This is a genomic window from Streptomyces sp. NPDC053079, from assembly GCF_044546695.1.
GTDB lineage: Bacteria > Actinomycetota > Actinomycetes > Streptomycetales > Streptomycetaceae > Streptomyces.
Genome location: NZ_JBITZJ010000002.1, coordinates 334123 through 389131 on the forward strand (window position 1 = coordinate 334123; position 55009 = coordinate 389131).

55 protein-coding genes and 1 pseudogene (1 of these 56 cut by a window edge) are annotated in these 55009 nt (G+C 72.1%); 34 read left to right on the forward strand and 22 right to left on the reverse strand.

What is annotated here, in order from left to right; translation table 11 throughout:
* Nucleotides 1-334, reverse strand: partial view of a succinate dehydrogenase, cytochrome b556 subunit gene (gene sdhC / locus ACIGXW_RS08720; protein ID WP_360914008.1) — the 5' portion only. The gene continues 47 nt to the left of window position 1, outside the view; the window shows 334 of its 381 coding nt (coding positions 1-334); the start codon lies at nt 332-334; its stop codon lies beyond the left edge, outside the window.
* 280 nt (nt 335-614) lie between these two features.
* Here sdhC and ACIGXW_RS08725 point away from each other — a divergent pair, with 280 nt between their 5' ends.
* From ACIGXW_RS08725 to ACIGXW_RS08760, 8 genes are all read left to right on the forward strand, one after another.
* Nucleotides 615-2246, forward strand: coding sequence for a glycoside hydrolase family 20 protein (locus ACIGXW_RS08725; RefSeq protein ID WP_399571379.1), 1632 nt, complete (start codon nt 615-617; stop codon nt 2244-2246).
* An 85-nt stretch (nt 2247-2331) separates the two neighbouring features.
* Nucleotides 2332-4416 (forward strand): glycosyltransferase, encoded by a 2085-nt coding sequence (locus ACIGXW_RS08730; protein WP_399571382.1) that lies wholly within the window; start codon nt 2332-2334, stop codon nt 4414-4416.
* Nucleotides 4417-4515: 99 nt separating this feature from the next.
* Nucleotides 4516-5043 (forward strand): hypothetical protein, encoded by a 528-nt coding sequence (locus ACIGXW_RS08735; protein WP_071965162.1) that lies wholly within the window; start codon nt 4516-4518, stop codon nt 5041-5043.
* Between the two features lie 253 nt (nt 5044-5296).
* Entirely contained in the window at nt 5297-6313 is a 1017-nt protein-coding gene (locus tag ACIGXW_RS08740; protein ID WP_399571385.1) for a DUF4328 domain-containing protein, read from the forward strand.
* Between the two features lie 34 nt (nt 6314-6347).
* Nucleotides 6348-7016, forward strand: coding sequence for an RNA polymerase sigma factor (locus ACIGXW_RS08745; protein WP_071965164.1), 669 nt, complete (start codon nt 6348-6350; stop codon nt 7014-7016).
* Nucleotides 7016-8047, forward strand: a complete 1032-nt coding sequence (locus ACIGXW_RS08750; RefSeq protein ID WP_399571388.1) for a hypothetical protein — start codon at nt 7016-7018, stop codon at nt 8045-8047. Before ACIGXW_RS08745 ends, ACIGXW_RS08750 begins: the two co-directional genes overlap by 1 nt.
* A 182-nt stretch (nt 8048-8229) precedes the next feature.
* A complete protein-coding gene (locus tag ACIGXW_RS08755; protein ID WP_399571391.1) occupies nt 8230-9813 on the forward strand; it encodes a methylmalonyl-CoA mutase in 1584 nt (527 codons plus the stop codon).
* Between the two features lie 31 nt (nt 9814-9844).
* Nucleotides 9845-10063 (forward strand): hypothetical protein, encoded by a 219-nt coding sequence (locus ACIGXW_RS08760; protein ID WP_190064718.1) that lies wholly within the window; start codon nt 9845-9847, stop codon nt 10061-10063.
* 10 nt (nt 10064-10073) lie between these two features.
* Here the strand turns inward: ACIGXW_RS08760 and ACIGXW_RS08765 are convergent, their stop codons facing one another.
* The 3 genes from ACIGXW_RS08765 to ACIGXW_RS08775 form a co-directional block, all read right to left on the reverse strand.
* The gene (locus ACIGXW_RS08765) at nt 10074-11546 is read right to left on the reverse strand and encodes an alpha/beta hydrolase (RefSeq protein ID WP_399571394.1); all 1473 of its coding nucleotides are present in this window, start codon (nt 11544-11546) and stop codon (nt 10074-10076) included.
* Nucleotides 11547-11638: 92 nt separating this feature from the next.
* Entirely contained in the window at nt 11639-11842 is a 204-nt protein-coding gene (locus ACIGXW_RS08770; RefSeq protein WP_399571397.1) for a DUF397 domain-containing protein, read from the reverse strand.
* The gene (locus ACIGXW_RS08775) at nt 11832-12665 is read right to left on the reverse strand and encodes a Scr1 family TA system antitoxin-like transcriptional regulator (RefSeq protein ID WP_399571400.1); all 834 of its coding nucleotides are present in this window, start codon (nt 12663-12665) and stop codon (nt 11832-11834) included. Before ACIGXW_RS08775 ends, ACIGXW_RS08770 begins: the two co-directional genes overlap by 11 nt.
* A 117-nt stretch (nt 12666-12782) precedes the next feature.
* Here ACIGXW_RS08775 and ACIGXW_RS08780 point away from each other — a divergent pair, with 117 nt between their 5' ends.
* Both ACIGXW_RS08780 and ACIGXW_RS08785 read left to right on the forward strand, forming a co-directional pair.
* On the forward strand, nt 12783-13154 hold the full coding sequence (locus ACIGXW_RS08780; RefSeq protein WP_399571401.1) for a hypothetical protein: 372 nt from the start codon (nt 12783-12785) through the stop codon (nt 13152-13154).
* Between the two features lie 62 nt (nt 13155-13216).
* Nucleotides 13217-13264: pseudogene (locus ACIGXW_RS08785) on the forward strand (hypothetical protein); the annotation flags it as partial.
* Nucleotides 13265-13315: 51 nt separating this feature from the next.
* Here ACIGXW_RS08785 and ACIGXW_RS08790 read toward each other — a convergent pair.
* The 5 genes from ACIGXW_RS08790 to ACIGXW_RS08810 all read right to left on the reverse strand — a co-directional run bounded on the left by ACIGXW_RS08790 (nt 13316) and on the right by ACIGXW_RS08810 (nt 16605).
* Nucleotides 13316-13822, reverse strand: coding sequence for a carboxymuconolactone decarboxylase family protein (locus ACIGXW_RS08790; RefSeq protein WP_399571404.1), 507 nt, complete (start codon nt 13820-13822; stop codon nt 13316-13318).
* 97 nt (nt 13823-13919) lie between these two features.
* Nucleotides 13920-14351 carry a lasso peptide biosynthesis B2 protein gene (locus tag ACIGXW_RS08795; protein ID WP_399571407.1) on the reverse strand — a complete coding sequence of 144 codons (432 nt, stop codon included), beginning with the start codon at nt 14349-14351 and terminating at the stop codon, nt 13920-13922.
* Nucleotides 14348-14611 carry a lasso peptide biosynthesis PqqD family chaperone gene (locus ACIGXW_RS08800; RefSeq protein WP_399571409.1) on the reverse strand — a complete coding sequence of 88 codons (264 nt, stop codon included), beginning with the start codon at nt 14609-14611 and terminating at the stop codon, nt 14348-14350. Before ACIGXW_RS08800 ends, ACIGXW_RS08795 begins: the two co-directional genes overlap by 4 nt.
* The gene (locus ACIGXW_RS08805; protein WP_399571411.1) at nt 14608-16455 is read right to left on the reverse strand and encodes an asparagine synthase-related protein; all 1848 of its coding nucleotides are present in this window, start codon (nt 16453-16455) and stop codon (nt 14608-14610) included. The genes ACIGXW_RS08800 and ACIGXW_RS08805 overlap by 4 nt, the downstream gene beginning before the upstream one ends.
* Before the next feature lie 12 nt (nt 16456-16467).
* Nucleotides 16468-16605 (reverse strand): lasso RiPP family leader peptide-containing protein, encoded by a 138-nt coding sequence (locus tag ACIGXW_RS08810; RefSeq protein WP_399571413.1) that lies wholly within the window; start codon nt 16603-16605, stop codon nt 16468-16470.
* A gap of 180 nt (nt 16606-16785) precedes the next feature.
* Between ACIGXW_RS08810 and ACIGXW_RS08815 the strand changes: the two genes are divergently transcribed.
* Both ACIGXW_RS08815 and ACIGXW_RS08820 read left to right on the forward strand, forming a co-directional pair.
* Nucleotides 16786-17442: a GNAT family N-acetyltransferase gene (locus ACIGXW_RS08815; protein ID WP_399571416.1), complete on the forward strand. Its 657-nt coding sequence runs from the start codon at nt 16786-16788 to the stop codon at nt 17440-17442.
* Nucleotides 17443-17506: 64 nt separating this feature from the next.
* Nucleotides 17507-18931, forward strand: a complete 1425-nt coding sequence (locus ACIGXW_RS08820) for an amidase (protein WP_399571419.1) — start codon at nt 17507-17509, stop codon at nt 18929-18931.
* A 48-nt stretch (nt 18932-18979) separates the two neighbouring features.
* Here ACIGXW_RS08820 and ACIGXW_RS08825 read toward each other — a convergent pair whose 3' ends face one another.
* Entirely contained in the window at nt 18980-19678 is a 699-nt protein-coding gene (locus ACIGXW_RS08825; protein ID WP_399571421.1) for a FadR/GntR family transcriptional regulator, read from the reverse strand.
* A 104-nt stretch (nt 19679-19782) separates the two neighbouring features.
* Between ACIGXW_RS08825 and ACIGXW_RS08830 the strand changes: the two genes are divergently transcribed.
* Together ACIGXW_RS08830 and ACIGXW_RS08835 are read left to right on the forward strand one after the other, a co-directional pair.
* Nucleotides 19783-20298 carry a gluconokinase gene (locus tag ACIGXW_RS08830; protein ID WP_399571424.1) on the forward strand — a complete coding sequence of 172 codons (516 nt, stop codon included), beginning with the start codon at nt 19783-19785 and terminating at the stop codon, nt 20296-20298.
* 34 nt (nt 20299-20332) lie between these two features.
* Nucleotides 20333-21730 carry a gluconate:H+ symporter gene (locus tag ACIGXW_RS08835; RefSeq protein ID WP_071964981.1) on the forward strand — a complete coding sequence of 466 codons (1398 nt, stop codon included), beginning with the start codon at nt 20333-20335 and terminating at the stop codon, nt 21728-21730.
* Nucleotides 21731-21774: 44 nt separating this feature from the next.
* On the opposite strand, the gene ACIGXW_RS08840 is transcribed toward ACIGXW_RS08835, so the two are convergent.
* The gene (locus tag ACIGXW_RS08840) at nt 21775-23307 is read right to left on the reverse strand and encodes an FAD-dependent monooxygenase (RefSeq protein ID WP_399571426.1); all 1533 of its coding nucleotides are present in this window, start codon (nt 23305-23307) and stop codon (nt 21775-21777) included.
* 67 nt (nt 23308-23374) lie between these two features.
* Between ACIGXW_RS08840 and ACIGXW_RS08845 the strand changes: the two genes are divergently transcribed.
* Complete coding sequence (locus ACIGXW_RS08845; protein ID WP_399571428.1) at nt 23375-24079, forward strand: TetR/AcrR family transcriptional regulator C-terminal domain-containing protein; 705 nt, start codon at nt 23375-23377, stop codon at nt 24077-24079.
* Here the strand turns inward: ACIGXW_RS08845 and ACIGXW_RS08850 are convergent.
* Genes ACIGXW_RS08850 through ACIGXW_RS08860 form a run of 3 tightly spaced genes read right to left on the reverse strand, consistent with a single transcriptional unit; the run spans nt 24011 to nt 27536 of the window.
* Nucleotides 24011-25186 carry an acyltransferase family protein gene (locus tag ACIGXW_RS08850; protein ID WP_399571430.1) on the reverse strand — a complete coding sequence of 392 codons (1176 nt, stop codon included), beginning with the start codon at nt 25184-25186 and terminating at the stop codon, nt 24011-24013. The two genes, ACIGXW_RS08845 and ACIGXW_RS08850, sit on opposite strands and share 69 nt — an antisense overlap.
* The gene (locus ACIGXW_RS08855; RefSeq protein ID WP_399571433.1) at nt 25183-26550 is read right to left on the reverse strand and encodes a polysialyltransferase family glycosyltransferase; all 1368 of its coding nucleotides are present in this window, start codon (nt 26548-26550) and stop codon (nt 25183-25185) included. Before ACIGXW_RS08855 ends, ACIGXW_RS08850 begins: the two co-directional genes overlap by 4 nt.
* On the reverse strand, nt 26547-27536 hold the full coding sequence (locus ACIGXW_RS08860) for a glycosyltransferase family 2 protein (RefSeq protein ID WP_399571435.1): 990 nt from the start codon (nt 27534-27536) through the stop codon (nt 26547-26549). The genes ACIGXW_RS08855 and ACIGXW_RS08860 overlap by 4 nt, the downstream gene beginning before the upstream one ends.
* Nucleotides 27537-27768: 232 nt before the next feature.
* Here ACIGXW_RS08860 and ACIGXW_RS08865 point away from each other — a divergent pair, with 232 nt between their 5' ends.
* The 11 genes from ACIGXW_RS08865 to ACIGXW_RS08915 all read left to right on the forward strand — a co-directional run bounded on the left by ACIGXW_RS08865 (nt 27769) and on the right by ACIGXW_RS08915 (nt 41151).
* Nucleotides 27769-29058, forward strand: a complete 1290-nt coding sequence (locus ACIGXW_RS08865; RefSeq protein ID WP_399572475.1) for a DUF6716 putative glycosyltransferase — start codon at nt 27769-27771, stop codon at nt 29056-29058.
* A gap of 38 nt (nt 29059-29096) precedes the next feature.
* Nucleotides 29097-30383 carry a cytidylyltransferase domain-containing protein gene (locus ACIGXW_RS08870; RefSeq protein ID WP_399571438.1) on the forward strand — a complete coding sequence of 429 codons (1287 nt, stop codon included), beginning with the start codon at nt 29097-29099 and terminating at the stop codon, nt 30381-30383.
* Between the two features lie 30 nt (nt 30384-30413).
* A complete protein-coding gene (locus ACIGXW_RS08875; RefSeq protein ID WP_399571440.1) occupies nt 30414-31367 on the forward strand; it encodes an N-acetylneuraminate synthase family protein in 954 nt (317 codons plus the stop codon).
* Nucleotides 31368-31381: 14 nt separating this feature from the next.
* Nucleotides 31382-32581, forward strand: coding sequence for a hypothetical protein (locus tag ACIGXW_RS08880; protein ID WP_399571442.1), 1200 nt, complete (start codon nt 31382-31384; stop codon nt 32579-32581).
* Between the two features lie 106 nt (nt 32582-32687).
* Nucleotides 32688-33920, forward strand: coding sequence for an amidohydrolase (locus tag ACIGXW_RS08885; RefSeq protein WP_399572477.1), 1233 nt, complete (start codon nt 32688-32690; stop codon nt 33918-33920).
* Nucleotides 33921-34049: 129 nt separating this feature from the next.
* Nucleotides 34050-35081 (forward strand): BMP family protein, encoded by a 1032-nt coding sequence (locus tag ACIGXW_RS08890; RefSeq protein WP_399571445.1) that lies wholly within the window; start codon nt 34050-34052, stop codon nt 35079-35081.
* 278 nt (nt 35082-35359) lie between these two features.
* Entirely contained in the window at nt 35360-36985 is a 1626-nt protein-coding gene (locus tag ACIGXW_RS08895) for an ABC transporter ATP-binding protein (protein ID WP_399571448.1), read from the forward strand.
* Nucleotides 36982-38088, forward strand: coding sequence for an ABC transporter permease (locus ACIGXW_RS08900; RefSeq protein WP_360914070.1), 1107 nt, complete (start codon nt 36982-36984; stop codon nt 38086-38088). The genes ACIGXW_RS08895 and ACIGXW_RS08900 overlap by 4 nt, the downstream gene beginning before the upstream one ends.
* Nucleotides 38085-39377 carry an ABC transporter permease gene (locus ACIGXW_RS08905; protein ID WP_399571451.1) on the forward strand — a complete coding sequence of 431 codons (1293 nt, stop codon included), beginning with the start codon at nt 38085-38087 and terminating at the stop codon, nt 39375-39377. Before ACIGXW_RS08900 ends, ACIGXW_RS08905 begins: the two co-directional genes overlap by 4 nt.
* Before the next feature lie 11 nt (nt 39378-39388).
* Nucleotides 39389-39772, forward strand: a complete 384-nt coding sequence (locus ACIGXW_RS08910) for a cytidine deaminase (protein WP_360914076.1) — start codon at nt 39389-39391, stop codon at nt 39770-39772.
* A 95-nt stretch (nt 39773-39867) separates the two neighbouring features.
* Nucleotides 39868-41151 (forward strand): thymidine phosphorylase, encoded by a 1284-nt coding sequence (locus tag ACIGXW_RS08915; protein ID WP_360914079.1) that lies wholly within the window; start codon nt 39868-39870, stop codon nt 41149-41151.
* A gap of 66 nt (nt 41152-41217) precedes the next feature.
* Here the strand turns inward: ACIGXW_RS08915 and ACIGXW_RS08920 are convergent, their stop codons facing one another.
* Nucleotides 41218-43500, reverse strand: a complete 2283-nt coding sequence (locus ACIGXW_RS08920; RefSeq protein ID WP_399571453.1) for a DPP IV N-terminal domain-containing protein — start codon at nt 43498-43500, stop codon at nt 41218-41220.
* A gap of 124 nt (nt 43501-43624) precedes the next feature.
* Between ACIGXW_RS08920 and ACIGXW_RS08925 the strand changes: the two genes are divergently transcribed.
* The 3 genes from ACIGXW_RS08925 (at nt 43625) to ACIGXW_RS08935 (ending at nt 46339) form a co-directional block, all read left to right on the forward strand.
* Nucleotides 43625-44362, forward strand: coding sequence for a TetR/AcrR family transcriptional regulator (locus ACIGXW_RS08925; RefSeq protein ID WP_399571456.1), 738 nt, complete (start codon nt 43625-43627; stop codon nt 44360-44362).
* 94 nt (nt 44363-44456) lie between these two features.
* Nucleotides 44457-45332 (forward strand): GyrI-like domain-containing protein, encoded by an 876-nt coding sequence (locus tag ACIGXW_RS08930; RefSeq protein WP_399571459.1) that lies wholly within the window; start codon nt 44457-44459, stop codon nt 45330-45332.
* 113 nt (nt 45333-45445) lie between these two features.
* Nucleotides 45446-46339 carry a MerR family transcriptional regulator gene (locus ACIGXW_RS08935; protein ID WP_399572479.1) on the forward strand — a complete coding sequence of 298 codons (894 nt, stop codon included), beginning with the start codon at nt 45446-45448 and terminating at the stop codon, nt 46337-46339.
* 13 nt (nt 46340-46352) lie between these two features.
* Here the strand turns inward: ACIGXW_RS08935 and ACIGXW_RS08940 are convergent, their stop codons facing one another.
* Genes ACIGXW_RS08940 through ACIGXW_RS08950 form a run of 3 tightly spaced genes read right to left on the reverse strand, consistent with a single transcriptional unit; the run spans nt 46353 to nt 48090 of the window.
* Nucleotides 46353-47270, reverse strand: a complete 918-nt coding sequence (locus ACIGXW_RS08940; RefSeq protein ID WP_399571461.1) for a DUF2867 domain-containing protein — start codon at nt 47268-47270, stop codon at nt 46353-46355.
* Nucleotides 47267-47530 carry a DUF6255 family natural product biosynthesis protein gene (locus ACIGXW_RS08945; protein WP_399571464.1) on the reverse strand — a complete coding sequence of 88 codons (264 nt, stop codon included), beginning with the start codon at nt 47528-47530 and terminating at the stop codon, nt 47267-47269. Before ACIGXW_RS08945 ends, ACIGXW_RS08940 begins: the two co-directional genes overlap by 4 nt.
* On the reverse strand, nt 47527-48090 hold the full coding sequence (locus tag ACIGXW_RS08950) for an ATP-binding protein (protein WP_399571467.1): 564 nt from the start codon (nt 48088-48090) through the stop codon (nt 47527-47529). The genes ACIGXW_RS08945 and ACIGXW_RS08950 overlap by 4 nt, the downstream gene beginning before the upstream one ends.
* Nucleotides 48091-48424: 334 nt before the next feature.
* Between ACIGXW_RS08950 and ACIGXW_RS08955 the strand changes: the two genes are divergently transcribed.
* Genes ACIGXW_RS08955 through ACIGXW_RS08965 form a run of 3 tightly spaced genes read left to right on the forward strand, consistent with a single transcriptional unit; the run spans nt 48425 to nt 49693 of the window.
* Nucleotides 48425-49222 carry a helix-turn-helix domain-containing protein gene (locus ACIGXW_RS08955; RefSeq protein ID WP_399571470.1) on the forward strand — a complete coding sequence of 266 codons (798 nt, stop codon included), beginning with the start codon at nt 48425-48427 and terminating at the stop codon, nt 49220-49222.
* Nucleotides 49223-49230: 8 nt separating this feature from the next.
* Nucleotides 49231-49443 carry a DUF397 domain-containing protein gene (locus ACIGXW_RS08960; RefSeq protein WP_399571473.1) on the forward strand — a complete coding sequence of 71 codons (213 nt, stop codon included), beginning with the start codon at nt 49231-49233 and terminating at the stop codon, nt 49441-49443.
* 4 nt (nt 49444-49447) lie between these two features.
* Nucleotides 49448-49693, forward strand: coding sequence for a DUF397 domain-containing protein (locus tag ACIGXW_RS08965; protein WP_399571476.1), 246 nt, complete (start codon nt 49448-49450; stop codon nt 49691-49693).
* Here ACIGXW_RS08965 and ACIGXW_RS08970 read toward each other — a convergent pair.
* Both ACIGXW_RS08970 and ACIGXW_RS08975 read right to left on the reverse strand, forming a co-directional pair.
* Nucleotides 49680-49940: a hypothetical protein gene (locus ACIGXW_RS08970; protein ID WP_399571478.1), complete on the reverse strand. Its 261-nt coding sequence runs from the start codon at nt 49938-49940 to the stop codon at nt 49680-49682. The two genes, ACIGXW_RS08965 and ACIGXW_RS08970, sit on opposite strands and share 14 nt — an antisense overlap.
* 174 nt (nt 49941-50114) lie before the next feature.
* Nucleotides 50115-50714 (reverse strand): hypothetical protein, encoded by a 600-nt coding sequence (locus ACIGXW_RS08975; RefSeq protein WP_399571480.1) that lies wholly within the window; start codon nt 50712-50714, stop codon nt 50115-50117.
* A 268-nt stretch (nt 50715-50982) separates the two neighbouring features.
* On the opposite strand from ACIGXW_RS08975, the gene ACIGXW_RS08980 reads away from it, so the two are divergent.
* Nucleotides 50983-51594 (forward strand): Uma2 family endonuclease, encoded by a 612-nt coding sequence (locus ACIGXW_RS08980; RefSeq protein WP_399572481.1) that lies wholly within the window; start codon nt 50983-50985, stop codon nt 51592-51594.
* Between the two features lie 70 nt (nt 51595-51664).
* Here ACIGXW_RS08980 and ACIGXW_RS08985 read toward each other — a convergent pair whose 3' ends face one another.
* A complete protein-coding gene (locus ACIGXW_RS08985; RefSeq protein ID WP_399571482.1) occupies nt 51665-52978 on the reverse strand; it encodes an MFS transporter in 1314 nt (437 codons plus the stop codon).
* A 63-nt stretch (nt 52979-53041) separates the two neighbouring features.
* On the opposite strand from ACIGXW_RS08985, the gene ACIGXW_RS08990 reads away from it, so the two are divergent.
* A complete protein-coding gene (locus tag ACIGXW_RS08990; protein WP_360914112.1) occupies nt 53042-54046 on the forward strand; it encodes a LysR substrate-binding domain-containing protein in 1005 nt (334 codons plus the stop codon).
* A gap of 134 nt (nt 54047-54180) precedes the next feature.
* On the opposite strand, the gene ACIGXW_RS08995 is transcribed toward ACIGXW_RS08990, so the two are convergent.
* Nucleotides 54181-54975 carry an alpha/beta hydrolase gene (locus tag ACIGXW_RS08995; protein WP_399571485.1) on the reverse strand — a complete coding sequence of 265 codons (795 nt, stop codon included), beginning with the start codon at nt 54973-54975 and terminating at the stop codon, nt 54181-54183.
* Nucleotides 54976-55009 lie beyond the last annotated feature (34 nt).

The following is a 55009-nucleotide window of genomic DNA, read 5'->3' on the forward strand; positions in this document are numbered from 1 at the left end:
TCGCCCCCGCCATCAGGAGGGCCCAGACGCCCACGACGGACCAGAGCATCTGCTTCTGGTAGCGCGGGCCCTTGGACCAGAAGTCCACCGCGATGACCCGAAGGCCGTTGAGCGCGTGGAAGAGGATGGCGGCGACCAGGCCGTATTCCAGGCAGGCCACGATCGGGGTCTTGTACGTCGCGACCACGTCGTCGTAGGCCTCGGGGGAGACGCGAACGAGAGCGGTGTCGAGGACGTGCACGAACAGGAAGAAGAAAATGAGGACGCCGGTGACTCGATGAGCCACCCAGGACCACATGCCTTCCCGGCCGCGGTACAGCGTTCCAGCCGGCACGGAAAACCCTCCGGGAGCGGGGATTGGGGCCTGCCGGCTTCTCTGTCGGTCGGGCCCGGCCGGGTACGGTCCACCGGCCCTGGCCATCGTAGCGACGCTCTGTCGGTTCGGTCCCCCGGGGTATGTCAGGTGTGATCAAAGAGGCACGTACGGCCTAGGCCCTTCGGCAACCAGGGCCCGGGTTGTCCGATCTGCCCCGGCGTGTCCGGGGCGCGAGGCGCAGCACAACGGACGAAAAGCAATATCTTCGCCGCAAAGCACCACATAGGAGGTTTGCTCCATGGGACGCTCTGTCAGGCTCTCGCGTGCGTCGGCCGTCCGGGGGACCGTGGCGAGTTTCGCCCTCCTCGCGACCATGACCCTCATGGGCTGTCCCCGGGACGGTTCGGCCGACCGCCCGGCCGACGGCGACTCGCGCTCCCCCCACGGAACGTCGGCGCGCCCGACCTCGCCGGCCGGCACCACCGCCGCGCCCGGGCCCCCGCCCGTGCCCGGCGCCCTTCCGCGCACGGTCCCGGCCGTCCGCTCGTTCTCCCCGGCCGGCGGCCCCGGCTGGCGGCCCGCGTCCGGCGCCCGCGTGGTGGCCCCGGACGGTCCGCTGGCCGACGAGGGCCGCCGGCTCGCCGCCGACCTGAAGCTCCCCTTCGCCACCGGTCCCGCCCACTCGGGTGACGTCGAGCTGATGCTCCGTCCGGGTCAGAGTGGCGGCCGGGAGTCCTACCGGGTGGAGACGCGGGGCCGCAAGGTCACCGTCACCGCCCCCGACGAGGCGGGCGTCTTCTACGGCACCCGCACCGTCCTGCAGGCCGTCCGCACCGGCGGCGTCCCCGAGGGCACGCTGAGCGACCGGCCCGACCGCCCGCAGCGCGGGCTCAACCTCGACATCGCCCGCAAGCACTTCCCCGCCGACTGGATCGAGGCCCGGCTGCGCGAGATGGCCGACCTCAAGCTCAACCAGCTCGGCCTGCACTTCTCCGACGACCAGGGCTTCCGCATCGAGAGCACCTCGCACCCGGAGATCGTCTCCCCGCAGCACCTGACCAAGGCCGAGGTCCGCCGCATCGTCGACCTCGCCTCGACCCTGCACATCACCGTCGTCCCCGAGATCGACTCGCCGGGCCACCTGGGCGCCGTCATGAACGCCCACCCCGCCCTGCAGCTCCGCAACGCCTCCGGGACGGTCGCCCGGGGCGCCGTCGACATCGCCAACGCCGGCTCCGCCGCCATCGTCGACGACCTCATCCGCGAGTACGCGGCCCTCTTCCCCGGCCCGTACTTCCACCTCGGCGCCGATGAGTACCGCGCCCTGATGGCGAAGGACCCCGAGGCCTCCTACCCCCGCCTGGCCGAGGCGGCCCGGCAGAAGTACGGGCCCAAGGCCCGGGTCCAGGACCTGGCGACGGGCTGGCTCAACGACCGGGCGGCGGTCGTGCGCAGCCTCGGCAAGACGCCCAAGGCGTGGAACGACGGCTTCTTCACGGGCGGCGTCGTCACGCCCGACAAATCCATCGAAGTCGAGTACTGGACCGGTAAGGAGATCGGCGCCCGTCCGCCGCAGGAGTACCTGAACGAGGGACGCACGCTGGTCAACCTGAACGACGAATACCTCTATTACGTGCTCGGCCAGCCGAACCAGTTCGTCTACCCGACCGGCGAGCGGATCTACCGGCAGTGGTCGCCGGCCGTGCTGCGCGGCACGGCGCCCGTGCCGACCGGGCCGACGGGCCCGGACCGCATCCCGGGCGGCCGCCTGGCGGTGTGGTGCGACCGGCCGGAGGCCCAGACGGCGGACCAGGTGGCGGCGGGGATCCGGCTGCCGCTGGCGGCGGTGGCCCAGCGGCTGTGGGACCCACGGGTGCCACGACGCACGTGGCCGGATTTCGCGGCCCTGGTGGGCCAGGTGCGGCGCTGAGGGGCGCTCTGCTCCGGACCGGGGGTCCGGGGGCGGCGCCCCCGGTACCCTCGCCGCAAGCACCGCGCACCGTAACGAGGGCCCGATGAAGATCGAATTCCTGCTGCACAACGCCTACGGCATCGGCGGCACCATCCGCTCCACCGTCAACCTCGCCTCCGCCCTCGCCGACCGCCACGACGTGCGGATCATCAGCGTGAACCGCCCGGTGGACGAGCCCGAGCTGAGCATCGACCCCCGCGTGCGCGTGACGCCCCTCGTCGACCTGCGCGAAGGCACCGAGCACGACGAGTACGGGGCCCCGCTCAACCAGCGGCCCAGCGAGATCTTCCGGGACGAGCGCATCGACAACGGCCGCATGGCCGCCACCGCCCTCACCGACGAGCGCGTCGCCGCCCACCTCGCCGCGACCGACGCGGACGTCGTCATCGCCACCCGGCCCAAGCTCATCGGCTACCTCGCGCGGTACGGCGCCGACCGCCCCTACCTGCGGCTGGGCCAGGAGCACCTCACCCACGAGGCGCACGTCGCGGAGCTGCACGCCGTGATGGACCCGGCCATCGCCGCGCTCGACGCCTTCGCCACCGTCTCCGAGGCGGACGCCGGGCACTACCGCGAGGCCCTTCCCGACGCCGGCGCCCGCATCCTGTCCATCCCCAACGCCGTCCCCGCCCCGGCCGCCGCCCCCTCCGACGGCACGTCCCGGACGATCGTCTCCGCCGGCCGCCTCGTCGGCGTCAAGCGCTACGACCGCCTCATCGCCGCCTTCGGCAAGATCGCCGAAGAGCGCCCGGACTGGAACCTGCGCATCTACGGACGCGGCCCGGCCAAGGCCAAGCTGCGCAAGCAGATCGAGGAACTGGGCCTGTACGAGCGCGTCACCCTCATGGGCGCCCGCTCGCCCATCGAGACCGAGTGGTCCAAGGGCGCCGTCGCGGCCGTGGCCTCCGACGCCGAGTCCTTCGGCATGACCATCGTCGAGGCCATGCACGCCGGCCTGCCGGTCGTCGCCACCGACTGCCCGTACGGCCCCCGCGAGATCCTCACGGACGGCACCGACGGCCTGCTGGTGCCGCTGGGCCCGGAGGCGGATGGGCACGACGCCGTCGACGCCTACGCCGAGGCCCTGTTGAAGGTGACCGGGGACGCCGCCCTGCGGGCCCGGCTGGGCGAGGCCGCCCGGACGGCCGCACACCGCTACGAACCCTCCGCCGTCGCCCGGCGCTACGAGGAGCTCTTCGAGGAGCTGCGGCCGGGCTGCACCGCCGAGCGGCCGAAGAAGGGCGGCGGCCTGCTGCGCGGTCTCTTCGGCGGCGGCCGCAAGCAGCAGCCGGCCGCGCCGCGCCCGCAGGAGAGCGCCGCCCATCCGGAGGCCCGCTGCACGGTCGACGCCGACGGCTCCCTGCTCGTACGCGTCCGGGCCGGCGAGCTGACCGGCGCCGACACGCACGTCCTGCTGCGGCACCGGGGCAGCAAGGGCAAGGAGACGGTCCGGGTGCCGCTGCCGGAGCGCGGCCGGGAGACTGGGGAGTGGGTGGAGGCCCGCATCGGGCGGAGCGCGCACGTGATGTCCGAAGGGCGCTGGGACACCTACGTCGAGCGCTCCGGCGACTCCTCCCGGCGCCGGCTGCGCGCCGCGCTCGTCGAGCAGAAGACGCTGCTGGACCTTCCCCTTCAGCCGAGCGCCAAGGGCGTCACGGCGTGGGTGCCGTACGGGACGAGCGACGGCTTCCTCGCCGTACGGACCTGGCTGCGGCCCGAGCACGCCGAGGCGACAGAGGTACGGATGGGGGCCGACGGGGTGAGCGTCTCCTTCGCCCTGTCCGGGACCGCCCCGGGCGAGGGCGCCGAGATCATCGCCCGGCTGCGCGGGGCCGACGGTGCGGTGGGCGACGTCCGCACGCCCGCCGACGGGGGCACCGGCACCCTGCCGTACGGGCCGATGAGCCGGCGCGTCGGCGAGGAGCAGGACCTGTGGGACCTGTACGTGCGCCCGGCGGCCGGGGCCGCCCTGGTGCGGGTGGGCCGGCTCGCCGGCGACTTCGCCGACCGCAAGGGCATCGACACCTTCCCGGCCGCGAACCGCGGGGACGTCCGGCTGCGGCCGTACTTCACCGTCACCAACGATCTGACGATCTCGGTGAAGGACGCGGTGGGCGAAGACGCCTGAGACCGCGTGGTGCCGGTGTGACGGAGGAGGAGTTCCCCGCGCTGTAAGACCCAGAGCCGTTTGTTTTCGCGGACGGAAACAGACAGAGGGAGAACGCTCATGGGCTTCTGGGGCTACTTACTCGTCGGCCGTGCCGGCGACGGGGCACTCGCCGAGTGCCCCGTCCTCGCCACGAGCCGCGACCGACCGGTGCCGGCCCGGACCTTCGCCGGCGGCTGGCGGCTGTGGGAGCGACCCGGCCCGCCCGACCCGGCCGGCACGGACGCCCTGGTCCGCGCCCTGGCCGATGCCACGGACGCACCGGCCCTGGCCGCGTACGTGATGGAGAGCGACTGCGCCGTCATCGGCGGCGCGCGCCCCGGCGGCCCCTGCTGGTCGGCCTGTCTGGGCCGCACGGCACTGGCCCGCCACATGGCCGACACCGGGCTCGGCCTCGACGAACTCTTCCCCGCCCCGCCCGTGGCGGCGGCGCACTGCGCGGCGTGGGCGGCGGCGGCCGGACGCGCGGCGGACGCTGCGGAACTGGCCCGGGTGCTGGCCGCGGAGCCCGGTCCCCTCGTGGAGGACCTCTTCCGGGACCTGCTGGCCCGGCTCGGCATGGTGGAGCGACGGCTCGCCGGGCGGTGAAAGCGGTGACGGAACGAAGGACGGCCGGAGCCGCCACCCCCCACAGGAGAGGCTCCGGCCGCCGTTCCGTTGCGAACCCTGGTGGGGTACGCACTTCCTACAGCGCCGGGAATCGAAAATTCGTCACACCCCGGGCCCCGGGCGCGGGCCGCGTAGTATCTCCCGCTCATAGCCGTTTTCCCGTGGCCTCGGCCAGGCCACAACCCTGGGGGTCTGAGAGATGTATCCGTGCGGTCACTGCCGCGCAGCCGCGGTGGGCCACGACGGCCGCTGCGCCGCGTGCGGGGCGTACCAGCAGCCGGCGGCGCCGATGGCCGCCGCCGTGCCGCCGTACCCGTACCCGGCGGCGCCGGGCGCGATGCCCGGTGCGATGCCGGTCGGCGGCGTGGACCTGCGCCGCGGCGTACGGATCTCGCTGACGGTGCTGCTGTCGGTGGCGATGGCGGTGCTGCTGCTCCTGATAGCCGCGCGCGGCCAGCAGCGCGAGGCCGTCGACGCACTGCTGCACGACGGCGTCACCTCCGCCACGTTGGACAAGGCGGACGACGCGGACGGCTTCTACGCCGCGATGCTGTTCGTCTACGTCCTGACGCTCGCGGCCACGGCCGTGCTGTGGGTCATCTGGTTCCGCCGGATGCGGCTCAACGCCGAGGCCTTCGCGCCCGGAACGCACCGTTTCGGCAGCGGCTGGGCGGTCGGTTCGTGGTTCACGCCGGTCGTCAACCTCTGGTTCCCCAAGCAGATGGCCAACGACATCTACCGGGCCAGCGCCCCCGCGGGCCCGCAGAGCGCGCCCAAGGGCCTGCTCAACGCCTGGTGGGTGCTCTGGCTGGTGGCGGGCGGCATCAGCATGGTCGGCAACCTCATGTACTCGGTGGCCGAGCGGAAGCTCAAGACCCGCCACACCAGCCTGGACTCCGTGCGCGACGACATCGAGACGCTGAAGACCGCGCTCTCGATCAGCACGCTCGCCCTGCTGCTGTACGTCGTGGCCGCGCTCCTCGCGCTGCTGGTCGTCCGGCAGCTGACGCGGATGCAGGAGCAGCGCGCCCTGGCCGGCCCGCAGGCCGTGCCGCCCATGGGCGGAATGCCGATGGGCGCGATGCCCGCGGCGGGGATGCCGTACGGCGCCCCGGCGGCTCCGGCCGCCGGCTGGCTGCCGCAGCAGCAGCCCCAGCAGCCTCCCGCGCAGCCCTACGGACAGCCTCCGTACGGTCCTCCGGGCACGGGTCCGCAGAATCCTTTCGGCAACGGTACGCAGGGCTACTGAACCGCAGGTATGGCGCGTGGTGCAGGATGAGAGCGTGCAGGGGGACGACGCTGAGCTGACCGCCGCGGTGTGCGCGGCACAGGGCGGGGACGAAACGGCATTCCGTACGGTCTACCGGACCGTGCATCCCCGCCTGCTCGGGTACGTACGCACGCTCGTGGGCGACTCGGACGCGGAGGACGTGGCCTCGGAGGCGTGGCTGCAGATAGCCCGCGACCTCGAGCGGTTCACCGGCGACGCCGACCGCTTCCGCGGCTGGGCGGCCCGGATCGCCCGCAACCGTGCGCTCGACCACATACGGATGCGCGGCCGGCGCCCGGCCATCGGCGGGGACGAGAGCGAACTCGCCGGCCGCGCCGCCGACGCGGACACCGCCGGGGAGGCCCTCGAGGCCCTCGGCACGGGGCAGACCCTCGCCCTGATCGCCCAGCTCCCGCAGGACCAGGCCGAGGCCGTCGTGCTGCGCGTGGTCGTCGGCCTCGACGCCAAGAGCGCCGCCGGAGTGCTGGGCAAGCGCCCCGGCGCCGTGCGCACCGCCGCACACCGGGGCCTTCGGCGGCTGGCCGAGCTCGTGACGGCGGGGGGCGGCCGGCAGGTCGCCGACGCCACCCCCGGACAGCGCCAGTCACACACCGGAACGGGCGGAGCCAACGCTTCTGCCGGTGTGACGCAATTGCGCGCGCGGACGCAGAAGGACATGTGATGGCGGACGACCACCGGTACGACTGGCTGGATGACGACGCCGTGGAGCGAGTGCTGCGCGGCGAATCCGTCGTCGCCGGATGCGTGGCGGACACGGGCACGAGCACGGACGACGGCCCCGGCAAGGCCGCCCGGCTCGCGGCCGAACGGCTCGACGCGGCGCTGCGCTCCCTCACCGCCCCCCTGCCCGACGGCCCGCTGCCCGGCGAGGAAGCGGCGCTGGCCGCCTTCCGCGAGGCCCGCGCCGCCGGTGCCGCGCCGTCCGCGGCGCACCGCGCCGGACCCTCGGGGGTCGTCCGCTCCTTCCTGCGCCGCCGCCCCCTCAACGCTGCCCTCGCCCTGGCCCTGGCCGGCTGCGCGGTGGGCGGCGTCGCCGTCGCCGCCGGCACGGGCGTCCTGCCCGTCCCCTTCGGCCGCGGCGCCAAGGAGCCCACGCCCGCCACCAGCGTGACCGTGGCCGGCGGCGCCGAGACCGAGACCCTCGCCCCCGCCGCCCCCGGCCCCCGCGTCACCCCCTCGCCCGGCGCGAGCGGCGGCCGGCACAGCGCCGAGCCCGACGCGTACGACACCCGCCGGCCCGGCAGCGCCACCCCCGGCGGCCCGACGGACGCACCGGGCCGCAGCCCCTCGGCGACCCCCTCCGACGCCACCGGCGACGACCAGGCCGACAAGGGGCGTGAGAAGAACAGCGACGCCGACGCCCTGGGCAGCCGTGCCTGGGCGGCCAAGATCTGCCGGGAGTTCCTCACCAACGGCAAGAAGCGCGGCGCCACCGGCAAGGGCGTCGGCGAGGAGGAGATGCGCAGCCTCGAGCGCAGCGCCGGCGGTCCGGGCGCCGCGGACCTGCGCACGTACTGCGAAGAGGTCCTCAGCCTCTTCGACTCCTCCGGCGATGCCACGGCCGGTGCCACGGGCGGCTCGCCGACGGGCGGCACGCCGACCGTGCCGCGCACCCGCAGCCTCCCCCGCACGAGCCTTCCGCTGCCGGTCCCGACACCCGGTGTGACACTTTCGGACGCCGCGGCGCTGTAGGTAGTGAAGCCGACTGGTCATCGGCTGCGCAGGAGCCGGAGTTCCCCCCATACCGTCGGCTCCGCGCATCGGCGCGGGCGGGGCTCTTCCCCCGGTCCTGCCCGCGCCGCCCCTCTTCCCGCCGCCCCGCACCGCTACAGTCCGGATGAGGACCCTCCGAAACGGAGAGCGGGAGGCATCCCATGACCCGGTCGAGCGAATCCGGACTGCCCATCCAGCCCGTCTACGGCCCCGGCGCCCTCACCGGCTGGGACCCCGCCGACAAGCTCGGCGACCCGGGCGCCTACCCCTACACCCGCGGCGTGTACCCCACGATGTACACCGGCCGCCCCTGGACGATGCGCCAGTACGCGGGCTTCGGCACCGCCGCCGAGTCCAACGCCCGCTACCGCCGGCTCATCGCCCACGGCTCGCACGGCCTGTCCGTCGCCTTCGACCTGCCCACCCAGATGGGCCACGACTCCGACGCCCCCCTCGCCGGCGGCGAGGTCGGCAAGGTCGGCGTCGCCGTCGACTCCGTCGAGGACATGCGGGTGCTCTTCGACGGCATCCCCCTCGGCGAGGTCTCCACCTCCATGACCATCAACGCCCCCGCGGCGCTGCTGCTGTTGCTCTACCAGCTGGTGGCGGAGGAACAGGGCGTACTGGCGGACCGCCTGACGGGCACCATCCAGAACGACGTGCTGAAGGAGTACATCGCACGCGGGACGTACATCTTCCCGCCCAAGCCCTCGCTGCGCCTGACCGCCGACATCTTCCGCTACTGCGGCGCCGAGATCCCCCGCTGGAACACCATCTCCATCTCCGGCTACCACATGGCCGAGGCCGGCGCCTCGCCCGTGCAGGAGATCGCCTTCACCCTGGCCGACGGCATCGAGTACGTACGCACGGCCGTGGCGGCGGGCATGGAGGTGGACGACTTCGCGCCGAGGCTGTCGTTCTTCTTCGTCTCCCGCACGACGCTGCTTGAGGAGGTCGCCAAGTTCCGGGCGGCGCGCCGGATCTGGGCGCGGGTGATGCGCGAGGAGTTCGGCGCGCGCGACCCCAAGTCGCTGATGCTGCGCTTCCACACCCAGACCGCGGGCGTCCAGCTCACCGCCCAGCAACCGGAGATCAACCTCGTGCGCGTCGCGGTGCAGGGCCTCGCGGCGGTCCTGGGCGGCACGCAGTCGCTGCACACCAACTCCTTCGACGAGGCCATCGCCCTGCCCACCGACAAGGCCGCCCGCCTGGCGCTGCGCACACAGCAGGTGCTGGCGTACGAGACGGACGTGACGGCGACCGTCGACCCCTTCGCGGGCTCGTACGTGGTGGAGTCGATGACGGACGAGGTCGAGGAGGCCGCGGTGGCGCTGATGCGGCGCGTCGAGGACCTGGGCGGGGCGGTGGCCGCCATCGAGCACGGCTTCCAGAAGAGCGAGATCGAACGCAACGCCTACCGCATCGCCCAGGAGACGGAGAGCGGCGAGCGGGTCGTCGTCGGCGTCAACCGCTTCCAGCTGGACGAGGAGGAGCCGTACGAGCCGCTGCGCGTCGACCCGGAGATCGAGGCCCGGCAGCGGGAGCGGCTCGTCCGGCTGAGGACGGAACGGGACGGGCGGGCCGTGGCGGCGGCGCTGGCCGCCCTGAAGAAGGCGGCCGAGGGCACCACGGACAACGTCCTCTACCCGATGAAGGACGCGCTGCGGGCCCGGGCGACGGTCGGCGAGGTGTGCGGGGCGCTGCGCGAGGTGTGGGGTTCGCACGTACCGACGGAGGCGTTCTGACCTCCTCCCGGGCTGAGGGACACTGAGAGGTATGTCCTCACCCCGCCGCGCCTGCCCCGTATGCACCCGCGAGATCGCCGTCGTCGGCGGCCGCTACGCCCGCCACGACCCGCCGGGCCGCCGCCCCGCGTTCTCGTACGAGCTGGTGTCCTGCCCCGGCTCGCGCCGCTCGGCGCCGCTGCTGGCCACGGAACCGCGGCTGTTCGACCCGGAGGAGCCGCCGATGGACGGCCAGCAGCAGCTGTTCTGACCTATCTGCCTTATTTGCACAGCATGTCCTGGGCAGGCCGCTCCCCGGTGGTGAGGAAGGCGGTGACGGCGCGATCGCCGCAGGCGTTGCCGGAGCGGAGGTAGGCGCCGTGGCCTCCGGAGTCGACGGCGACCATGCGCGCCCGGTCGCCGAACGCCTGGCGCATCTTCAGGGCGCCTCGGTACGGGGTGGCGTTGTCGCGCAGGTTCTGCACCATGAGGACGTTGGACGGCCCGTCCGGGGTGATGCGGGTGGGCTTGTCGGCGGGTCCGTCCGGCCAGAACGCGCACGGCATCACTCCGACGGGCATCCCGCCGGTCAGCGGATGCCGGACGCGGTCGACGGCCACGTCGCGCGCGTAGTCGGGCAGTGAGCGGGGCCAGCGCACGTCGTTGCAGATGACGCCGACCATGACGGCGGCCTCGGTGGAGGTCGCGTGCGGGGGTTCGTAGGGCACGGGCGCCTGCCCGGCGTCGCGGGCCGACACGATCAGCTCGGCGAGCCGCTCGAAGTCACGGTCGGCGTAAAGCCCCTGCTGGAGCTCCTGCCGCAGCCGGTTCCCGGTGAGCAGTTGCTTGCCGCCGGCCTTCTCCGGCACCTTGTCGAGCCTGGCGGCCAGCGACAGGAACAGTGGCCGTACGTCCTCGGCCCGCTCGGCGACCCGGTGCTTGCCGTCGCGTGCGGGGTCGGCGGCCCACTTCGCGAAGTCCGGGAACCGGTCCTCCGTCGCCCCCGACATGTTCGCCAGCCAGCCGCGCTCGACGCGCTCGGGATCGGGGTCGCCACTGCTGTCGAGCACCCAGCGGTCGGTGCGCCCCGGGTACTTCTGCGCGTACACGGCACCCACGTACGTGCCGTACGAGGTGCCCCACGCCGACAGCTTGTCCTCGCCGAGGGCCTGGCGCAGCCGGTCGATGTCCCGCACCTCGTTGGCGGTGGAGAACGACCGGATCAGCTCCCCGCCGTTGCGGGTGCACGCCTCGGCGATGCGGCGGCCCCGGACGACGCTGGGCCCGATGTCCCCGCCGGGCCCCGGCCAGGGCCGCAGGTGCGCCGCTTCGAGATCGTCCTCGCCGAGCTTGCAATCGGCCTGTGTGCTGCCGCCGACGCCGCGCGGATCGAAACTGACGATGTCGTACACCCCCCGCGTCTCCTTGCGCAGCTCGTCCCCCACCTTGGCCAGCTTCTCCCTCCCCGAGCCGCCGGGCCCGCCCGGTATGACGAGCAGCGTGCCGCGCCGGGCCTGCGGCCGGTCACTGAGCAGCCGCGAGACGGCGATCGTCACCTGGGGCCCGGAGGGCCTGCGGTAGTCGAGGGGAACGCGGAGATCGGCGCATTCGCCGGGTCCGGTGGCGCACGCCTTCCAGACGAGGGGGGCCGGGACGGCGGGAGCCGCCTGGGCGGCGGCGGGCGCGGTGAGTGTGGCGGCGATGGTGGCGGACGAGAGGGTCAGGAGAAGGGCTTTGCGCTTCGTAAGTGCCATGCGGTCCATGGTGGTTGGGTGGGCCGCGCGTGACCATCGGGTGATCCACCTAGGGGGGCGGGGGGTAGCCCCCCTGGGGTGTTGTCAGGGGTTCACCGCAGAGCGGTGAGGAAGCTGGCCCAGCTTGACGAGGGGAGTGTCAAGACGGGGCCTTGGGGGCACTTGGAGTCGCGGACGTGGATGTGGGCGGGGGTGGTGTCGTTGACTTCGAGGCAGCTGCTACCGCCTTGGTCATCGCCGTGACCGCTGTAGCTGGACTTTTGCCACCCGGGCGATATGTGCTGCTCACAGCGCATGTTCGTACTCCTCTGCCACTGAAGTGATCAAGTCCAGCGACGCCTGGGCCGACAGCGCGTCACCCAGCGCGAGATCGTACGAGGCTTGGCACTGTGCGACTGTCGCCGGATCGTCGTGCAGGTGCCCGGTCCTTAGCCCCTCAACGTACGCCAGTGGCGGGGCCTCGTCGAACTTCATCAAGGACACCATGCTCTCGGCGAGCGCGTGTGCGCCAGAACTGAAGGGAAGCACGTGAACCGGGACACGGCCGTTGCTTGCCAGTGCGGCGATGTGGCGCAGTTGGGCAGCCATCACAGCGGGCCCGCCAACTAGCCTCCGTAGCACGCCTTCGTCCAGCAACGCCCACATCACGGGGCCATCGCTGCCATCAAGGATTCGCGCGCGCTCAAGGCGCTTGACAACGCGTCTGTCAACATCCGCCGCAGCGATATTGGCGGTTCCGGAACGGAAGATCGCCCGTGCATATGGCTCGATCTGCAGCACGCCCGGCACCAGGGCCGCTCCGTACTCCTGGATGCAGCTGGCCAGGCCCTCCAGTTCCACGACCTGCGCGAAGTAGGTGGCGAACCGCCCTGTGTCGAGCGTCGGCAGGAAGCGCTCGAAGAAGCCGTCCGTACCCAGCTCGTTGTCCAGCCGCCTCGCGTCCTCGACGCGCGGTTTGCGCCGCCCGGCCTCGATGTGGGCGATCAGCGACGGCGAACACACAACGGCATCGGCGAGCGACTGCTGCGTGTGGTTCGCGGCTTCGCGCCGCAGCCGCAGTTCCTCGCCGTAGGCCTCCCTGGCGATGGACGGGCCCTGCGGGCCCGAACGCTTGTCCATGATGCAACCCCCGCTCTTGACAGTGGCGTTGGAGAGCCGAACCCCCTTCCGGAGCCTAGCCCCGCACGGCAACCATCTGGGCACCGTCCGTAAAGAACGCCCCCCGAAGGGACAGCCGTGCACGACACCCCCAGGCCCCACCCCCACCCCGACACGTCGACGTACCGCGAAGGCGCCTACGTCATCGACACCCGCACCGCCACTCTCGCCCAAGTCATGGGCGCGCCAGGCCCGCTCGTGCAGGTCAGAGCGCCCGGCGACGGGCGGGAGTGGGCGGTGCCGCCGCAGGCGTTGCGGCTTGCGACGCGGGGGGAGCGGGAGGCGGCCGGGGTTCGTGGGGCGGCGCCGAGGTCGCCGGTCGGGTGTGCGGAGTGCGCCGAGCTGGAGGCCGCGCGCAGGGCGGCCGTCGGGGCGGCGGCGGTGGATGCCATGGTCGCCGTGCGCAGCCACTTCCGGGACGCCCACCTGCTGCCGGCGAGGCCCCGGTGAGCGGGCGCTGGGCTGGAACGGCCTACGCGGCGGCGCGCCCGGCGATCCCCTGCGCGCACAACGTGGGGTGGACCCGCACCGGGGGAGAGGCCCACTGCCCCCGGTGCGGGGTACGGCTCTTCACGGACTACGGGGCCGTGCGCCCCGCAGGGCTGCCGGAGTCAGTTCCAGGGCTCGGAGAACGACCGTCCGGGGACGGGCTTGGCGATGAGGGCGATCGGGATGAAGAAGTTGACCTGGCCGATCGCGGCCATCAGGGTGGCGAGCGCCTTGGGGTCGTAGTGCTCGGCCACCTCGGCGTAGAGCTCGTCGGAGACCCTCTCCCCGTGGGCGGAGGGCTGGAGCACGGCCTCCACCAGGGCGAGCGCGGCACGCTCGGGGCCGGTGAAGTACGGCGCGTCCTGCCAGGACGACACCGCCGTGATCCGCTCCTCCGACTCCCCGGCCTTGCGCAGGAAGCCAGTGTGCAGGACGGTCAGGTACGTGTTGCCGACGATCTGGCCGGCCCGCAGCTGCAGCAGGCTGATCGTGGTCCGCGGGACCGAGCGGTTGCCGGTGACCTTGAACAGGGCCGCCGACACCTCCGCCAGCTCGGGGAGGAGGTCCTGCGGGTCCTCGGTCATCCTCGGACCCATCGGAACGTCGGCAGTGATCGGACGTGCGTTCATCGTTGTCTCCCATCGGGCTTTCCCGTTGCTGTCACTGCCCTGACGGATGGCGTCGGGGAAATGTGACCGATGGGCGAGCATGTTTTTCCGCCGTCGGCTATTCGCGGGCCGGCCGCGGTCGGCTCGGGACCACCATCAGCCGGTGGTAGTGGCCCGCCCGGTGGGGCTCGCCGACCGGGTGGCCGTCGACCTCCACCCAGGCGTGGGCGCGGAACGGAGACGTGCGCACCCCCGTGCACCAGTCCGGCCAGACGCCGCGCATCCGGCACAACAGGGCCGTGGCCACCGAGCGTTGCAGACAGCCCTCGCCGGCGCAGCGTGCGCTCACCGCGACGACCGCGCGGCGGGCGGCGAGGGCCTGTTCCGTCGTGGCGGGGGCGGCGCCGCGGCGGATCAGGGTCAGGATGCGGCGGATGCGGCGGGGCTTGAGCAGGACGAGGAGGCGGGCCGCCGCGGTGGCCAGGAGCGCCGGCGGGCGGTGGTGGAGCGGCAGGGGCTCCCGGGCGGCCGGCACCATGGGCTGGCTCATGCGCTCACCACCAGCCGCGCCGCGCGCAGGGAGTCGATGAGCGCGGCCGTGTCACTGTCGGCGCGTTCGGCGGTGAGCTGGGGGTACATGTCGCGGAGCCGGCGGGCGGCGTCCTGCGGTGTGGCGCCGCCGAGCAGGGAGCGCAGGACGATGCGGGCGGTGCCGTTGAGCTGCCAGTAGCGGCCGGTGAGTTCGTCGAGGAGCACCAGGCCGTCCTCGGTGTCCGTCGCGCAGACGTCATGGCGCAGGGCGAGACTCACGGTGCTCCTCCGGTGGTCGCGACGTTCAGTGAGCGCAGCCAGGTCTCGCCGCCCAGGGTGGGGCCGAGGGGGCGCAGCGCGTCCGGGGTCGGGTGGACTCCGAGCAGGCTGGTACGGAGGGCCGCGGCGTCGATGAGTCCGGTGCGGGCGAGCCGGGAGTCGTCGAACAGCCCGACCAGCGTGGCCCGGTTCCGGCGCAGGGCGTCGTGGAAGTCGGCGCTGTACTCGCCCTTGGTGGAGCGCCGCAGGACGGCGTCGGGCACGATGCCGGACATCGCCGCGGCGAGCACCGGTTTGTACCGGCCCGGCGTGCTGCGTTCGGCCACGCGGACGGCCAGCGCCGCCTCGATCACGCCGTCGTCGAGGAAGGGCGCGGCGTAGTCCAGCCCCAGGCGGGAGAACACCTGGCCCAGCTGACGGACGCCGCGCGCGCCGGTCCGTACGCACGTCAGCGCGGTGTGCTGGCCGCGCCGGGGTGCGAGGGGTTCGGCGGTGTCGGCGGCCTCGCGGAGCAGGCGCTGCACCGCATGGACGGCGTCCGGGGTCGCCCAGGGAGGCATGCGCAGGGCGGTGCCCCATGCCGTCGAGGGGACCGGGCGACCGGCGGCCGCCGGAGGGCGTTCGGGGCCGGTGAGGCCCTCCGCCCAGGCGGCCAGCCACTGGCGGTACGTGCTGCGGTCGGCCAGTTGGCGCAGCACCGGCCACAACGGCCAGTGCTGGGAGTCGCGGTGGCGGCGGATGCGGGCGAACGCCGCCAGTGGGCGGCTGCGGACGTAGTCGTGCAGGTGCGGGGGGAACGCCGTGAACAGTTCGTCCCCGCCGCCGCCCATCATGTGCAGCCGCGAGCCCCGGGCGGTCATCAGCTCGGCGGTCGCCGCGATCCTGGCGCTGTCGCGCACCCAGGCGCCGGGTTCCTCGGTGGGGACGGCGCCGAGGCCCGTCGGATCGCTGTACCACGGGGGCCACTGGTCGCGGGGCGGCGCCACATGCTCGGCGGCGGGGAGCGCGGCGGCCGCGCGTGCGGCCCAGGTGGTGTCGTCGTTGGCGGGGTCGAGGCTCTCCCAGCGCAGCGTCACCAGCTTCGCCCGGTCCCGGGCCGCTTCCCGGGCGGCCAGGAAACACAGGCTGGTGGAGTCCATGCCGCCGGACAGATCCGAGCTGACCGTGCCGCCCCGGGCCGTGCACGCGTCCACCGCGGCGGCCAGCGCATCGCGCACCGCGGGTGCCCCCCGCACCGCCGGGAGCTCCGGCTCCGGAGGGCTCCACCAGCGCTGTGCGCGGGCCCGTCCGTCCGCCTCGAGCAGCAGGCAGTCATGGGGCCGCAGCCCCTGCACGCCCTGCCACAGGCAGTGGTCGTCCAGCGGATACGGAGGAGGCGAGGCCAGCAGATGAAGAGCCAGGATCCGCTCGTCCACGGCCGCTCCGGTCGCCGCGGCGAGCCGGTCCGCCCGGTCGGCGGCCACCGTCGCACCGCCGACGCGTGCGTGGAAGATCCGCCGCACCCCGGAGGCGCTGCCCCGGACGCGGACCCGCCCGCCGACCGAGGCGAGGAGGTGGAAGCTGCCGGTCAGGCCCCGGGCCGCCCGCTCCACGTCCGCGACGTCCCGCAGGTGGCCCGCGCGCGCCGACAGCGCGCCGGCGGTGACCGGGCAGCGCCCGATCACCGCCAGCTGCTGCGGCCCCGCGACTCCCACCGTCACGTGTCCTTCCGGCCAGCTGCCGAGCAGCCAGGGCCGGCCGGAAGGATGGGCGACGACCTCGGTCGCCCGGGGCCGCAGCAGCCGCGCCGCGGCTGCGCCCGCTTCGCCGTCCGGGAGGACCGCGAACCACACGTCAACCGTCATGAACCGGCGGCCTCAGGCGGGGCCGAGGTACCACTCGTAGGGCGGGAACCCGCCTTCATAGAACGCCCCGAGGGCTTCGCCGCGCGTCAGCTCGGCGAAGTCGCCGACTTCCGCCATCGCCGGCGGTTCGTACAGCTCGTGCTGGTCCATGAGGAGACCCCTTCCCGCCCCTGATCCAGTGCGGAATCTGCACTGTGATGCGCAAATGCCCAGAGCATCCCGGACTACGCCCACTGGGGGTGTTTATCCACCCGAAGGAGTGAACGAGGGCGGAGGTGGCCGTCGTAAATCGGTTCGCGTCAACAGGCCGCCCACCGGCAGGCTTTCGTCATGGGAATCCACTACTGGCCCCTGTACGGGCTGCGCATCACCACGCCTCGACTCGAACTGAGACTGCCCGACCTGCCCCTGCTCGACGGCCTCTCGGCCGTGGGGGCGGACGGTGTGCACGAACCGGGCGAGATGCCCTTCCTGATCCCCTGGACCGACGGCACTGCCGTCGAGCGCGGCCGGGCGACGTTCCAGCACCTGCTCGGCACCGTCGCCGACTGGCGCCCGGAGAAGTGGACGCTGAGCCTGGCCGTCCTCTGCGACGGCGAGCCGGTCGGCCGGCAGGACCTCACCGCCGTCGACTACGCGGTGACCCGGGAGATCGAGACCGGCTCATGGCTGGGCCTGGCCCACCAGGGCCGCGGCATCGGCACCGAGATGCGGGCGGCGGTCGCCCACCTGGCGTTCGAGGGCCTGGGCGCCCGGTTCATGACGTCGGCCGCCATGCCGGACAACCCCCGCTCCCTCGGCGTCTCCCGCAGGCTCGGCTACCGCCCCGACGGCCTGCTCGTCGCCTCCGTGCGCGGCCGGGCCCGCACCTTCCGGCGCCTGCGCCTCGACCGCGAGGCATGGCAGGCGCACCGCGCCGTCCCCGTCGAGATCCACGGCCTGGAACCCTGCCTCCCGCTCTTCCTGGGCGACACCGTCGCCCCGTGAGGCCTGGTGGTCCTGCAACTCCTGTGCCGTTAACGTGTGTTCGAGTGGGGGAAGGGGGATCGGTGTGACCGGTTTCAGCGGCGAGGAACACGAGGGGCTCCAGGAGCAGGTACGGGCCCTGGCCGGGCGCCAGGTCTCCTCGCGGGAGCTGGTGGAGCGGTCGCTGCGGCGCATCGAGGCGACGCAGCCGACACTCAACGCGTTCCGGCGGGTCCGCGCGGAAGCGGCGCTGCGCGAGGCGGAGACCGCCGACCGGCGGCTCGCGGCGGGCGAGCGCACACCGCTGCTGGGTGTGCCCGTCGCCGTCAAGGACGACATGGACGTCGCCGGCGAGCCGACCGCCTTCGGCTGCCCCGGCGACTTCCCGGCGAAGAAGGACGACAGCGAGGCCGTGCGCCGCTTACGGGCCGCCGGCGCGGTGATCGTCGGCAAGACCAACACGCCCGAACTGGGCCAGTGGCCCGTCACCGACGGGCCCGCCTTCGGCGTGACGCGCAACCCCTGGAGCCTGCGCCACACCCCCGGCGGCTCCTCCGGAGGCTCCGCCGCGGCCGTCGCCGCCGGGCTCGTACCGGCCGCGCTGGGCTCGGACGGCGCGGGCTCGATCCGGATACCCGCCGCCTGGACGCACCTGGTCGGCATCAAACCCCAGCGGGGGCGGATCTCGACGTGGCCGCAGCGGGAGTCGTTCCGGGGCATCACCGCCGACGGGCCGTTCGCCCGCACGGTCGGCGACGCCGCGCTGCTGCTGAGCGCGGCGAGCGGCTCGCACGAGGGTGACCTGCACCGGCCGCCGGCCGTCGACATCCTCGCCGCCGCCGGGCACGGGCCGCGGCGCCGGCTGCGGATCGCGCTGTCGCTGCGGCCTGCCTTCGCCGCCGTCCGGCACTGGCTGGACCCGGCCGTCCGGGCCGCGACGCTGCGCATCGCCGAACGGCTGGAGGTGCTCGGGCACGAAGTCGTGGAGGAGGACCCGCGCTACGGACCGATCGGCTTCGCCTTCGTGCCCCGCTCGATGGCCGGGGTGCGCGACTGGTCCGCCCGTGTGCCCGACCGCGCGGCGCTCGACCCCCGCACGCACGCGAACGTACGCGGCGGGCTGCTGCTCGGCGGCGGGGTGCTGCGCGCGGCACGGGCCGCGGAGGCACCGCTGCGACGCAGGATCGGGGAGATGTTCTGGCGCTTCGACGCCGTACTGACGCCCACCACGGCCGTACCGCCGCTGCGCACCGGCGACCTGGCCGGCCTCGGCGGCCGCGAGACCAACTCCCGCATGATCGCGGCCTGTCCGTACGCCTGGCCCTGGAACGTCCTGGGCTGGCCCGCCCTGAGCGTGCCCTCCGGCCTCACCGAGGCCGGGCTGCCGATGGGCGCACAACTGCTGGGACCGTCGAACAGCGAGCCGCTGCTGATCTCGCTGGCCGCCCAGCTGGAGGCGGACCGGCGGTGGTACGAACTGCGGCCGCCACCGGGGGATCCGGCGAAGTGAGCGCCGGTGCGCCCCTCCTCGGGGCATCAGGACTCAGGGCGTCAGCCCTCAGGGCACCAGGACGTCCAGCTCCGCCATCGCCCCCGTCGCGATCTCCCTGGTCAGCGCCTCCGCCCGGGCCGCGTCCCGCTCCCGTACGGCCTCGGCGACGCGCACGTGCAGGGTCACCGCGGCCGGGTCGGGGTCGGTGAACATCACCTGGTGATGGGTGCGGCCCGTGAGGACCTCCGCGACGACATCGCCCAGCCGCGCGAACATCTCATTGCCCGAGGCCCGCAGGATCACCCGGTGGAAGGCGATGTCGTGGACCAGATAGCGCTCCAGCTGCTGGCCGCGCGAGGTGGCCACCATGCCCAGGGCGTGCTCGGTCAGTTCGGCGCACTGCTCGGGCGTGGCGAGGCGGGCGGCGAGGCCGGCCGCGACGGGTTCGATCGCCGAGCGCAGCACCGTCAGGGAGCGCAGCTGGCGCGGCCGGTCGGGGCCGGCCAGACGCCAGCGGATGACGCGGGGGTCGTAGACGTTCCACTCGTCGGCCGGGAGCACGGTCACGCCGACGCGGCGCCGGGAGGTGACCAGGTGCATGGACTCCAGGACGCGGATCACCTCGCGGACGACCGTGCGCGAGACGTCGAAGCGCTCCTCGAGCTCGTCGGTGCGCAGCACGCTGCCCGGCGGGTAATCGCCCCCGGTGATCGCCGGCCCGAGGGAGTCGAGCACGCGCTCGTGCTGGCCCTGTGCTCTGTCCATGGGGTCAGCCTACGGGGGCCTGGAAGAGCGGTGCGCGCGAATAAGTATGACGTTTTAATCACGAGGCTTGAATACGTCGTACCTCATCGGTTTCAGTTACCGCCATGAACACCCACATCGTCGTGGTCATGGGCGTGGCCGGAACGGGCAAGACCACGGTCGGGCCCCTGGTCGCGCAGGCGCTCGGCGTTCCGTACGCCGAGGGCGACGACTTCCACCCGCCCGCCAACATCGCCAAGATGTCGGCGGGCACCCCCCTGGACGACGCCGACCGCGCCCCCTGGCTCGACGCCATCGGCGACTGGGCCCGCGGCCGGGCGGAGGCGGAGGCGGGGGCGGGCGGCGTGGTCAGCTGCTCCGCGCTCAAGCGCGCCTACCGCGACCGGCTGCGCGCCGCCGCACCCGGCACGGTCGTCTTTCTGCACCTCACCGGCGACCGCGAGCTGATCGCCGACCGCATGGCCGCCCGCAAGGGGCACTTCATGACCACCCGGCTGCTGGACTCCCAGTTCGCCACCCTCGAACCGCTCGAGGCCGACGAGGCGGGTGTCGTCGTCGACGTCACGCCCGAGGCGGCCGTCATCGCCGAGCGGGCGGTCGCCGCGCTGCGGCGGCTCTGAACACCTCCCCCCTCCCCCCTCTCAAGGAAGCCCCGTGAGCACTCTCAGCGTCGAGATGCTGGCCGCGGCCCCCACCGCACCGATCACTTCGGCAGGTCACGCACAGCTGGGCACCGCCGTCCTCATCGGCATCGCCGTCATAGTCCTCCTCATCACCCGCTTCAAACTGCACGCGTTTCTCTCGCTGACCATCGGTTCGCTGGTCCTCGGCGCGGTGGCAGGCGCGCCGCTCGACAAGGTCATCGCCAGCTTCACCGGCGGCCTGGGCGCCACCGTGGCGGGGGTGGGCGTGCTCATCGCGCTCGGCGCGATCCTGGGCAAGCTGCTGGCCGACTCCGGCGGCGCCGATCAGATCGTCGACACGATCCTGGCCAGGGCGGGCACACGCTCGATGCCCTGGGCGATCGTGCTGATCGCCGGCGTCATCGGCCTGCCGCTGTTCTTCGAGGTCGGGATCGTGCTGCTGATCCCGGTGGTGCTGCTGGTCGCCAAGCGCGGCCACCACTCGCTGATGCGGATCGGCATCCCCGCCCTCGCCGGCCTGTCGGTGATGCACGGGCTGGTGCCCCCGCACCCCGGCCCGCTGGCCGCCATCGACGCCATCCACGCCGACCTCGGCGTCACCCTGGCTCTGGGCGTGCTCGTGGCCATACCCACCGCGGTGATCGCGGGTCCGCTGTTCTCCCGCTACGCCGCCCGCTGGGTCGACATCGCCCCGCCCGAGAAGCTCATCCCGCAGCGTCCCTCCGAGGACCTGGCCCGCCGTCCCGGCTTCGGCGTCACCGTGGGCACGGTCATGCTGCCCGTGCTGCTGATGCTCGCCAAGGCGCTCGTCGACATCGTCGTGGACGACCCGAAGAACCACCTCCAGCGCGTCACCGACGTCGTCGGCTCCCCGCTGATCGCCCTCCTCGCCGCCGTCCTGGTGGGGCTGTTCACCCTCGGCCGGGCTGCCGGCTTCGGCCGCGACCGGCTCGCCGGGACCGTGGAGAAGTCGCTCGTGCCGATCGCCGGCATCCTGCTCATCGTCGGCGCGGGCGGCGGCTTCAAGCAGACCCTGATCGACGTGGGCGTCGGACGGATGATCCTGGACATCTCCGAGGACTGGTCCGTCTCCGCCCTCCTCCTCGCCTGGCTGATCGCCGTCGGCATCCGGCTGGCGACCGGGTCGGCGACGGTGGCCACCATCTCCGCCGCCGGGCTCGTCGCACCGCTCGCCGCGGACATGAGCACGACGCACTCGGCCCTGCTCGTCCTGGCCGTCGGCGCGGGATCGCTGTTCTTCTCCCACGTCAACGACGCCGGCTTCTGGATGGTCAAGGAGTACTTCGGCATGAGCGTGGGCCAGACCATCAAGACCTGGTCGCTCATGGAGACCGTGATCTCGGTCGTCGGGATCGGCTTCGTGCTCCTCCTCTCGCTCGTGCTGTAGCGAGCCCCGGCGGGCGGGCGGGCGGGGGCGGCCGGCCGGAGGGATCACCCCTGGCCGGTGATCTCCCTCAGATACGCGCTCACATCCGACGGGTCGTCGGTCGCCAGACCGACGTACCCGTCGGGGCGTATCAGGAACAGCCCGCTCCCGTACGCCGCTCGCGCATGGCCGTCGGGGTCGCGCAGGTCCGGCGTCGGACCCTCGACGCGGTACGTCCGCGCCAGGCCGCCCTCGAAGGCCGGCAGCCCGTCCTCGTACCCGACGGCCAGCAGGGTGAACTGCGGGCCGCGGAAGGCATCGAAGAGCCGGACCGTGGCGCCCGAGGGGTCCTTGCACGGCGCGTCCGGCGCCCGGTCCCCGGCCCGCAGGGCGCCCTCCGGGACGTCCTGGCGCAGCTCGCGCGTCAGCGGGCTGGTGGGGTAGCCGATGCCGAGCTGGTGGGTCTCGGTGCCGCGCCGCGGGTTATCGCCCTGGTCGGCGCGGTGGACGCGGGTGCTCAGCCCCAGCACGCCGGCCGCCACCTCCATCCGCTCGGACTCATAGGTGTCGAGCAGGGTGTCCGGGGCGTTCAGCCGCAGCACCGCGTCGAGCTTCCAGCCGAGGTTGTAGGCGTCCTGCAGGCTGGTGTTGAGGCCCTGGCCGCCGGCGGGGGAGTGCACGTGCGCGGCGTCCCCGGCGAGGAGGACCCGGTCCGAGCGGAACCGCCCGGCCATCGCGGCCCGCGCCCGGAACGTCGAGGACCACGTCACCTCGCCCACCCGCAGGTCCGTGCGGCCCGTGCGCTCCTCGAGCAGGCGCTGAAGGGCCTCGGGAGTGGCGTCCCGTTCGGCGTCCGGCGTGTGGCCGGTGTCCTCGAACCGGGCGAGGAACTGGAAGGACTCGGTGCCCTCCAGCGGGCGCATCATCACCATTCCGCCCGGCGCCTGGGGCCATATGTGCCAGTGCGTGCGCTCCAGCCCCTCGAGGAAGAAGTCGGCCAGGAGGACGGGGCGGGGATCGACGAAGTCGCCCTCGAAGTCGACGCCCAGCGCCTTGCGCACGGTGCTGCGACCGCCGTCGGCGCCGACCAGATAGTCCACCCGCACGGTCTCGCGCTCGCCGTCGGCGTGCGTGAGCGTGGCCGTGACGCCGTCGGCGTCCTGGCTGAAGTCCGTCAGCTCGGTGTCGAAGTCGACGTGGCCGCCGAGCTCGGCCAGGCGGGCGCCCAGGATCTCGACCGTGCGCCACTGGGGCAGCATCAGCACCTCGCCGTACGGCGCGGCGGGCGTGGGGGCGGCGCGCTCGACCAGCTCCCACTCGCCGAGCTGCCGGGGGCCGTCCCAGTTCATCATCGGCGGGCAGGGGCCGCCGGCCGCCAGGAACGCGGGCAGGACGCCCAGATCCTCGAAGACCTCCAGCGTGCGCGGCTGCAGGCCCGTGCCGCGCGAGCCGGGGAAGCCGCGGGGCGCGCGGTCCACGACGCGGTGGCGGATGCCGCGCCGGGCGAGGTCGATGGCCAGGACGAGCCCGGTCGGGCCGGACCCCACGATCAGCACCTCGGTGCCGGTGGATGTGCTGGTGCACGTGTCAATGCTCATGCAAGCCCCCTTAACGACGTTAAGTTCACGCTACCCAGCGTGGCCTGAACACCGTTAAGCTGTCAAGGTGGGAACTCGACCGAAGAGACTGGACCGCTCACGCGTGGCCGACACGGCGCTGCGGGTGCTGAACGACGTGGGCCTCGAAGGGCTGGCCCTGCGGCGGATCGCCAACGAGCTCGACGTGCAGGCGCCCGCCCTGTACTGGCACTTCAAGAACAAGCAGGAACTGCTCGACGAGATGGCCACCGAGATGATGCGGCGCATGCTCGAGCCGCTGGAGGGCATCGAGGCCGCCACGTGGCAGGAGCACCTGACCGCGGCCACCCGCGTCACGCGCCGCACCCTGCTCGGCTACCGCGACGGCGCGAAGGTCTTCAGCGGCACGCGGTTCACCGAGAACCACCACGCGATACCGCTGGAGCGGTTCCTGGAGGTGTGGACGGGCGAGGGCGCCTCCGTACGCGGCGGGGCCCGTGCCTGGTTCACCGCCCACACCTTCGCGGTCGGTTACGTCATCGAGGAGCAGTCCATCTACCCGCTGCCGGGCGGCAGCCGCGACCCCGCGTACGACCTGGAAGGCCGCGCCCTGCGCATGGCGGGCTACCCCCTGGCGGGTGAGGCCGGCCGGGAGTTCTTCGGCGACCTCGACAAGGGCTTCGAGGAGAGCCTGGCCGCGATCGTCGCCGGCATCGACGTGACGCTAATGAAGCCCTCCCGCCGCGCCCCGGCCCCGGGCGCCGGCGGACATGGCGTCACCGCCCCCCAATGACCTGCGCAGCACGGGCGTGAGGCGGCGCTCCACCCAGCGGTGGAGCGCCCAGGCCAGTACCAGCATCACCAGCACCGTCAGGGCGAACGCCGCGTACGAGGGGACGCCCAGCCCCCGGTGCAGGGCGCTGATCACGACCCACCCCAGGTGTTCGTGCACGAGGTAGAAGGGGTACGTCAGCGCGCCCGCGAACGGCAGCCACCGCCAGTTCGCCCAGCCCGTCCGGCCCAGCGCCACCGCCGCGACGGCCGCGTAGCCCAGGGCCAGGACGGCGATGATGACGTAGGGGGAGCGGTAGGAGAAGTAGTGGGGGTTCGGCGGGTGCCACAGCCCCCTCACCGCGTAGTGCTGGCCCAGCAGGAAGCTCACCGCCACGATGCCCCAGGACAGGGCGTCGTGGCCGAAGCGGTGGATCAGGTACAGGCCGATGCCGCCGATGAAGAACGACGCGTACTCCGGCATGAACACCACCCGCAGGAACTCCACATGGGACGCCGTCGTGACCACCGTCATCAGCGTCCACACCGCGCAGAACAGCACCACCCGCCGCCGCGTCGCCCCCGGCAGCACCACGAACAGCGCGAACAGCGCGTAGAAGCGCACCTCCGCCCACAGCGTCCAGCACACCCCCAGCACCCGCTCGGCCCCGGCCGGCTGCTGCAGCATGGTCAGGTTCACCAGCGCGTCGCTGGCCGACACCGGCCGGTACGTCACCCACGGCAGCGCGAAGACCAGCGTGACCAGCACGATCGCCGCCCAGTACGCGGGGTAGAGGCGGGCCGCACGCGAGGCGAAGAACGAGCGCAGGGGGCGGCCCCAGCCGCTCATGCAGATCACGAAGCCGCTGATGACGAAGAAGATCTGCACCCCCAGACAGCCGTAGGCGAAGGCCGCCGACAAGTGCGGGAACTCGTGCCGCGGCGAGGCGCCCCACGCCCGGCTCACGTCACCGTCCCGCCCGCCGTAGTGGTACGCCGCCACCATCAGCGCGGCGATCAGCCGCAGCCCGTCCAGGGCCCGCAGCCGCCCGGACGGCCCGCTCCTGCCCGCCTTCCCCGCCGGCGGGCGGGTGCGGGTGCCGGGCAGGACCGGGGTCGTCGCGCTCATGCGGTGGTCACCGTTTTCCGCGTCTTCCTGCCCACCAGCCTTCTGCGCAGCGCCCGCGCCCGGCGGGCCACCGTGCGCACGGCCGGGCTGCGCGGCAGGAAGGCCAGCTGGGACGGGACCGCGCCGGGCAGCGCCAGCGAGGTCAGGCGGCGCCGCTTGAAGTAGCGCCGGGTACGGGCGTCGAGGTGCGCGGCCAGATAGCGCTCGGCGGCCGGCCGCAGCCCCGGGTTGACCTGCGGCTGCATCGCGAAGCCGACGGCCGCGAGCAGCCCGCCCAACCGCTCCGGGTCGCCGCACGGGCGCACCGGGTCGTCGAGATCGGGCAGCAGCGCGTCGACGATGGTCACCGGCACGCGATTGCTGTTCTGGTACGGCGTGAGCCGCTCCAGCAGCAGATCGGTCCCGCACCGGGCGACGGGCAGCCCGTAGAAGGTGTTCGCGGTCAGCAGGGCGGTGGAGAAGCAGGCGACGACGAGCGCGGGCCGCAGCCGCTGGTAGACGACCTCCGCCAGTACGGGCGCGTCCAGAACCGTCAGCGCCGCGCCGAGCCGGGCCGCCTCCTCCTCCAGCATCCGCGACCAGCGGGCCGGCGCCGAGGGATGCGGCTTGAAGACCACGTCGCGGTGGCCGCGCCCGACCGCGCCGCGCAGCATCCGCACGTGCAGCCGCTCCTCCTCCTCGGGCGAGAGGATGTCCAGCGCCGACAGGTACTGGCCCAGCAGCAGCGCCGCCCCCTCCGGCGCCCGCGGCAGGCTGCCGTCGGCCGCGTCGGCGAGCTCGGCCAGCACCTTGGTGAAGACCTCGCCCGGCACGACGTGCGGCTCGACCCCGAACTCCCGCAGCAGCAACGGCTCCAGGCCGGGCACCAGGTCGAGGTGCAGGAGGCGGGCCACGCGCGTGCCGATCAGCGGGTCGAGCTTGCTGCGCGTGGGCCCGTAGCTCATCAGCCCGTCGGCGTAGACCTCCAGCGGCGCGTCGGGGAAGAGCTGGACCAGGGCGAGGGCGGGGTTGACCTGGATGGACTCCAAGGCGATCGTCACCTCGTCCTCGCCGAGCCCCCACAGCAGCCGCAGGTGGCGCTCCCACAGCGGGACGTCGTCCGGGCGCGGGGACCAGGCGGTGGGATGGAAGGGGCGGATCGTCTCGTTCCACGACAGCACCCCGTCGAAGCGGGTGCGCAACCGCTCGAAGCCGGGCGCCTCGTCGAAGGCGGGTGTGGTCTCCGGGACCGCAGCGGTGTTGGCGACGAGCAGCAGCCTGCGGTCGGCCTGCCCCAGGAGCCCCGCGTCGAGCGCGGCGGCGAGCGTGGCGGCCCCGTAGAGCGTCGAGGCGAGCAGGAGCTGGGTGCGGCGGCGTGCGGTCATCGGGCGCTCACCTGCGCCGGTACGGACGCCACCGGCCGGCGGCGCAGCCTGCGCAACCGGGCGGCCCGGTCCGCGTCCATGGAATTCAGGGCGTCCTTGAGAAGATCCTGCGGCAGCCTCTTCATGGCCGCCGCACACATCCAACGCAATGTTCTGGCGACCGCGGGTTCGAATCTCTCGATGGAGCCCAAATGGTGCGCCATAATCGCGCAATACGTACGGACCGCCTTTGGCAGGAGTTTCTCCGCATCCACGTCCCGCACCGTTTCCTCGATTACCTGGTCGAACGCGCGAATGAAATCCAGCTGCCGTACGTCACCGATTTGAGTGAGTGACGTCGCCACCCCGCGCCGGTAAAAGACGCCGAGCAATCCGGCGACGGCGAAGGAATCCGCCTCGCGGTGCAGCCGCCAGATCCACGGCCGGTCCTCGGCGGTCCGCAGCCCGTGCCGGAAGTGCAGCAGCCCCGCGTCCAGCAGCCGGCGGTGGTAGATGCCCGCCCACGCGTACGGATAGTCCACGGACGTGGAACGCCCGGCGGGCAGTATGGCCTCGCGCGGCCGCAGCGCCACGCCGCGCCGGCCGATCGGCACCCGGTGGATCGTGCGGGTGCGGCCCACGCACTGGACGTGGTCGGTACGGACGAAGTCCACGCCCAGCTCCTCGATCACCGCCAGCAGCCGGGCGAGGTACCCGGGCGCGAGCCAGTCGTCGCCGTCGAGGAAGGTGACGAACTGCCCGCGCGCCGCGTCCAGGCCCGTGTTGCGGGCGGTGGCCAGCCCCTCGTTCGTCCCGTGGCGGACCACCACCGCCCCCGGCACCTCGCGGCCGGCGCGCTCCAGGAGGGCGGGCGTGCCGTCCGTCGAGCAGTCGTCGACGAGAATGAATTCGAAGTCCTCACGTGCGTTCGCACCCAGACTTCTCAGTGTGTCGGGGGCGTATGTCTGCACGTTGAAGAACGGCACGATGACGGAGAGCTTGACCACGCGCGTGACGCTATGTGGCGCCCCGGCATTCGTTCTGACGCAGGCCATAAGGAGAGGTGAACGAAGCACGGCGGATCGATGAACCACCTTTGCGCGTCAACCGCTTCGCCGACCGTCGGTGTGCTGTTTACCGGCTGTTGAAGTCCCGTTGGGCAACGAAACGGAATGGATTTCTATCGTCGGCGACGTGCCATCACGTGCTGAATGCCCGTCGCCCCCACCGCGGGTCGCCGTGCTCGCGGACTCCGACACCCGGTGGAAATGGGGGGCGCTCACCGCGCACCGGCTCGCCCCCGGCGGCCCCCTCGACGGCTACCTCCTGCGCGGGCGCGCGACCCCCACGGTCCGCCAGCTCGCCGAGGTCGGCGTCCGCGCGGACGCGCTGCGCGAGGTCACCGGCGCGGAGTTCGTCGCCGCGGCCGGGCGGGAGCGGTACGACGTCGTCGTACTGGCCTGCGTCGGCGGCGCGGTCCAGGCGATGCTGCACGGACTGGGCCACGCCTGGGCGGCCGCGCCCGCCCGGCCGGTGGTCGTCACCGGCTATGTCGGCGTCGTCTACGAGAAGTTGGCGGACGGCCTGCTGCTGCGGCACGGCGCGGACGTGGTCCTCGCCAACTCCCGCCACGACGCCGAGCGTTTCCGCGCCGTCTACGCGGGCACCGGCGCCCCGGACGACAGCGTCACCGAATGCGCACTGCCGTTCCTGGGCGGCGAGCGCTACGCCGGAGCCGCCCAAGACCGCCCGTACACCGTGGTGTTCGCCGCCCAGCCCTCCGTCCCGGAGGGCCGCGCCGACCGGACCTACCTCCTCGAACGCGCCGCCCGTCACGCCCGTCTGCACCAGGACCGTGTCGTCCTTTTTAAACTGCGCAGCAGACCCGGGGAACACACCACCCACATCGAGGAACACCCCTACCAGAAGCTGGCGGCCAAGGTCCCCGGCGGCCTCCCGCCCAACTGCCGCCTGATCTACGGCCACATGGGCGACGTGCTCGACCGCACCGACCTCCTGGTGACCGTCAGCTCCACGGCCGCCCTCGAATCCCTCCACCGCGCCGTGCCCACGGCCGTCCTCACCGACCTCGGCATCCGCGAGCCCCTGGGCAACCACCACTTCCTCGGCTCCGGCTGCCTCGCCTCCTGGGACGAGCTCGACGCCGGCCACCTGCCCGAACCCGACCCCCGGTGGACGGCGCGCCAGGGCGTCGCGGCGGACGGCACGTACGAGCACGCTTTCGACGCTGCCCGCGAGCGCATCGCGGACCTCACCGCGCGCAGCGCCCTGCCGCCGCTCGCCCCCTACTACACCGCGCGGACCGCGCCCGGCTATCTGCCCGCGATCCTCGCCCGCCACGGCTTCGACCCGCAGGGCGGCCCGCTGCCCGGGCGCGCGGCCCCGGCGCGCGAGGAGAGCGCCCTGCGCCGCGCCACGCGCAGCGCCCTGCGCGACGCCGCCCGCGGCGCGTACCGGCACGGCGTGCAGCGCGTGGCGCCCGTCATCCGCCGGATGGGCGAGCTGTGACGGCGCCCCCGACCGCACCGGACCCCGAGGAGCCCACCATGTCCGCCCCACCGGCCGTCCTGGCCGTCATCCCCGCCCGCGGCGGCTCCAAGGGGGTGCCCTCCAAGAACCTCGCCGCCGTCGGGGGCGTACCGCTCGTCGTCCGGGCGGTCCACCAGTGCCGGGCCTCGCGCCTGGTCACGGACGTCGTCGTGTCCACCGACGACCCCGCCATCGCCCAGGCGGCGCGCGGCGCGGGCGCGGTGGTCGTCCGCCGCCCGCCGGCGATCGCGGGGGACACCGCGACGAGCGAGGCGGCGGTGCTGCATGCCATGGACGCGTACGAGGCGATGTGCGACCGCACGGTGGGCACGGTCCTGCTGGTGCAGTGCACGAGTCCGTTCCTCACGACGGAGGACGTGGACGGTGTCGCTTCGGCTGTCGTCGAGGGTGGCGCGGACAGTGCGCTGACGGTGGCGCCGTTCCACGGGTTCGTGTGGCGGAACGAGGGCTCGGGCGGGGTGGTTGCCGCCGGTGGTTCCGTCGTGCCCCCCCTCCCCCAGCTACCGCTGGGGGTGCCCCCAGCCTTGCGGAACGACGGCCCACAACGGTCCGGGGCGCACGGCGTCAATCACGACAAAACGCACCGTCCCCGTCGGCAGGACCGGCCTCAGGATCTTCTCGAGACCGGTGCCGCCTACGCCATGCGCGCCGACGGATTCCGGGCCGCACGGCACCGGTTCTTCGGGCGGACCGAGCTCGTACGGACCGAGGCCGCCCGCGTGCTGGAGATCGACGAGCCGCACGACCTCGACCGGGCCCGGGCGCTGGCGCCGCTGCTCGACACCGACGGCGGCACCCTGCCCACCCGTGAGGACGTCGACGCCGTCGTCCTCGACTTCGACGGCACCCAGACCGACGACCGCGTGCTCATCGACGCCGACGGGCGCGAGTTCGTCGCCGTCCACCGCGGCGACGGGCTCGGCGTCGCCGCGCTGCGCCGGGCGGGGCTGGAGCTGCTGATCCTGTCCACCGAGACCAACCCCGTCGTCGCCGCGCGCGGCCGCAAGCTGAGCGTGCCCGTCATCCACGGCATCGACCGCAAGGACATCGCCCTCAAGCGGTGGTGCGAGGAGCGCGGCATCGCCCCCGAGCGGGTGCTCTACGCCGGCAACGACGTCAACGACCTGCCCTGCTTCGGCCTCGTCGGCTGGCCCGTGGCCGTCGCCGACGCCCATGGCTCCGTACGCGGCGCCGCCCGCGCCGTGACCGCCTCACCCGGCGGCAGCGGCGCCGTCCGCGAGATCGCCACCTGGCTCCTCGGCCCCTCGCTCTCCGCCCTCTGACAGTCCCCTCCACCTAAGGAACCGCCTCGCATGAGTCCCGCCAGCACCGCCCCGCACACCGGCATCGGCACCCGCACTCGCGTCCTCGGCAACCGCCCCGTGGGCCCCGGCCACCCCGTCTACGTCACCGGTGAAATCGGCATCAACCACAACGGCGACCTCGCCAACGCCTTCGCTCTCATCGACGCCGCCGCCGACGCCGGCTGCGACGCCGTGAAGTTCCAGAAGCGCACCCCGGAGGTCTGCACCCCGCGTGACCAGTGGGACCTCGAGCGCGACACGCCGTGGGGCCGGATGACGTACATCGACTACCGCCACCGCGTCGAGTTCGGCGAGGACGACTACCGCGCCATCGACGAGCACTGCCGGGCGCGCGGCATCGACTGGTTCGCCTCCCCGTGGGACACCGAGTCCGTCGCCTTCCTGGAGGGGTTCGACGTCCCGGCCCACAAGGTCGCCTCCGCCTCCCTCACCGACGACGAACTGCTGCGCACCCTGCGTGCCACCGGCCGCACGGTCGTCCTGTCGACCGGGATGTCCACCCCCAAGCAGATCCGGCACGCCGTCGAGGTCCTCGGCAGCGAGAACATCGTGCTCTGCCACGCCACCTCGACCTACCCGGCCCGCGCCGCCGAGCTCAACCTGCGGGTCGTCAACACCCTCATGGCCGAGTACCCCAACGTCCCCATCGGCTACTCCGGCCACGAGACCGGCCTGCAGACCACCCTCGCCGCCGTCGCCCTCGGCGCCGCCTTCGTCGAGCGGCACATCACCCTCGACCGCGCCATGTGGGGCTCCGACCAGGCCGCCTCCGTCGAACCGGGCGGCCTGCAGCGGCTCGTGCGCGACATCCGCGTCGTCGAGGAGTCGCTGGGCGACGGCGTCAAGCGGGTGTACGACAGCGAGCTGGGCCCCATGCGCAAACTGCGCCGCGTGCCCGGCGTCGTCGCCGAGGCGGGCGACCGCGAACCCGTCGCGGTCTGACGGGCGGCTCCCCGGTGACCTCACCCCAGGGGCCGTCCCCCGGCCCACCCCCCGGGGCGGCGGCCCCCACCCTGGCCTTCGTCGAGAGCCCGGTGCAGCTGCTGAACGTCCTCGAATGGGCGTACCGCACGGCCCGGCGCGACTGCGGCACGCCCGCCCCGCGCGCCGAACCGCCTGCGCTGTGCGACGGAGTGCCGCGCCAGCCGGACCACCGGGACATCACCCCGCTCGCCGGCGACCTTCTCGTCGTCGTCCTGGCCCCGCACGACCCGATGACCCGCGGCCAGCTGCGCCGGATGGCCGAACTGGCCCGCGACCAGGGCCACCGGGTGCGCTGGGAGGAGGCCCGGGGCGGCCCCGGCGCGCCCTTCGGCACCGTCGGCTCGCTGGCCGGGCCGCTGCGCCGGGCCCGCCTCGTCGTCATCGGCGACCCCTTCTCGCGCTACGTCCAGCTGCTGCTGACCCTCACCCGCGCCCGGGAGCTGGTCGTGGTGGACGACGGCACGGCGACCATGGAGTTCGTCTCCCAACTCGCCCGGGGGGAACGCCTCGTACGATGGCACCGGCGCTCCGCCCTGGGGGCGCGCGGAGTCATCTTCGCGCCGGTGGCTGCATCGGCGCGCCGGAAACTCACCCCGAACAACCGCCGTTCGGTAGAGGTCTTCACCTCGATGCCCGTCGAACCGCCACCCGGAGTGACGGTCACGGCCAACGACTTCGCCTGGACCCGCGCCACATACGGCCCGCCCCGCCTCACCCGTGGCACCGACCTCGTAGGCACCTCCCTGGTCGAGACCGGCGTGGTCGACCCTGAGCGCTACCTCGACGCCGTCGCCGCCCTCGCCCGGGCCCACGGCGCCACCCGCTACTTCGCCCACCGCCGCGAGAGCGCCGACAAGCTGCGCCGGATAGCCGCCGCGGTGGGCCTGGAGATCGTCCGGCCCGAGCTGCCCCTGGAGCTGGTCGCCCGGCGCGGCCCCATCGGCCGCACCGTCCTCAGCTTCCCCTCCACCGTCGTGCACACCCTGCCGCTGGCCCTGGCAGGCACGGGGGTGAGCGTCGCCGTCTGCGACATCGACCCCACCTGGCTCACCGAGCACGCCTCGCCCCGCGCCGAGGGCTTCCTGGCCGGAGTCACCGGCAGCGCCCGCGACGTACGCCGTCTGTCCCGGATGCCCGTTCCGACGCCGCGTGTCGCCGAAGGTACGCCGTAAATACGGGTCATACCCGTCGGCAGACCCATCCATGCGGCTGAACTTTTCTTGATTGAGGGACAGTTGCCCCATTCGGGGCTCTAACCTTCGCAGGGTGAATCATCTGATGCCCTGCGAAGCCGACCCCGAAACCGTCGAAGGTGATCTGCCCGGCGTGCTCCCCTCCGGACTGAGCGCCGAACTCATCGCGTTCCGGCGGGACTTGCATATGCACCCCGAGCTGGGGAACCGCGAGTTCCGCACCACCGCGGCGGTTCGGGCGAGGCTCGAGAAGGCAGGGCTCAGACCGCGCACGCTCACCGGTGGCACGGGGCTCATCTGTGACATCGGCCGGGACGGCGCCTCGTACGCCACCGCCGGCCGGCCGGTGCTCGCCCTGCGCGCGGACCTCGACGCGCTGCCCATCCCGGACACCAAGACCGTCCCGTACCGCTCGACGATCCCCAAGATGGCCCACGCCTGCGGCCACGACGTCCACACCACCGTCGTCCTGGGCGCGGGCCTGGTCCTGGCGGACCTGGCCGAGCAGGGGCTGCTGCCCCACCCCGTCCGGCTGATCTTCCAGCCCGCCGAGGAGGTGCTGCCCGGCGGTGCGCTGGACGCCATCGAGTGCGGGGCGCTGGACGGGGTGGGCCGGATCCTCGCGCTGCACTGCGACCCCAAGGTCGAGGTCGGCAGGATCGGGCTGCGCACGGGCGCCATCACCTCCGCTTGCGACCGGCTGGAGGTCACCCTGGCCGGGCCCGGCGGTCACACCGCCCGCCCGCACCTGACCACCGACCTGGTGACGGCCGCCGCCCGGGTCGCCACCGACGTCCCCGCGCTGATCGCCCGGCGCGCCGACGCCCGCTCGGGGCTCTCGGTCACCTGGGGACGGCTGGAAACCGGCCACGCCCCCAATGTGATCCCGCAGCACGCCGAGCTCTCCGGCACGGTCCGCTGCCTCGACCTGCACACCTGGCGCGAGGCGCCCGACCTGGTGCACGCCGCGGTCGACGAGATCGCCACCCTGCACCGCGCCAAATCGGAGATCAACTACATCCGCGGCGTGCCGCCCGTCGTCAACGACGCCGAGGTCACCGGACTGCTGCGACGTGCCATGACGGCGCGCCGGGGGCGGTACGCGGTGGAGGGCACCGAGCAGAGCCTGGGTGGCGAAGACTTTTCGTGGTACCTGGAGCACGTGCCGGGTGCGATGGCCCGGCTCGGGGTGCGGCCCGTGGGGGATACGACCCCCCGTGACCTGCATTGCGGTGATTTCGACGTCGACGAGGAGGCCATCGCGGTCGGCGTGGAGCTGTTCACGGCCGCCGCGCTGCTGGATGGCAACCGAATGTAGGCAATGTGGTCAAGTCTGGTTAACGACGAATCGATAACGGCTTGCAGGCACCCCTTTTATCTGCATCTACGCGCGTTACGATTCCGGCGACCAGCGCCAACGGAGGCGCTTCGAGTGAAGGGGCCCCTCGTGCGCCGGGTATCCACTATCGCTGTCGCGGGCATCAGCACCGCGGCTCTCGCATTCACTCTCACCGCCTGTGGTGAGTCCTCCACCGAGTCGGGCGACTCCAACGCCAAGGGCGTCGGTCTCGCCTTCGACGTCGGCGGCCGTGACGACCACTCCTTCAACGAGTCCGCCGCCCGCGGTGTGGACAAGGCGGAGAAGGACCTGGGCGTGAAGTCCAAGATGATGACCGCCAAGAACGGCGAGACCGAGGCCGACCGCGAGCAGCGGCTGAACTCCCTCGCCGAGGCGGGCTACAACCCGGTCATCGGTGTGGGCTTCAACTACTCCAAGTCGATCGAGAAGGTCGCCAAGGACTTCCCGAAGACCACCTTCGCGGTCGTCGACTCGGTCGCCCCGGGCAACAACATCGACAGCATCACCTTCGGTGAGCACGAGGGCTCCTACCTCGCCGGTGTCGCCGCGGCCCTGAAGTCCAAGAGCCACAAGGTCGGCTTCATCGGTGGCGTGAACAACGCCCTGATCCAGAAGTTCCAGGCCGGCTTCGAGCAGGGCGCCAAGGACACCGACTCCAGCGTCGAGGTGTTCTCGGAGTACCTGTACGCCAACAACGACAAGGGCTTCAACGACCCGGCGGCCGCCAAGGAGAAGGCCAAGGGCATGCTGGACCGCGGCGCCGACGTGATCTACACCGCGGCCGGCCTCTCCGGCAACGGCTCGATCGAGGCCATCTCGGGCCAGAAGGGCGCCTGGGCGATCGGCGTCGACTCCGACCAGTACCAGCAGCCGGGTCTGGACAAGTACAAGGCCTCCATCCTCACCTCCGTGGTGAAGAACGTGGACGTGGCGGTCTTCGACCTCATCAAGAGCGTCAAGGACGGCAAGCCGCTCACGGGCCCGCACGCCTACCTGCTCAAGGACGGCGGCGTGTCGCTGGCCACCTCCGGTGGTCAGATCGACGACATCAAGGAAAAGATCGAGGCCGCCAAGAAGAAGATCGCGGACGGCGAGGTCAAGGTTCGCACCGCCCCGTGATCACAGGCCGGTGCTGACCGGCCCGTAAGACCTGCGGGCCCGGCGGCAAGGGAACTCCTTGCCGCCGGGCCCGCACATACTCCCCCAGCTACCGCTGGGCGGTGCCCCCTGTCAACGCTACGCGCGTAGCGTTCCATTGACGCGTGTAGCGTCGCCTCCTGCCCAGCCGGACCCCTCCGTTCCCCCGCACGGCCCAATCCGGCCCCCGCTCCCTTCTTCTCCGAGGAGAGTGCGCCATCAAAGCGTCCACCAAAGAGTCCAGCAGTACCGCCCACGCGGTGGAACTCGCGGGAATCACTAAGCGGTTCCCCGGCGTCGTGGCCAACCACGACATCCACCTCACCGTGCGCCGCGGCACCGTCCACGCCCTCTGCGGCGAGAACGGTGCCGGCAAGTCGACCCTGATGAAGATCCTCTACGGCATGCAGAAGCCGGACGAGGGCACCATCACGCTCGACGGCGAGCAGGTCACCCTGCACACGCCCGCCGACGCCATCTCCCGCGGCATCGGCATGGTGCACCAGCACTTCATGCTCGCCGACAACCTCACGGTCCTCGAGAACGTCGTCCTCGGCGCCGAGAAGCTGTACGGCATCGGCAACAAGGCCCGCGCGAAGATCAAGGAGATCTCCGACGCGTACGGCCTGGGCGTCCGTCCCGACGTCCTCGTGGAGGACCTCGGCGTCGCCGACCGCCAGCGCGTGGAGATCCTCAAGGTTCTCTACCGCGGCGCCCGCACGCTGATCCTCGACGAGCCGACCGCCGTCCTGGTCCCGCAGGAGGTCGACGCGCTGTTCGACAACCTGCGCGAGCTCAAGGCCGAGGGCCTGACGGTCATCTTCATCTCGCACAAGCTCGGTGAGGTGCTCTCCGTCGCCGACGACATCACCGTCATCCGCCGCGGCACCACCGTCGGCACGGCGATCCCCAGCGAGACCACGCCCAAGCAGCTCGCCGAGCTGATGGTCGGCGAGGAGCTGCCCTCGCCGGAGACCCGTGAGTCCACGGTCACCGACGTGCCGATGCTCACCGTCGAGGGCCTGCACCTGTCGGCCACCGACCCCGACGGCGTCGTGCGCGCGGTGCTCGACGGCATCGCCTTCACCATCCACAAGGGCGAGGTCCTCGGCCTCGCGGGCGTGGAGGGCAACGGCCAGGCCGAGCTCGTCGAGGCCATCATGGGCATGCGCACCCCCGACGGCGGCACCGTCACCCTCGACGGCGCCGACATCACCGACGCCCCGACGCGCAAGCGCCGCGAGGACGGCATCGGGTACATCCCCGAGGACCGCCACCGCCACGCCCTGCTGCTCGAGGCGCCGCTGTGGGAGAACCGCATCCTCGGCCACGTCACCGAGAAGCCCAACAGCAAGAAGGGCCTCATCGACATCAAGGCCGCCCGCGCCGACACCGAGCGGATCGTGCGCGAGTACGACGTGCGCACGCCCGGCATCGACGTCACCGCGGCCTCGCTGTCCGGCGGCAACCAGCAGAAGCTGATCGTCGGCCGTGAGATGAGCCACCTGCCCAAGCTGCTCATCGCCGCGCACCCCACCCGCGGCGTGGACGTCGGCGCGCAGGCGCAGATCTGGGACCAGATCCGCGAGGCGCGCCGCGAGGGTCTCGCGGTTCTGCTGATCTCCGCCGACCTGGACGAGCTGATCGGGCTCTCCGACACCCTGCGGGTGATGTTCCGCGGCCGCCTGGTCGCCGACGCCGACCCCGCGACGATCACGCCGGAGGAGCTGGGCTCGGCCATGACCGGTGCCGCGTCCGGTCACCTGGAGCACCAGGAGGGGGCCGAAGCCCCCGAGGACTCCACCGAGGAGTCCGCGTCGGACGAGACGTCCGACAAGAAGGCCGACAAGAAGTCCGAGAAGAAGGAAGGCGGTGACGCGAAGTGAAGAAGTTCGACAAGGACAAGCTGATCCTGGGTCTGGCCGCCCCGGTTCTGGCGATCGTGGCCGCGCTGGCCATCACCTCGATCATCATCGCCGCCACCGGCCAGGACCCGTTCCACGCCTACGAGGTCATGGTCGACTTCGGCTCCAAGGCGGACAGCCAGGTCTGGATCATCAACAAGGCGACGCCGTACTACCTGTCGGCGCTGGCGGTGGCCATCGGCTTCCGCATGAACCTGTTCAACATCGGCGTCGACGGCCAGTACCGCATCGCGGCGTTCTTCGCCGCCGTCGTCGGTGGTGCGCTGGCGCTGCCCGGCATCATCCAGATCCCGGTGATGATCATCGTCGCGATGATCGTCGGCTCCATCTGGGCGGGCATCGCGGGTCTGCTCAAGACCACCCGCGGCGTCAACGAGGTCATCAGCACCATCATGCTGAACGCCATCGGCGCCTCGATCATCGGTTACCTCCTGCAGGACGGGCGGCTCGCGGAGAAGGAGGGCAACCTGATCCACACGCCCTACCTGCCCGACTCCGCGCACTTCTTCGAGATCCCGACCACGCCCAAGCCCATCTACGGCTTCGTCGTCGTCGCGGCCCTCGCGGGCGTCGCCTACTGGTTCGTCCTCAACCGCACGCGCTTCGGCTTCGACCTGCGCACCGTCGGCCGCTCCGAGTCCGCGGCCCAGGCCAGCGGCGTCAGCGTCAAGCGCATGGTGATCACCGCGATGGTGCTCTCCGGCGCCATGGCCGGCCTCGTCGGCATGCCGACCCTGCTCGGTGTTTCGTACAACTACGGCACCGACTTCCCCACCGGCATCGGCTTCACCGGTATCGCCATCGCGCTGCTCGGCCGCAACAACCCCATCGGCATGGCCCTGGCGGCCCTGCTCTGGGGCTTCCTGGAGCGCACCGGCACCCAGCTGGAGTTCGAGGGCTACGCCCAGGAGATCGTCGGCGTGATCCAGGGCGTCATCGTCCTGTGCGTCGTCATCGCCTACGAGATCGTGCGCCGCTACGGCCTCAAGGTCCAGCAGCGCAAGGTCGGCGAGGAGCTCGCCGCCCAGGCCCGTAAGAGCGACAAGGCGGAGGCCTCCGCATGAGTACGACCTTCACCGCTGCGCTCGCCGACCGGCTGAGCGGCAAGAACAAGGACACCAAGGGGCGCCGCAAGCTCTCCTACCCCGTCGTCCTGCTGATCATCGCGGGCGCGCTGCTGCTGCTGTCCGCGCTGCGCATCATCACGGACGCCGGTGACCTCACCTCGTCCGGCCAGTGGAGCGGCGCCCTCGGCGCCGCCGTGCCGATCGGCCTCGCCGGCCTCGGCGGTCTGTGGGCCGAGCGCGCGGGCATCGTCAACATCGGCCTCGAAGGCATGATGATGCTCGGCACCTTCAGCGCCGGCTGGATCGGCTGGCAGCACGGCCCGTGGGCGGCCGCCCTGGCGGGCGTCGTCGGCGGCGCCCTCGGCGGTCTCATCCACGCCATCGCCACCGTCACCTTCAATGTCGACCACATCATCTCCGGTGTGGCCATCAACATCCTGGCGCTGGGCTTCACCCAGTACCTGGCCAAGATGTGGTTCGGTGCCGAGGGCAGCGCGGCGCAGCAGGCGGGCGGCAACGACAAGCAGTCGCCGGTCATGGAGAACATGGGGCACTTCTCGGTCCCCGGCCTCTCCGACTGGCTGAACTCGATCGAGAAGCACCACTGGTTCTTCGTCTCCGACGTCGCGGGCATCCTCGACGGCCTCGTCTCCGACGTCTCCTGGCTGACGATCGTCGCCGCGCTGCTGTTCGTCGGCACGTTCTTCGTGCTGTGGCGCTCCGCGTTCGGTCTGCGCCTGCGTTCCTGCGGTGAGAGCCCGGTGGCCGCCGAGTCCCTCGGCGTCAACGTCTACACCTACAAGTACGCGGCCGTGCTCGTCTCCGGCGCCCTCGCGGGCCTGGGCGGCGCGTTCCTGGCCATCGGTACGCACATGTACTCCGACGGCCAGACCGGTGGCCGCGGCTACATCGGTCTCGCCACGATGATCTTCGGTAACTGGCGGCCGGGCGGCGTGGCCATGGGTGCCGGCCTGTTCGGCTTCATGGACAGCCTCCAGCTGCGTGCGGGCGGTCCGACCGTCCACGCGCTGCTGCTGCTCGTCGCGGTGCTGCTGGTCGGTCTGGCCCTGTGGCGCCTGAAGGCCGGCAAGAAGAAGGCCGCGGTCATCAGCGGTGTCGTCGCCGTGGTGCTCGTCGCCTGGTACGCGCTCACCACGACCGTGCCGCTGGAGTTCGTCGACGCCACGCCGTACGTCGCGACGCTGCTGGTCCTCTCGCTCTCCGCGCAGCGCCTGAGGCCGCCGAAGGCCGACGGACAGCCCTACCGGAAGGGTCAGGGCAAGTAGTGAGCTCTTCCGTGAACTGGGAAGACCTCCGTGCGCAGGCCCGGGACGCCATGTCCCGGGCCTACGCCCCGTACTCGGGCTTCCCCGTCGGTTCCGCGGCCCTCGTCGACGACGGCCGCACCGTGACCGGCTGCAACGTGGAGAACGCCGCCTACGGCGTCGCCCTGTGCGCCGAGTGCGGCATGGTCTCCGAGCTGATCGCCACCGGCGGCGGCCGGCTGACGCACTTCACCTGCTGCGACCGCCACGGCAACATCCTGATGCCGTGCGGCCGCTGCCGTCAGCTGCTGTGGGAGCACGGCGGCCCGGAGCTGGAAGTGGACACCACGACGGGCGTCCGCCCGCTGTCGGAGCTGCTGCCGGACGCGTTTGGGCCCGCCGACCTGAATCGTTGAAGATGTCCCTAAGCGCCGGACGGGCTGAAGTTTCAGCCCGTCCGGGTCACTTTCCGGACCCGGGAAGACCTGAGGACTACGAACCTAAGGAAAATGTGCTGATGGACGCCATTTCCGTTATCCGCACCAAGCGCGACCGCGGCCGTCTTACCGACGAGCAGATCGACTGGATCATCGACGCGTACACCCGCGGTGAGGTCGCCGACGAGCAGATGTCCTCGCTCGCGATGGCGATCCTCCTCAACGGCATGGACCGTGCGGAGATCGCCCGCTGGACCGCCGCGATGATCAAGTCCGGCGAGCGCATGGACTTCTCGTCCCTGCCCATGCCGACCTCGGACAAGCACTCCACCGGTGGCGTCGGCGACAAGATCACCCTGCCGCTGGCCCCGCTCGTCGCCGCGTGCGGCGCGGCCGTGCCGCAGCTGTCGGGCCGCGGCCTCGGCCACACGGGCGGCACGCTCGACAAGCTCGAGTCCATCCCGGGCTGGCGCGCCCTGCTCTCGAACGACGAGATGATGGACGTCCTGCGCAACGTCGGCTCCGTCATCTGCGCGGCCGGCGACGGCCTGGCCCCGGCCGACAAGAAGCTCTACGCGCTGCGCGACGTCACCGGCACCGTCGAGGCGATCCCGCTGATCGCCTCCTCGATCATGTCGAAGAAGATCGCGGAGGGCACCGGCTCGCTGGTGCTGGACGTGAAGGTCGGCTCCGGCGCGTTCATGAAGAACATCGCCGACGCCCGCGAGCTCGCCTCCACCATGGTCGGTCTCGGCACGGACCACGGCGTCAAGACCGTGGCCCTGCTCACCGACATGTCCACCCCGCTGGGCCTGACCGCGGGCAACGCCCTCGAGGTCCGCGAGTCGGTGGAGGTCCTGGCGGGCGGCGGCCCGGCGGACGTCGTCGAGCTCACCATCGCCCTGGCCCGCGAGATGCTCGACGCGGCCGGTATCAAGGACGCCGACCCGGCGAAGGCCCTCGCCGACGGCTCCGCCATGGACCACTGGCGCCGCATGATCATCGCGCAGGGCGGCGACCCGGACGCGACCCTGCCGGTGGCCCGCGAGCAGCACGTCGTCACGGCCTCGGCCTCCGGCGTCCTCACCGCGCTCGACGCCTACGCCGTGGGCGTCTCCGCCTGGCGCCTGGGCGCCGGCCGGGCGCGCAAGGAGGACCCGGTGCAGGCCGGTGCGGGCATCGAGCTGCACGCCAAGCCGGGCGACACGGTCACCGCGGGCCAGCCGCTGATGACCCTCCACACGGACACCCCGGAGAAGTTCGACTACGCCCTGGCCGCGCTGGACGGCGGCGTCGAGATCTCCCCGGCGGGCACGGAGTTCACCCCGAACCCGATCGTGCTGGACCGCATCGCGTAAGCGAAGCAGGCCCCCGAGGAAAGCCCCCGCCCCCCGCGCGGGGGCTTTCCCCGTTTTCCGGGCCGGTCAGCCGAAGACTTCGGCCACCAGCTCGAGGTCGAACGGGGCCTGGGCGAGCCGGTAGCCCTCCGGCGGCTCGACGCCCAGCAGGTGGCGGACCAGGAAGTCCCACCGCCGCCGGGTCACGTAGTGCTCGTAGCCGAGGAAGAGGTGCTCCGCGCCCGGGACGATCAGCATCTCGAAGTCCTTGTCGGCGGATATGAGACGGTCGACCAGCCGCATCGTCAGATGGGGGTGGACGTTGTCGTCCATGCCGCCGTGGACCAGGAGCAGCTTGCCCTCCAGCCGGTCGGCGATCTCCACGTTGGACGAGCGGGCGTACGCCTCGTCGTCCGGGCCGTCATAGCTCTCGGCCCACGCCAAGAGGTAGTTTCGGTTCTCGTGGTTGCCGGCCTCGGAGACGCCCACCTTGTAGACCTCGGGGAAGGCGCACATGGCCCGCACGGTCGCGAAGCCGCCGCCCGAGATGCCGAAGACGCCCACCCGGTCGAGGTCCATCCAGGGCCGGTCGGCGGCCAGTTGCCGCAGCGCGGCGACGTGGTCGGCCATGCCGCCCGCATCGCCCAGGTGCCCGAACGAGGCGTCGTGGAACGCCTTGTCACGGCCCGGCGTCCCGCGTCCGTCGACGGCGACGACGACGAACCCGAGCGCGGCCACCGCCTCGGCGTCAGGCCCGAACGGCCCGGGGTCGAAGGACGCGGACACCCGCCGCATGTGCGGGCCGGGGTAGGGGTGGTCGATGACGGGGTAGCTCTTGTCGGGGTCGAAGCCGTGCGGCCGGTACAGCACGCCGTAGACGTCGGTGAGGCCGTCGGCCGCCTTGACCCGGAAGTGCTCCGGGGGCGTCCAGCCCGTGGCGGTCAGCCCGCTGATGTCGGCACGCTCCAGCTCGACGAGCACCCGCCCGTCCCAGCCGCGCACGGCGATCGAGGGCGGCGTGTCCGTCGTGGACGCCGAGTCGACGAAGTAGCGGCCGCTCGGCGGCACGACGACGACGTGATCCAGGTCGTCGTCGGTGATCCGCTCGAATCCCGATCCGTCAAGCCCGGCGCGGCACACGGACCTGCGGTACGGGTCGGCCGCCACCAGCCCGGAGGCGACGAAGTACACCACCCTTCGTTCCTCGTCGACGTGCAGGATCTCCTGCACCGCCCACTGGCCCGAGGTCACCTGCCCGCGCGCCTCGCCGGTACGGGCGTCGTACAGATACAGGTGCCCCCAACCATCGCGCTGCGAGTACCACAACGCCTCGTCCCCGCCGGAGAGCACGCGCACCATGGGGGCCTGTGCCATGAGCTGGTTGGGCTCGACCCGGGTCTCGCCGCTCTCGGTCAGCACCGTGCTCACCTCGCCGGTGGCGGCGTCGAGCCGGTGCAGGCTCAGGGTGTGCACGTCCCGCGACTGGCTCAGGTAGTACACCGCCGAGCCGTCCTCGGCCCACCAGGCCCACTTGGTCGTGATCGGCGACATGAGCGGTATCGGCTCCGGCTCGGTGCGCGCCGGAACGGCCTCGCCCGTCGCCACGTCGAGGATGACGAAGCTGCCGAGCGGAAGCCGCTCGTCGCCGGGGAACGCGTACCGCTGCGTCAGCAGCCGTGGCGCGCCGCCGTCGCCCGGCATGGCCTCCACCAGGTGTGTGGTGCGCACCTCGCGCATGTCGGTGCGGTGGGTGAGCACGCGCGTCGAGTCGGGCGACCAGGCCAGGGCGGGCGGTAGATGGGGTATCCCGACCTTGTTCAGCAGGACGGTGGGGGAGAAGGGGCTCGTCCCATAGGCGTGGTCGGCTTCGCCGTCGGTGGTCAGGACCCGCTCGCGCCCGTCCTCGTTGGAGCGCACGCACAGGTCATGGCCGCGCAGGAACACGGCCTGCTTGCCGTCGGGGGAGGTGACGTCCAGGAACCCGCCGGCCACCCGCGGCTCGGCCTTCTCGCATACGTAGGTGTCGAGTGAGCACCGCCAGCGGGCGTCGAAAGCGTCGAACTCGACGGCGCCGTCGGAGGGTTCGATGGCGGCGAAGGGCAGGGCGGCGGCGTCGACGTCCTGCCCCGAGGCGGCGGCGAGGGCGGCGGCCAGGCGCTCGTGGTCGAACGCCGGCTCCCGGAGGCCGGCCGCCGGGTCGACGAAGATGAACCGCCGGCCCGTCGCGGTGTCGACGGTGTACCAGAAGCGACCGTCGTCGCCGGTCCACTGCGGCTTGACGCGGCCTCCGCGCACGAGCTGCGCACGGTTGTGCCGCAGCAGTTTCTCGGCGGTCCGGTAGGCGGAGACGTCGAGGCGTTCGGTGTTCATGAGATCCCCCGGGACGTAATGCGCACGCTGTACGCTTGCTTGCGAACACTGTACGCAGAGCGGAACGGTGTTCGCAATCCCCTCGGGGGGTGGGCTAATCTGGCCAGGACGGAGAGGAGCCGCCATGACGGCCGATGACCAGCCGATTCCCTCGGTCTGGACCCGCCCGCCGCGTGAGCGGCGCGAGCAGCCCGCGCTGAGCCGGGACCAGATCGTGGCCGAGGCCATCCAGTTGCTCGACGCCGAGGGGCTCGAGGCTCTGAGCATGCGCAAGCTCGGCACCCGCTTGGGCGCGGGCGCCACGTCCCTCTACCGGCACGTGGCGAACAAGGACGAACTGATCGAGCTGGTCCTGGACGAGGTCTACGGCGAACTGCGCCTCCCGGCCGTCGACGACAAGGGCGACTGGCGCGAGGTCACCGCCGAAGGCGCCCACGCCATGCGCGCGATGATCCTGCGTCACCCCTGGCTCGCCTCCGTGCTCGGCCAGGTCGGCACGGCCTACCTCGGCCCGAACCTCATGCGGCTCACGGAGGACATGCTCACCCTGATGGAGTCGGCGGGCTTCACCCTCAAAGAGGGCGAAAGCGCCATGACCACCGTCTTCTCCTACGTCATCGGCATCACGAGTGCCGAGGCCGCGATGATGACGATGCTCACCCGCAACGGCCGCACCGAGACCGAATGGGCCCAGCAGGCGATTCCCGCCGCCCAGCGGGCCGTCGCGTCCTACCCGCGCCTCAGCGCGCTGTACGCGGAGTACGCCGGTAAGGACCCCAAGCAGACCCGCGACGAGGACTTCGCCCGTGGCCTCGACCGCATCCTCGACGGCCTGGCCGCCGCCCGCGGCGACAAGCGCTGAGCACCCCTCCGCACCCGACCGGGCCGGGCACAGGATGTCGGGTCGGGCAGGGCGGTCCCTTCCTAACGTGGTGATCGAAAGGAAGGAGTCCGCAGTGCTGGAACGGCTGAACCAGGCCATGGACCACATCGACGCCCACCTCGACGGGCAGATCGACGCGGCCGACCTGGCGCGGATCGCGGTGACGTCGGAGTACCACTTCCGGCGGCTGTTCTCCGCGCTGGCCGGGATGCCGCTGTCGGAGTACGTGCGGCGTCGGCGTCTGACCGTCGCCGGTGCCGAAGTGCTCGCCGGCGAGCGGACGCTGCTGGAGATCGCGGTGCGCTACGGCTACGCCTCGGGGGAGGCGTTCGCCCGGGCGTTCCGCACCCTGCACGGCATCGGCCCCGGCGAGGCCCGGCGGACCGGCGCGGCCCTGCGGTCCCAGCCGCGGATGTCCTTCCGCCTCATCGTCGAAGGGAGCAGCAGCATGCGATACCGGGTCGTACAGAAAGAAGAGTTCCGCGTGGTCGGCAAGAAGGCCCGCGTCCCCCTCGTCCACAAGGGCGCCAACCCCGCGATCGTCGAGTTCGTCAAGGGCATCGACAAGGAGACCATAGGGCGCATCACGGCACTGTCCGACCAGCAGCCGGAGGGCATCGTCGGGGTGAGCGACGACCTCGACCCCAGCCGGGCCGAGGGCACCGAACTCACCTACTATCACGGCGTGGTGACGTCCACCGCGATGTCCGACGTTCCCGCTGACCTGGACGCGCTCGCCGTTCCGGCGGGCACATGGGCCGTCTTCGAGACCTCCGGCCCGTTCCCGCAGGAACTCCAGAACCTGTGGCGCGACGTGTTCACCCAGTGGTTCCCCTCCAACCCGTACCGCAGCAGGCCGGGCCCCGAGATCCTGCGCGTCCGTCCCTCACAGGACTGGACAGAAGCAGAAGCGGAGCTGTGGATTCCGGTGGAGCGGACCGCAGCCTAACCCCCCAGGGCATCGGACGATGACGCCCGTCGGACGGTCACGGGGCCGCCCGACGGGCATCACCTAGGCTTTGACCGACCCAGGGGGAGGTTCACGCCTTGTTGTCCGACGGCATGTGGAGCATCGGAGAGCTCGCCGAGCATGCGGGCGTCACCGTCAAGACCGTCCGCTTCTACTCCGACCGCGGCCTGCTGCCCGAGGCCGTCCGCAGCTCCGGCGGCCACCGCCGGTACGGGCCCGAGGCGCTCGACCGGCTCCGCCTGATCCGTTCGCTGCGCGGCCTCGACCTGCCGGTCCCGGACGTGGGCCGGGTCCTCGAACAGGAGGACGCGCTGGAGGACGTCATCGCGGGGCAACTGCGGGAGCTCGGCTCACAGCTGGCCGCCCTGCGCTGGCGGGAAGCAGCCCTCCAACTACTGCAGGACTGCACCCCCGCCGAGCGCGCCGACCGGCTGCGTCTGATCGGTGGCATCACCACTCCGCCCAGTACGGCACCGCTGGCGCGCTTCTGGCGGGGCTGGCTGCCCGCGCGGCTGCCGGCCCGGGTGGTGTCCTCCATCATCGAACTGGCCGTTCCGCAGCCCCCGTCGGATCCGACCCCCGCCCAAGTCCTGGCCTTCGCCCGGTTGCACGCCTTCGTCGCCGCCCCCTGTCCCGGCGTCGACCAGCCCCAGCCCGCGATCCACCAGCCCGACAAGGGCTACCGCCCGGCCCTCGTCTACGAAGGTCTCCTCGAGGCCTACGCGCTGGCGTCGGCCCACATGCGGGCGCAGCGGGCACCGCACGAGGGCGAGGCGCTCGACTGCTTCGTCTCCGTCTACGCCCAGTCGTGCGGGACCCGGGACACCCCCGCCTTCCGCCGCCGGCTCAGCGGCCAGCTCGCCGCCGACCCCCGCCTCGACCACTACTGGCAGCTCACCGCCGAAGTGACCGCGTCGACGGATCCGACCCCCGGCGCCGCCCACGACTGGCTCTGCGCCGCCCTGGACGTCCAGACCGCCCTTTGACGCCGGAGGCGTCTCACCCGGTGGCCACCCGGGCGTAGGCCGCCCGTTCCGCAGCACTCGGCGCGGCGAGCGCCAGACGGCGGTGGGTGCGCCGCAGCATCAGGCGGGCCATGAACGGGTGGACGCGGGAGACGGCCGCCCAGTAGAGCCGTCCGCGCAGCTTCGGGTGCACGCGTACGACCGAACTCAACGTGACGCGCCGGGCATCCCCGTCCACCAGGAGCGACGCGCGGAAGTCCAGGTGCCCGGCGTCCTCGCCCAGCACGACCTCGCGCTCCGCCCGGTCCGTGACCGGTATGCCCCGCAGCACGCCCTCCCAGGCCGCCGGGTCGAGCGGCATGCCCGGGGGCAGGTCCATCGCGTACGCGTCCCGGTAGTCGGCCCGGTCGAACCAATCGATGGCCGTACGGACCAGCCGGGCGTTCTCGGGGAACGCGACCGGGACGGGCCTGTCCCACAGGAGCCGGTTGAGCAGCCGGACGCGGGGCGACCAGCGGACCGGGCGGGCCAGAGTGCCCGTCGCCGCCCGTTCGAAGTTGTCGAGCATCTCCTCGACCACCGTGTCGTGCAACGGACGCACGACGGCGTGCCACCGGAGCAGCCGCGCTCCGCGCATGTCCGCCTCCAGGACGTGGCTCACCCGGCAGCGTTCGTCGTCGAGCGGCTCGACCGTCATCTCGTGAAAGCCGGTGCCCGACGGCGTGAAGTCGAAGCGGACGCGCCGCCCGGGCTCGTACGCCGTGACGCTGTAGCGGATCGGGCCGTGGCCGCCGGTCGCACCCACGCCCAGCGGCCGGTCGAAGCGCATCGGCGGCCAGGCGGGCACGGGGAAGACCGGGTCGTCGTCGGCCGACAGGCGGTCGAGCAGCGCGCCGACCGCGGCGGCCGGGGCGTGGACGGTACGCACGTGGACATTGCGGATCACGCTCATGACGTCCTCCAAGGAGGTCCATACGCTGACGTACGGTCAACCATACGCCTGCGTACGGAGGTGGCCGCGGCCAGGTCCGCCGCTTCCCGCTCCCGTGCGGACGGGGTCACGGCGTGGGGCAGGCCCGCGGGCCGCACGGCGCCGTAGTCCGTGAAGCGCCGCGTCCCACAACGGTCGCAGTGCGCCTCGCCTGCCGTGTGGGTCCAACTAGCTGTGTGCGCACAGTGGTTCACCAGGCGCCCCGCCGCGTAGCCGGTCACCGTGTGCGCCTGAGCAGGTGGGCGTCACGGAAGTGGCTGCGTACGGCTACGGTCGCGTCCACCACGGCGTCCTTGACGCCCCCGGCCACGGCTTTGCGCCGCGCCGATTCGAGTTCCGCGCACTCGGTGCAGGAGGCCGGAGAGCGGTCCTTCGCGGGGCGCGTGCCCAGCAGGAACCACATGGCCTTGCCGGGCCCGGGCCCGTGCGTGCACACGCCCCACGCGTCCGCGCCGCGATCGATGAGCAGCAGGCCGCGCCCGCCTTCGTCCTCGGGCGGGGGCGTCGCGTGCCGCCGTACGGGGAGGCCGGAGGCGCCGTCTTGCACGAGTACGCGCAGGTGGCCGCGGCCCGTCCACTCCGCGAAGAGGGTGACCGGGGTCGTACAGCCCTTCGCCAGGCAGGCGTTGACCGCGTTCGTCACCGCCTCGGAGGTCAGCGCCACGGCGGTATCGGTCAGCTCGGTCCTGCGGACCGCCGCCAGCATGGTCCGCACCGTTTCGCGTGCCGCGCGGACCCATGCGGGGTGGGGTGGGAAGACGAGGGAGCAGGTTGTCGTCATGGCGACTCCTGGGGTGGGGGTGCCGAGGCGGCGCGACCGGGTTGCGGTGTCTTTGCTCGTGCCAACTGGCGTTGGGCTGAGTGCACTTCCGCTGGGCCGCAGGGGCCGGGTGGGTTGCGTCGACGCTATGGGCAGCCGTGGGGAAGTCACAACTGTGTACGCGGGAGTCCCCTCGCAAGAGTGACGCGCGGATGACTCGGTGGACCGGCTGATGCCGGAGCGACAAACTGCGCGCACGCCCACACGGAGGAGGAACATGCCGCCAAGAACAGCCCCGAGTGAACGGCAGCGACGGCTGGGGGCAGAGCTGCGCAAGCTGCGCACCCGAGCTCGGATGTCCGGTGACGACGTAGCCGCGCTGCTCGATGCGGATCGGTCCCGGGTCAGTCACATCGAGGCCGGCCGGGTCGATGTGCCGCGGAACGGGTTGTACAAGTTGCTACGCGCATATGGATGCGAAGGCCCGCTGTTCGATGCCCTGATGGCGATGGCTCACGATCGCGGGAAGGGTTGGTGGGACGGGTTCAAGGATGTTCTGGAGCGCCGGGCGCTCGATCTGGCAGAACTAGAGTCAAGAGCGACCAGCATCCAGGTCCACGAGCCTGCGGTTATCCCAGGGATGCTGCAGACCGAGGACTACGCGCGAGCCGTCATCTCAACCATCGAGGTTGATCACCAACACCTCGACCGGTGGGTGGAATTCAGACTGGAACGGCAGCGAGTGCTGGCTGGACTTCAGGCGTATCACGCGGTCATCCACGAGTCGGCACTGCGCATGCGAGTCGGTGACGCGCAGACGATGAGGAGACAACTCCAGAGGCTCATCGAAGTCGCTCGCATGCCCCAAGTGACGCTGCAGATCTTTCCGTTCGAGAAGGGGCCGTACTCGCCCCACAGTCGTTCTTTCGTTCTCTTCGGAGGCCCGACCCGCGAGCTGCACACTCTCTATCGGGAGCACCCAACCAATGCCGACTTCATCGGGGATGGCATCCGCATCGCCCAGTGCGTAAGAATGTTTGAGCGACTGACCTCACTGGCCCTCGCCCCTGTCGACCCGGCGGCTGCTCCTGAGGCTCTGGGCACCCGGGACTCGCTGAGTCTGCTCCAGCACGTCCTCTATGAACTGCGATAGGTAGCGACATGTCTCAGCTTCAATGGCGAAAGTCATCGTTCAGCACTGGTGCGAACAACGACTGCGTCGAACTGGCCCCAGCTCCCGGCGGTCTCATACGCCTCCGTGAGAGCGACCGTCCCGCCGACGTCTTAACCACCGCCCCCGCCACCCTCGCCACCCTCCTCACCGGGATCAAGGAGGGGTGGGTCGTGCCGCATCCTCAGCAGCTCGGTAGGTAGCCAGATGTCTCAGCTCGAATGGCGCAAGTCCTCACGCTGCACGGGGGGAGACGGCGAGTGCGTCGAAGTCTCCACCAGCCCCGGCGGCCTCATACGCCTCCGTGAGAGCGACCGCCCCGCCGACGTCTTAACCACCACCCCGTCGGCCCTGGCCACCCTCCTCACCGGCATCAAAGCCGGGCGGGCTGTCCGGCGAGTCGGCCAAGCCGCCGGACAGCCCCCGAGGACCGGCCGGGTCACACGTAGGTGAACTCCACGTCGTTGCTTCTCTCGCCGTCGCCGACGGCGACGACCTGCACGGTTCCCTCACCCGCGGGGACCGTGACGTCGAGCTCCGTGTGGCCGTCCGGGTAGCTCTCCTCGTACCAGTCGTTCTGGCTGAGCTCCTGGTCTCCCCAGAGCACCGTGGTGACGGTATCCAGTTCCCCGCTGATGGTGATCCACTCCTGGCCTTCCTGGCCTTGGGGAGGATTGATGCTGTCGATGTGCAGGCTCATCGCTGCGCCCTTTCGACGTGGGACTCTCATGGACGAGACGTCGTGGGCCGGGCCCACAGCCCGCCTCGTTCCCACTGTTCGCCAGGGTCCGAACCGTCGCAACCGCGGAGCGAAGGGCCCGCCCCCGCCGGGCAGGCGGTGGGGGCGGGCCCTTCCTTCGACGCGACCGTGAGGTCAGGCGCGCACCGTCCACCAGGCGCCGATGCCGTTGCAACCGCCAGCCATGAAGTTGATGCTGCGGTAGCCGGGCGGGATCGGGGAGCCGGAGCAGGTCCAGATGCCGTTGCGGACGAGCTGGTGGTACCAGGAGCCGACGCCGTTGCAGCCGGTGCGGTTGTAGCCCGTGATGACGTAGCCGGGCGGGACGGGCGAGCCCCCGCAGGTCCAGCGGCCGTCACGGGCGAGCTCGTGGTACCAGCCGCCGACGCCGTTGCAACCGAGACGGTTGTAGTTGGTGATCACATAGCCGGCCACGATCGGCGAGCCGCCGCAGGTCCAGATGCCGTCGCGCACGGGCTCCTGGTACCAGGCGCCGGCGCCGTTGCAACCGCCGCGGCTGTAGTTGGTGATGACGTACCCGTCCGGGACGGGCGCCCCGGAGCAGGACCAGCCGCCGGCCTTCGCCGCCCCGGTGGTCGCGGCGGTGGCCGTGCCGGTGGCGGCGCCGGTGAGGGCGGCCGCGATCAGTGCGACGGTGCCCACGACGGCGGCGAGGCGGCTGCGGACGGCAGCCAGCGTCTTACCGCTCCACAGGTGACCGAAATATCTGTCCAATTCACACCAGTCCTATCGACATGATCACTTCAGGTCTGTCGACGGCCAAGAACACCGGATGGCGCAATAAATGTCACCCCGTTCGGTCGCGATTGTGAGAAGTGCGTCACAGTGCGTAAACGCCAACCGCGCGCTCGCGGAGCTGGTATGAGGGGGCGTCAGGTCGAGGGCGGCGCTGCGGTACTCGTACGGGTGAACGAGGCTGGTGGACCGTCCGCAGGGCCGTTCGGCATGCTGGACTGTGGTGACATCGATCGAGGGGATCGCCATGAGCGCACTCACTGTCGACCAGAGGCCGGGCAACGGCTTCGGCTGGGATGAGCTCGTCCGCACCTGGGAGGAGCTCGATCCTCCTGAGGGCTGGAAGGCGGAGATCATTGAGGGGCTCATCACCTTGTCACCTGCGCCTGCCAACAAGCACAACAGCATTGCCTGGAAGCTGCAGCGACAGCTGGCGAAGGCCATTCCGGATGACTGGGGCATCTACCAGACCTTGGCTGTCGCCGTCCCATCGCGTAGTGGCCTCTACATCCCGGACCTGGTTGTGGCGCCCGAGGCGGTGGTGGACGGAGCGTCGGAAGAGATGGGTGAGTCCGAGCACTTCATCCAGGCCACGGACGTAGAGCTCGTCGTCGAGATCACGTCGAAGTCCACCGCTCGTCATGACCGGGTCAGCAAGCCTGCTGGCTACGCTCATGCCGAAGTGCCGCTCTACCTTCTGGCCGACAGGTGGGCGACCGGGGGACCGACCTTCACCCTCTACGGCGAGCCCAAGGACGGTGTCTACCGCGTCCTGCAGGCGGGGAAGTTCGGGGACGATGTCCACCTCCCCACACCGTTCGACATCGCGATCGACACCAGCGGCTTTCCCGCAGCCTGACAAGAAGGCCGCAAACGGCCCGCCCCGCCAGGACAGGTGGCGGAACGGGCCATTCGGGCGGCGAAAAGGGTCAGCGTCGCGACGACATCGCCACCACGCGCTGCTGGGCGATCGCCTTGCGGGTCGCGTACAGGGTGATCGACGCGGCGCCGACCATGGCCAGCAGGCCCAGGACCACCGTGCCGTCCCAGCCGGCCGAGCGGAAGGCGACGGCGCCGAGCGTGCCGCCCACCGAGCTGCCCAGGTAGTACGCCGTCTGGTAGAGGGCCGACGCCTGGGCGCGGCCCGTCTTGGCGGCGCGGCTGACGGAGGACGAGGCCACCGCGTGGCCGGCGAAGAAGCCGGCGGTGATGAGGACCAGGCCCAGCAGGACCGCCGTCAGCGAGGACGTCAGCGTCAGGAGCAGGCCGGCCGTCGTCGTGCCGACCGCCAGGTACAGCGCGCCGCGGCGGCCCAGCCGGCCCACGAGCCGGCCGGCCGCGGCCGACGAGACCGTGCCGACGAGGTAGATGAGGAAGATCGAGCCGACCACGCCCTGCGGGAGCGAGAACGGCGCGTCCGCCAGCCGGTAGCCGATGACCGTGTACACCGCGCCGAAGACCGTCATGAAGAGCAGGCCGATGCCGTACAGGCGGCGCAGCAGCGGGTCCGAGAGGTGGGTGCCCAGCGTCCGGCCGAGGGACTTCACCGAGACCGCCGCCGGCGTGAAGTGGCGGGCTCGCGGGACCATGGCGCGGAAGACCACCGCGCACACCACCGCCAGCACGCCGACCGCGGCGAGGCCCGCGCGCCAGCCCCAGGCCTGTGCCACCCAGCCGGCCAGGATCCGGCCGACCATGCCGCCGATGCTGTTGCCCGCGACGAACAGACCGATCGCGCCGATCAGCGCCTTCGGGCGTACCTCCTCCGCCAGGTACGCCATCGCCGACGCCGGCACGCCGGCCAGCGCGGCACCCTGCACGGTGCGCAGGGCGACCAGCCAGCCCAGGCTCGGGGCGAACGGCACGAGCAGCGCCACGAACGCGGCGACGCACAGCGCGGCCGTCATCGTGGCCCGCCGCCCGTAGCGCTCGGACAGCGCGCTGAGCGGGACGACCGCGAGGGCCAGGCCGCCGGTCGCGGCGGAAACGGTCCAGCTGGCCTGATCGGGCGTCACGCCGAGATCGTCGGTGATCGCGGGGAGCAGGGCCTGCGTGGAGTAGAGAAGGGCGAAGGTGGCGACACCCGCGGCGAAGAGCGCGAAGCTCATCCGGCGGTAGCCGCGCCCGCCGGGCACCAGCCGGGTGTCGGCGTCGGCGGCGGTGTCGGCGGAGGCAAGGGACGACGAGGTGGAGGCACCCGATCGCATGATGACGACGGATGCCCCGGTATCGGCAGGAGGCATGCGGAAACCGTATGCAGCCTGCATCTGATGCGTCCAATGCACAGAATGCCGATAATCGATCACATGCAGCATGAGCGCAGGTCACGGCCGTCACTGTCACCAAGTGGCAACAGGAGTGTTACCCAAAACTTTGACGGTACGCCAACGGCCGAGCTCGAAGAGGGCTCGTGGGCGACGACCCTCACGCCGCGCCTCGCCCAGTTCGTCGCCGTGGCCCGCCACGAGCACGTCACGCGCGCCGCCCAGCAGCTCGGCATGCCGCAGTCCACGCTGAGCCGGTCCATGGCCCGCCTCGAACACGACCTGGGCGTCGCGCTCTTCGCCCGCCACGGCCGTACGGTCTCGCTCACCGCGGCCGGGCGGACGTTCCTCGGCACGGTCGAGCGCGCCCTGTCCGAGGTCGACCGCGCGGCCGAGTCCGTACGGGCCGACGCCGACCCCGCCACCGGGAAGGTCGCGTTCGGCTTCCTGCACACCATGGGCTCGGAGACCGTACCCGAGCTCATCCGCGCCTTCCGAACCGATCATCCGCGCGTCCGCTTCCAGCTCGTCCAGAACTACGGCGAGGCCATGATCGAACGGCTGCGCGACGGCGACCTCGATCTGTGCCTGACCTCGCCCGTGCCGGACGAGCCGGACCTGGTCGCCCGCCGGCTCGACGAGCAGCGGCTGCGGCTGGTCGTGCCGGACGACCATCCGCTGGCGGTACGGAAGCGGATCCGCCTCGCGGAGGCGGCCGGGGAGCTGTTCGTCACGCTCGAACCGGGCTACGGGCTGCGGCGCATCACCGACGCGCTGTGCGCGGAGGCGGGGTTCACGCCGAAGATCGCCTTCGAGGGGGAGGACCCCGAGACGCTGCGCGGGCTGGTGGCGGCGGGGCTCGGCGTGGGCCTGCTGCCCCCGCCGGCCGTGCCGCGGCCGGGGGTCGTCGAGCTGACGGTGACGGCGCCGCGGCCGGTGCGGGAGATCGGGGTGGCGTGGTTGGACGGGCATCCGGACACGCCTCCGGTGGCGGCCTTCAAGCGGTTTTTGCTCTCGCGGCGGGGGCAGTTGCTGCTGCACCGGTGACGGCGCCGGTGCCGGGCGGTGGGGATTTTGCCCCTGCCCCGCCCTTTCACCGTTTCTTGTCCTCAATCGCCGGACGGGCTGGATATTCCAGCCCGTCCGGCGATTGAGGACCGGGGTCCGGGGCGGAGCCCCGTTCAGTGACCGAGGCTCGACCCGAAGCCCGAAGCGAGCGGCATGCGGAGGCCCAGCGGTGGGGGTGCCGCCAGGGCGTCCGCGACCGGGCGGGCGTAGTGGTGGCCGAAGAGCGCGCCGCGGACGAAGTCGGCGGCCAGGGCCAGGACTTCCGGCCGGTGCTGCCGCAGCGCGTGCCCGTCGGAGTGGACCTCGAAGCGGCAGACGTCGCGGTTGACCTTCTTGGCCCGCTCCGCGAGCCGGTAGGACAGGTCCGGGTCCGTCCGCTCGTCATTGGTGCCGTGTACGAGCATCACCTGTCTGCCAGCGAGCTGACGCACCGGTTCCGGGTCCAGGACCGCCTCCGGCTCGGGCAGCCAGGGGGCGAGCGCCAGGACGGAGGTGACGGCCGCGTGCCCGGCGGCCCGCAGCGCGGCGCGGGCGCCCATGCCCGTACCGATCAGACAGACCGGCACGTCGCCGTAGCGCCGCACCACTTCGTCCGCCGCCCACAGCGCGTCCCGCACCGGATGCGCGGCGGAACCGTTCCATCCGCGGTGGCGGTAGCCCACTACGTGGACGACCAGGCCGTCGTCGGCGCCCGCCCGGGTCAGCCGGCGGGCCAGCGGCCGCTGTGCGGCCGACGTCAGGAAGGAGGGGCGGCGTATTCCGGTGGCGCCGCCCTCGGGGAGCAACAGGGCCGCTCCGTGCACGGCGCTCATGGTGTCCCCGGCACCGAGCGGCTTGCCGAGGCGAGCCGATTCCGGCGGGTCCGCCGGGCCTTCTGGATCTTGCTGCGGCAACGCTTGCTGCACCATGGCAGACAACGATGGCAGAAGGACGGGTGGTGTC

Bases quoted from the DNA above. Each gene is read 5' to 3' on its own strand.
- ACIGXW_RS08830 (WP_399571424.1), top strand. From the start codon at position 19,783: ATGAACACCCACATCGTCGTGGTCATGGGCGTGGCCGGAACGGGCAAG.
- ACIGXW_RS08790 (WP_399571404.1), bottom strand. From the start codon at position 13,822: ATGAACGCACGTCCGATCACTGCCGACGTTCCGATGGGTCCGAGGATG.
- ACIGXW_RS08725 (WP_399571379.1), top strand. From the start codon at position 615: ATGGGACGCTCTGTCAGGCTCTCGCGTGCGTCGGCCGTCCGGGGGACC.
- ACIGXW_RS08870 (WP_399571438.1), top strand. From the start codon at position 29,097: ATGTCCGCCCCACCGGCCGTCCTGGCCGTCATCCCCGCCCGCGGCGGC.
- ACIGXW_RS08840 (WP_399571426.1), bottom strand. From the start codon at position 23,307: ATGAGCATTGACACGTGCACCAGCACATCCACCGGCACCGAGGTGCTG.
- ACIGXW_RS08875 (WP_399571440.1), top strand. From the start codon at position 30,414: ATGAGTCCCGCCAGCACCGCCCCGCACACCGGCATCGGCACCCGCACT.
- ACIGXW_RS08990 (WP_360914112.1), top strand. From the start codon at position 53,042: ATGCAGCATGAGCGCAGGTCACGGCCGTCACTGTCACCAAGTGGCAAC.
- ACIGXW_RS08885 (WP_399572477.1), top strand. From the start codon at position 32,688: ATGCCCTGCGAAGCCGACCCCGAAACCGTCGAAGGTGATCTGCCCGGC.
- ACIGXW_RS08775 (WP_399571400.1), bottom strand. From the start codon at position 12,665: ATGGACAAGCGTTCGGGCCCGCAGGGCCCGTCCATCGCCAGGGAGGCC.
- ACIGXW_RS08795 (WP_399571407.1), bottom strand. From the start codon at position 14,351: ATGAGCCAGCCCATGGTGCCGGCCGCCCGGGAGCCCCTGCCGCTCCAC.
- ACIGXW_RS08825 (WP_399571421.1), bottom strand. From the start codon at position 19,678: ATGGACAGAGCACAGGGCCAGCACGAGCGCGTGCTCGACTCCCTCGGG.
- ACIGXW_RS08980 (WP_399572481.1), top strand. From the start codon at position 50,983: ATGAGCGCACTCACTGTCGACCAGAGGCCGGGCAACGGCTTCGGCTGG.
- ACIGXW_RS08770 (WP_399571397.1), bottom strand. From the start codon at position 11,842: ATGCGCTGTGAGCAGCACATATCGCCCGGGTGGCAAAAGTCCAGCTAC.
- ACIGXW_RS08855 (WP_399571433.1), bottom strand. From the start codon at position 26,550: ATGACCGCACGCCGCCGCACCCAGCTCCTGCTCGCCTCGACGCTCTAC.
- ACIGXW_RS08940 (WP_399571461.1), bottom strand. From the start codon at position 47,270: ATGAGCGTGATCCGCAATGTCCACGTGCGTACCGTCCACGCCCCGGCC.
- ACIGXW_RS08905 (WP_399571451.1), top strand. From the start codon at position 38,085: ATGAGTACGACCTTCACCGCTGCGCTCGCCGACCGGCTGAGCGGCAAG.
- ACIGXW_RS08760 (WP_190064718.1), top strand. From the start codon at position 9,845: ATGTCCTCACCCCGCCGCGCCTGCCCCGTATGCACCCGCGAGATCGCC.
- ACIGXW_RS08965 (WP_399571476.1), top strand. From the start codon at position 49,448: ATGTCTCAGCTCGAATGGCGCAAGTCCTCACGCTGCACGGGGGGAGAC.
- ACIGXW_RS08995 (WP_399571485.1), bottom strand. From the start codon at position 54,975: ATGGTGCAGCAAGCGTTGCCGCAGCAAGATCCAGAAGGCCCGGCGGAC.
- ACIGXW_RS08950 (WP_399571467.1), bottom strand. From the start codon at position 48,090: ATGACGACAACCTGCTCCCTCGTCTTCCCACCCCACCCCGCATGGGTC.
- ACIGXW_RS08750 (WP_399571388.1), top strand. From the start codon at position 7,016: ATGGCGGACGACCACCGGTACGACTGGCTGGATGACGACGCCGTGGAG.
- ACIGXW_RS08925 (WP_399571456.1), top strand. From the start codon at position 43,625: ATGACGGCCGATGACCAGCCGATTCCCTCGGTCTGGACCCGCCCGCCG.
- ACIGXW_RS08765 (WP_399571394.1), bottom strand. From the start codon at position 11,546: ATGGCACTTACGAAGCGCAAAGCCCTTCTCCTGACCCTCTCGTCCGCC.
- ACIGXW_RS08730 (WP_399571382.1), top strand. From the start codon at position 2,332: ATGAAGATCGAATTCCTGCTGCACAACGCCTACGGCATCGGCGGCACC.
- ACIGXW_RS08735 (WP_071965162.1), top strand. From the start codon at position 4,516: ATGGGCTTCTGGGGCTACTTACTCGTCGGCCGTGCCGGCGACGGGGCA.
- ACIGXW_RS08960 (WP_399571473.1), top strand. From the start codon at position 49,231: ATGTCTCAGCTTCAATGGCGAAAGTCATCGTTCAGCACTGGTGCGAAC.
- ACIGXW_RS08805 (WP_399571411.1), bottom strand. From the start codon at position 16,455: ATGACGGTTGACGTGTGGTTCGCGGTCCTCCCGGACGGCGAAGCGGGC.
- ACIGXW_RS08810 (WP_399571413.1), bottom strand. From the start codon at position 16,605: ATGGACCAGCACGAGCTGTACGAACCGCCGGCGATGGCGGAAGTCGGC.
- ACIGXW_RS08755 (WP_399571391.1), top strand. From the start codon at position 8,230: ATGACCCGGTCGAGCGAATCCGGACTGCCCATCCAGCCCGTCTACGGC.
- ACIGXW_RS08850 (WP_399571430.1), bottom strand. From the start codon at position 25,186: ATGAGCGCGACGACCCCGGTCCTGCCCGGCACCCGCACCCGCCCGCCG.
- ACIGXW_RS08815 (WP_399571416.1), top strand. From the start codon at position 16,786: ATGGGAATCCACTACTGGCCCCTGTACGGGCTGCGCATCACCACGCCT.
- ACIGXW_RS08920 (WP_399571453.1), bottom strand. From the start codon at position 43,500: ATGAACACCGAACGCCTCGACGTCTCCGCCTACCGGACCGCCGAGAAA.
- ACIGXW_RS08985 (WP_399571482.1), bottom strand. From the start codon at position 52,978: ATGCCTCCTGCCGATACCGGGGCATCCGTCGTCATCATGCGATCGGGT.
- ACIGXW_RS08935 (WP_399572479.1), top strand. From the start codon at position 45,446: ATGTGGAGCATCGGAGAGCTCGCCGAGCATGCGGGCGTCACCGTCAAG.
- ACIGXW_RS08970 (WP_399571478.1), bottom strand. From the start codon at position 49,940: ATGAGCCTGCACATCGACAGCATCAATCCTCCCCAAGGCCAGGAAGGC.
- ACIGXW_RS08955 (WP_399571470.1), top strand. From the start codon at position 48,425: ATGTCCGGTGACGACGTAGCCGCGCTGCTCGATGCGGATCGGTCCCGG.